The sequence below is a fragment of the Roseibium sp. MB-4 genome (assembly GCF_053005265.1).
This window is the reverse complement of the sequence record NZ_JBRKQB010000002.1, coordinates 1,023,285-1,079,781: the sequence shown is the minus strand read 5'-3', so window position 1 is coordinate 1,079,781 and position 56,497 is coordinate 1,023,285. Positions and strand designations below refer to the sequence as shown.

The window sequence follows — 56,497 nt, the reverse complement described above, 5'->3', positions numbered from 1 at the left end:
TTATTGTCTACATCGCAGTCCGCTGTAAGCTTCAGCCCAATCTTGGCCCAGCCCTTACGATTGAAGAGCGGGAAGCGTCCAAGGAAGAAAAGTATCGGCTTTTGCTGGCCGGACTGCTTCCGCTGATCATTTTCGCGGTGATGATGGTGCCGTTCGTCAATGGCTGGACCAGCCTTGTCGAAAGCTCTGCGATCGGTGCTCTGGCGGCCTTGCTTGCATCGATCATCAAACGCCGCATGACCATGGACATCCTTATCCTCTGCCTGCGGAACACGCTCGGCATCTCCTGCATGTTCATGTGGATCATTCTGGCCGCTCTCGGCTTTGGCGCGGTCTTTGACGGGCTCGGCGCAGTCAAAGCGATCGAAAACCTCTTCACCGAACAGCTTGGCCTGTCTCCCTGGATGATCCTGATCCTGATGCAGCTGTCGTTCCTGGTCATGGGAACGTTTCTGGATGACACGGCAATGCTGGTGATCGTGGCGCCGCTTTATGTGCCTCTGGTGGCAACACTGGATCTGGGCATGCCGGTCGGGCAGGTGCTGATCTGGTACGGAGTGCTTTACACGATCACGACACAGATCGCCTACATGACGCCACCGTTTGGCTACAACCTCTTCCTGATGCGGGCAATGGCGCCCAAGGACATCACCATGCGGGACATTTACGGGTCGATCACCCCGTTTGTCCTGGTGATGGCTCTTGCGCTGGCTCTTGTCATGGCTTTCCCGCAAATCGCTCTTTGGCTGCCTGAACTGGTTTACAGCCGATGATGCGCGGAGCGGGACAAAAACAATATATCCGGAGGAAACGGATTTGAATGTGCGGTTAAATGAGATCCGGCAAACGGACGGACCGCTTGACCTTGGAACCGAAAATTAGGGGAACAGTAATGACGAACAGACGTGATTTTCTCAAAAAAGCCGGGACAGGTACTGTTGCAGCCGCAGGTGCCGTAACGCTGGCCGCACCGGCCGTTCACGGCCAGACACCAATCAAGTGGCGCCTTCAGACCTATGCAGGCCCGGCGCTGGCCGAGCACGTGATCAAGCCGCACATCGATGCCTTCAACAAGGCAGCAAACGGTGAAATGGAGATCGAACTCTACACCGCTGATCAGCTGGTCCCGACGGGTGAACTCTTCCGTGCCATGCAACAGGGAACAATCGATGCGGTGCAGTCTGACGATGACTCCATGGCATCTCCGACCGAAGTCACTGTCTTCGGCGGTTACTTCCCGTTTGCGTCCCGGTATTCCCTGGATGTGCCGGTGCTCTTCAACCAGTATGGCCTGAAGGAGATCTGGGAAGAAGAATACGCCAAAGTTGGCGTCAAGCACATCTCTGCTGGCGCTTGGGACCCGTGCCACTTTGCCACCAAAGATCCAATCCGCTCGCTGGAAGATCTGAAAGGCAAGCGCGTCTTTACCTTCCCGACGGCCGGCCGCTTCATGGCACAGTTCGGCGTTGTTCCGGTAACCCTGCCTTGGGAAGATATTGAAGTTGCGGTTCAGACCGGTGAGCTCGACGGTATTGCCTGGTCCGGCATCACCGAAGACTACACGGTCGGTTGGGCTGACGTTACCAATTACTTCCTGACCAACAACATCTCTGGCGCTTGGGCAGGCTCGTTCTTTGCCAACCAAGAGCGTTGGAACGAGCTTCCGGATCACCTGAAAACGATGCTGCAGCTCGCCATGGATGCATCACACTATTACCGCCAATGGTGGTATTGGGGCGGCGAAGCGAACCTGCGCGTCAACGGCACCAAGATGGAACTGACATCCATTCCGGATGAAGAGTGGGCAACAGTTGAAGCCGCTGCCATGGTCTTCTGGGATGAGATCGCTGCAGAGTCTCCGACAAAGGCGAAAGTTGTCGAGATCTTCAAGAAGTACAATCAGGACATGCAGAAAGCTGGACGTCCTTACCGCTACACCTAATGCAAGCCCTGGAACCGGCCATCTCACCCTTCGGGGTGGCCGGTTCTTGCAACTACCGGTCCGGAAAAATAGAACCCTCCGGACCGGGAATTTTTTCAAATAAGAGCGCTCGTAAACCGCCAAATAGGGACCAGACAACATGCCGGGAAATCTGACCTTTGATGCCCTGAAATCACTCGTGACATCGGGCGAGATCGACACAGTTCTTGCTTGCATCGTCGATATGCAGGGGCGGTTGATGGGCAAACGCTTTCTGGCCCAGCATTTCGTGGACAGCGCTTACGAAGAAACCCATTGCTGCAATTACCTGCTGGCAACGGACCTAGAGATGTACACCGTGGAGGGCTACGCCGCGACCAGTTGGTCGGGCGGCTATGGCGACTACGTCATGAAGCCGGATCTCTCAACGATCCGCCGCATTCCGTGGCTTGAAGGCACGGCCATGGTGATCTGTGATGTTCTTGATCACCACACCCACAAGGAAGTGCCGCACTCGCCGCGCGCGATGCTCAAGACCCAGGTTGCGCGCATGAACGCCCTGGGCCTGACACCGATCATGGCAACCGAACTTGAGTTCTTCCTTTTCGAGAAGAGCTTCGATGAGCTGCGCAAGAGCGGTTACCGGGATATGGAGCCGATCTCCGGCTACAACGAAGACTACCACATCCTTCAAACAACGAAGGAAGAGGACGTGATGCGGCCGATCCGCAACGGTCTCTATGCCGCTGGAATTCCGGTGGAGAATACTAAGGGTGAGGCCGAAGCCGGTCAGGAAGAGCTCAATGTCAAGTACGCACCGGCTCTTGATACCGCCGAGTATCATACGATTTCAAAGCACGCGGTAAAGGAAATCGCATGGGCAAAGGGTCGGTCAGCGACGTTCCTGCCGAAATGGGCGAGCGACAAGGTTGGCTCTTCATCTCACGTGCACCAGTCGCTGTTCGACAAAGACGGAAACAATGTCTTTTGCGATCCTGATGGTGAATACGGAATGTCTGCGTTGATGCAGCATTATCTGGCTGGCCTTATCAAATATGCGCCCGACTACACCTACTTCCTGGCGCCTTACATCAACAGCTACAAACGCTTCCAAAAAGGGACTTTCGCGCCGACCAAGATGGTCTGGTCTGTCGACAACCGCACCGCCGGGTTCCGGCTGTGCGGCGAGGGGACCAAAGCGCTGCGCATCGAGTGCCGCATTGGCGGTTCGGATCTGAACCCATATTTGGCGCTCGCAGTTCAGATCGCAGCCGGTCTCAAGGGAATTGAGGATGAACTGCCGCTCGACAAGCCGACATCCGGCGACGTCTATGAAGCAAAAAAAGCCAAGGAAATCCCGCACACCTTGCGGGATGCGCGCGAAACATTGCGCAAATCAAAATTCCTGCGGGAAGCTTTCTCCGACGCGGTCATTGACCACTATGCCCGCGCAGCGGAATGGGAAATCGAAGAGTTCGACCGGGCTGTTACCGATTATGAAATCGCCCGGGGTTTTGAAAGAGCCTAAACATGACAAGCAAAGTAACCTGTATTTCTCCGATCGACGGTACGGTCTATGCGGAGCGCCCTGTCTTGTCCGCCGACGACGCCCGCGAGGCTGTCGCGCGGGCAAAAACCGCTCAGATCGCCTGGCAAGCACGTCCGCTGGAAGACCGGATCTCTCTTGTTCTCGCCGGAGTTGCCAAGGTCGGTGAGATGAACGACGAGATCGTTCCGGAACTCGCCCATCAGATGGGCCGTCCCGTCCGCTACGGTGGTGAGTTTGGCGGCTTTACAGAGCGTGCCTCTTACATGGCGGAGATTGCTGGCGAGGCACTGGCGCCGATCGAAGTTGCCGATGATGCGGCATTCAAGCGGATGATCAAGCGCGTGCCCCATGGCGTGGTGCTTGTCGTAGCTCCTTGGAATTACCCTTACATGACCGCGATCAATACGGTCGCACCCGCGTTGATCGCAGGGAACTCTGTTGTTCTGAAACATGCCTCTCAAACGCTGTTGGTTGGCGAGCGCATGGCGAAGGCTTTCCACGAAGCAGGCGTTCCGGAAGACGTATTCCAGAATGTATTTCTGGATCACGCGACAACCTCTGCGCTGATTGCTGAAAAGTCCTTTGGTTTTGTGAATTTCACGGGCTCAGTAGGGGGCGGTCAGGCGATGGAAATGGCCGCAGCCGGAACGTTCACCGGCGTTGGCCTTGAGCTCGGCGGTAAAGACCCTGGCTACGTCATGGAAGACGCGGATCTCGATGCAGCGGTCGATACACTGATCGATGGGGCGATGTTCAATGCTGGTCAATGCTGCTGCGGTATTGAGCGGATCTATGTGGTGGAGAGCCTCTATGACGCCTTTGTCGAAAAGGCGGTAAAGATTGTCGAAGGCTACAAGCTCGGCAATCCGCTTGACCCCGAAACGACCCTTGGTCCGATGGCCCATGCCCGCTTCGCGGCAGAAGTCCGTGCCCAGACGCAAGAAGCTATTGCAGATGGGGCCAAGGCCCTGATCGATCCTGCAAAGTTCCCGGAAGATGATGGCGGCGCCTACTTGATGCCGCAAATCCTCGTCGATGTGGATCATTCCATGCGGGTCATGCGCGATGAGAGTTTTGGCCCGGTGGTCGGCATCATGAAAGTGAAAGACGATGCCGAAGCCATCAAGCTGATGAACGACAGCGATTTCGGTCTGACAGCATCGCTCTGGACCCGGGATGTCGCCCGCGCGGAAGCCATCGGCGATCAGATCGAGACCGGAACCGTCTTCCTCAATCGTGCAGATTATCTGGATCCGGCGCTGTGCTGGACAGGTTGCAAGGACACCGGCCGCGGCGGCGGTCTGTCCATTATCGGCTATCACAATCTGACACGTCCGAAATCCTATCACCTCAAGAAAGCTCAATAAGATGGTGCTGACTGCCAATTGGTCATATCCAACCGCCATGCGCTTCGGCGCGGGACGTATTTCGGAAATCGCCGATGCCTGTAAGGCGTCCGGTATCTCCAAGCCGCTGCTTGTCACGGACAAAGGTCTGGCAAGCATGGACATCACCACCAAGACCCTGGACCTGCTGGATGCAGCAGGTCTGGGCCGGGGCCTGTTTTCAGAAGTTGACCCGAATCCGACCGATCTGAACGCCGCAGAAGGCGTGAAGGTCTACCAGGATGGTGGTTATGACGGGGTTGTTGCTTTTGGCGGCGGCTCCGGGCTGGATCTTGCCAAGGTCATTGCCTTCATGGCGGGGCAGACCCGTCCGCTTTGGGACTTTGAGGACATAGGGGACTGGTGGACCCGGGCAAATGCCGATGCGATCGCGCCGATCGTTGCTGTTCCGACAACCGCCGGGACCGGATCGGAAGTCGGCCGCGCCAGCATCATCACCAAGGTCGATACGGCGGAAAAGAAAATCATCTTCCACCCGAAGATGCTGCCGTCCGTGGTGATCTGTGATCCGGCACTGACGGTCGGAATGCCGAAGTTTCTGACCGCAGGAACCGGCCTTGATGCCTTTGCCCACTGTGTGGAAGCCTATTCCAGCCCGCACTACCATCCGATGAGCCAGGGTATTGCGCTGGAAGGCATGCGTCTGGTTGTCGACTACCTGCCTCGGGCCTACGCCGATGGCACGGATCTGGAAGCGCGCGGACACATGATGTCTGCCGCGGCCATGGGCGCGACCGCGTTCCAGAAGGGCCTCGGCGCCATTCACGCACTCAGCCATCCGATCGGCGCGGTTCACCACACCCACCATGGCACGACCAACGCCGTGTGCATGCCGGCCGTTCTTCAGTTCAACAAGTCCGCAATTGCGGATCGGTTTGACAAGGCGGCAGGCTATCTCGGTATTTCAGGCGGTTTTGACGGCTTCTGCGCGTTCGTGGACGAGTTCAACGCTTCGATGAACATTCCGAAGACCTTGACCGAGCTCGGCGTCAAGGATCCGAATATCGAGGAACTGACCGCGGCGGCTCTTCGCGATCCAAGCACTGGCGGCAACCCGATCGAGATGACGGAAAAGAACACGCGGGCGCTTTTCGAAGAGATCATGTGATCTTAACATAAGCGAACGATCAGCACGTAAAGGGCGCCAACCGGCGCCCTTTTCTATTTTTGAACTGTAGAGAACTTAGTGCCCGCCCATGTCTCCATGCACGGCGACCATGTCGAGCTCTGCCGCCTGGGGCTTGATTGCCGAGAATCCCTCCCGGAGGCCTTCGTCGGAGAGTTCACGCTGGACGGCGAGGAGCGTGTTGTCGTCGTGCTCTGTGCACATGGAGGCCATGTAGGACAGCTCTTCGGACGCAACGCCCCTTGCTGCCTCGACAGACGGGGCGCCATAGATGTCGACAAAGTGTTGTGCCAGCCGGTCCACCAGTTGGTTGAACTCCGGCTCCTCAATCGGAGTAACTGCCACAAAGGTCACCCGGCCGAAGGTTTCCAATCCGAGCCAGCCATTGACAAAGGCCTGCCTGGCCTTGCCGGTCAGCTCCGCCTCCGTCCAATCCGAGAATTCAAAACCGCCGGATAGGCACCATTCGCCAGTCCTTGCTGGCGAAAAATAAACGTTCTGGTCGCTCTCATCGAGATGGATCGCGCGAGCAAGCTTCATTTTGATCCCTCAAGTTGGGTAGACAGCGGAACAAGCTTTGTTTCACCATCCGTCCGCATCAACATACCGAAAAACTCATCAACGCCAACAAATGTCCCGGTTTCACCGTTGAAATCGATGTCCTCGCCGAGGTTTTTTGCAAGGCCGCGCCATTCTGCATGCACCGGACGAGGACCGTCTTCCTGCCATCGGTTGATCCAGTAAAGCGTGTGGCGAACCCAGCTTTCCAGAAGGCGTTCGGGTTCAACTTCGCCGCAGCCCTCTTCAATCAGAGATGTCCTGTCTGGATCGTTGCCTGGATTTCCCTCAAGGATTTGAACATTGAGCTCCAGGCCAATGATCAGCCAGTCCGGTGTTTCGGCCGGGTCTGTTCCAGACGCGCGTACGCGAAAACGCCCGCAGGTGGCCCCGTTTACCCGAATGCCGCCAGCCCAATCCAGATGAACCGCGACCTCGGGCGGGGCGAGGGCGCCGAGAGCTGCCTGAAATCCTAGTCCGCAGACCGGCAGCATGCTCATCGCTTCTTCCAGCGGAACTTCCGGAGCAAAGATCAGGCTTGCCCGTAATGTGCCACCTCCAAGGTTATAGACAACAGTTCCGGGGTCTGTACCCGCAACAGCAAGGGCTATTGCCCGGTCGAATGGGTCAGCCGTACCGGTGACCGCTTCTCCCTGGAAGAGCGGTGGGAATTGGAGATCGTTCACGCCGAGCTCTCCTGAGCGGCAAGCTGTTCTGTCACTGCTCTCGCCAGCTTCTTGAAGGCTGCCGATTCCGGCGCATCTGGGGCCTTGATCACGGCTGGTGTATCGCCATCTGCCGCAGTGCGGATGTTGAGGTGCAAGGGTATCTCCGCAAGTACTGGAACCCGCAGGTTTGCGGCCTCCTTGGCGACGCCGCCATGACCGAAGATATGCTCCTCGTTTCCGCATTTCGAACAGATATGCGTCGACATGTTCTCCACCATGCCAAGGATCGGCACTTTCATTTCCTGGAACATGTCGATGCCCTTGCGCGCATCCAGCAAGGCAATGTCCTGCGGAGTGGAGACAATCACTGCGCCGTCGACAATGAACTTCTGCGACAATGTCATTTGGACGTCGCCGGTTCCAGGTGGCAGATCGACAATCAGGACATCCAGGGCACCCCATTGAACCTGGGTCATCATCTGTTGCAAAGCGCCCATCAGCATGGGCCCCCGCCAGACAACAGCCTTGTCGCCAGATGTCATCAGGCCGATCGACATCAGTGTCACGCCGTGGTTACGAAGTGGCAAAATGGTCTGGCCATCCGGTGAAGACGGTCGTCCTATTATGCCGAGCATTTCCGGTTGTGACGGACCGTAAACGTCCGCATCCAGAAGACCGACCTTTAGACCCTGCGCTGCCAGAGCACAGGCAAGGTTTGAGGCAACAGTCGATTTTCCAACGCCACCCTTACCGGACGCAATCGCGATGATCTTTTTGATGCCCGGCACATGCTGCGGTCCGGAAGTGCCAGGTGCGACCGGGATCGGTTTGATCGGCTTCAGCTCTCCAGGACCTGCCTTAGGGATTGGGGCAGCAGGTGCCGCGGCTGGTGTGATTGGTTGGTCGGAATGCGATGTCAGGATCACTTGCGCAGACGAGCAGTCCGGCAAGGCTTCGAGCCGCTGGACGGCGTCCTCACGGAGCCGTTCCATCTCATCAACACGGGTTTGATCGATCTGAAGGACGAACCGCACAGTCCCATCAGCAACCTTGAGGCCGCGGATCATGCCTGTTGCCGGGAGGTCTTCCCCGGTTGCCGGATCCACGATCGCCTTGAGTGTTTCAATAACAGTTTCGCGTGAAAGGGACACGTCCGCCTTACCCCTTGATTTCGCCTTCAACGACATGCTCAAGACCGAGTTCCTCGATCACGATCACGGCCTTTACGTTAAAGCTTTTGCCTTCAGGTGCGCCAGCTTCGCGAACTGCATTTTCAATGGCTTGTTGGGATGTGACCCCGACCTGTTTCAGGAATTTGCGCATGGACATGTTAAAGTCGTCGTTCATTTGGACCTCCCCGTTGTTTTGACATGCATTGACGTATCGGCATCTTCGCTTCTACGCTTATAGACTGATGTCAGCTGCGTGAAGGAGGAGCGCGTGGCCTGCCGGAAACTATTGATATTCGTGTTTGCGTGCATCTGGATGAGCGCGTCTGTTATTGCTGTGCGTTCTGCGGAGCCGTTTCGGCTCAGCGTGCCGCAAGATCTCAACGACAGCGGTTTCCTTAAATACCTGCTGCCCCGATTTTCCTTGAAAACAAATACGCGGATCGAACTGGTTTCGCCTGAGGATCCAGCCGAAGTGCGGCTATTGGATGAGGAAGGCGGAACACCAGTATTCGAAGGGTTGGACCGCACATGGTACGCAACTGTCGAGCAGGAAACGGGCGGTACCAAAAGATTTATGGAGTGGCTTACCGGCGATGTCGGCCGGCGAACCATTGATGGTTTTCCGGCTAAGGATGGCTTTGCGTTTACCGCTGCAGCTCCTATCGCAAAGGAAGTTGACGACGGACTGATCGCCGGAGATGCGGGAAAAGGCGAAAAGCTCGCCGTGGTGCATTGCGGGCGGTGCCACCGGGTTAATGCCGCAACGCGCATGGCGGGCATCGGCTCTACTCCGTCTTTTGCGATTCTTCGAACGCTCGCCGACTGGAAGCCGCGCTTCGAGGCGTTTTTCGCGCTCAATCCGCACCCGTCATTCACGCTGATCGAAGACGTAACGGAGCCGTTCGATGAAACACGGCCGCCGCCGATCGTCCCGGTCGAAATGACGCTGGACGATCTGGATGCCATCCTCGCCTTTGTCTCACGCATCCCGCCGGCCGATTTGGGCGCGCCGCTCCAGTACCAGTGATCCTGATCAGGCACGGTCAATGGTCGCGCCTGATATAGTCGTCGGTGGTTCGAACCCGCGGGCGTTCGTTGGATTCAAACGGATTGTTCTCGCTGTGGTAAGCCGCATTGACCCGGCAATCGTCACACATCTGGATCATCCGGGCGGCCCCGCCATCTTTGAACATGGAATGCTTGCCGGCGAGCTGCCCCATGATCCGTTCGACTGTTGAGCGAACTCCAAACGGTTTGCCGCATTCGATGCACTCAAACGGTTCTTCCTCTTTCAGCACAATCGGTGTCAAAGCCGCGTCGCTCAAGTTCAGCTGGGGAACCAGGGAAAGTGCGCTTTCCGGGCAGATGTTTGTGCAGATGCCACATTGCAAACAGGCGTCTTCCTGGAAGCGAAGTTGCGGTTGATCAGGGTTTTCCTTAAGGGCACCAGAGGGGCACAAGGACACGCACGAAAGGCACAATGTGCAAGCGTCTTTGTTCATGGCAACGGCGCCGTAGGGGGCTCCGGCAGGAAGTTCCAGCACGGCGTCCGGTGCATTCAAGGTCTTCGCGGCAAGGCGCGTCACCTGCCGGCGGGATCCAAGCGGAAGGATTGGGGCCTCGTTTGCTGTCCGCTCCGCCTCTTCATAGAGGGCGGCTTCCAAATCATCCGGATCCGTTGGTTCGAGCAATCGAATCTGGTTGTTTCCTGAAATGGCATTTGCGAGATCGACCTGGAAGGGGAGACCGTCCTGTTCTGTCTGGGGTGACACAAGGATGTCGACTGCAGCGAATCCGCATCCAAGGGCTGCAAGAGCCTCTGCGTGGCCGAAAGCGGCCAATGCCGATACTTCCAGCGGAATAACGTCAATCGGCAGGCCTTTGCCGTATCGGGCCGACAGTTGGATTATTTCGAGACCGTAGGCCGCATCATGAACCAGCAGGCGTGGAGGCTCGTTTGACGCCTTTCGCCAGGTCGTTGAAAGCGTCTCAATCCGCTTGAAGACGTGTTGCGGTGTCGGAGCGTCATAGGAAACAGCGCCAGACGGACACACCGCTGAGCACATCCCGCAGCCCGCGCACACCATTGGGTCAATGGTGATGTGATCACCAGCGGGAGTGATTGCGCCGGTTGGGCAAAGGTTCAGGCAGCGGTTGCATCCGGTTTTCTGTGCTCTGGAGTGCGCACAAAGGTCTTCGTTGACCTTTACGTAGATTGGTTTTTCGAACGTCCCGATGAGTTGAGATGCTTCCAGGATAACCTTCGAATAAGCATCCTTGTTGCCGGGATCCGCGCGAAGATACCCCTCGCGCTTATCAGCGGCGGGAAACAGCGGTGCATCCCTGCGCAGGTCTACGATGATGTCACACGCGCTCTGGCCGCCGCCTGTCGGTTCTGTCCAGTTGAATGCGCCCCGGCCACCTGGAATGCGTTCCTGCAGAGCATCGAAAGCGACTTGAAATCCGCCGAGGGCACCGGTTGCCGATTTGATGTGACCGCGCACGACATCAAAGCGGCGATCGTCAGTAACCGGTAGCTCGACATCGGGGGTGACCAGAACAGTCACACTCAGTGTGTCACAAAGAAGCTTGGCCGCATCAAACGCGATGTCCGGCTCACCGAGCAGTAAGCAAGTCCCTTCGGACGAAACGTCAACGACGCGTTCACCCGGATCCGGCAACATGGCCTCAGCGATGAGCGCTGCCATTTTTGCCGTTGGTTCAACATCGCTCGAGGTCCACCCCGCACGGTCGCGGATGTCGATAAAATGCGGGTCATTTACTTCAAGATCTTGCGCGAGCTCTTCGAAGAACGTTCGTTCTTGAGCGCAGGCAATGACGACGTCGCCGCTTTGCAACTCTGATTCGGCCGCTGGAGCTTCCGTGTGACACAGGGCTGTATGGACTTTCGAGCAAGCCAGCCCAGTATATTTTTCAATCTCTTCTGCGTTAATCGACTGGCTTTTCAAGCAGTCGCACAGCAGCAGCTTCGCTTCTGTCATCGAGCGCGCGTCCTCTCCCCCGTGATGCCATTTCAGCGTCTCCCGCGCAGGAAATTGGCTCATCAGTTTCTAATCAAGGGCGAAGGTGTCTTTCCGTCAAGTGGCCTTTGTAAGGACTTGAAATTTCCAGATGTTGCGTCAGCATGGGCAAAAATAAAATTTCCGGCCGGACCGGATATCTGGAGGATGCGCGCCTGTGAATACGGAAAGAAGCCGTTCGATGCCGGTTGGCATTGTCGTGCGCCGCTTGCCCGGCGTGACGCGCTGGCAGAAATGGTCCTGGCGTGCCGTATCGCTTTTGCCAGGCGCAGGTGATGCAGACTGGCAAGTGCTGCGCAAGGAAGGAGACGCAGTCGAGTACCATGCGGCCACCCTTCCCCTTGAGCTGCACCGCGCCGAAACCGAGGCCTATCTCACCGCGCTCTCTGACAAAACGCCCTCGCTTTATGTCGTGATGCGGCCCGCCGAAGAGCTGGACCGGGACGTCCCCATGGAGGTGATGCTGATCACTGCGTCAGCTTACGAAGGGCAAGACTATGCGGATACGAGCGACGTTCTCGTTGAAAAGGTTCCGATGCCGCCGGGCCTGATCGCATGGGTGCGAGAGTTTGCCGAGACCCATCATGAGGACGAAATCTTTATCAAGCGCCGTCGAGATAAAAAGCGGGTCGATCTGCAAGAAGAAGGAATTGGCGACCCCCGCATTCGCCAGATGACGGATGTCTACCGCTCTCCGCGGCGCAAGCCAAAGGACACCTTGCAATGACCGGCGATGAAAAAGCGGGGATGGATTTCTGGTCGCGGCGAAAAGCGGCGGTGCAGCGGTCCGAAGAACTGGAACGTGTTCAGGTAGAAGAAGCGGAGGTCGCAAAGGAACGGGCCGAGCTTGAAACCAAAAGCGATGCTGAGATCCTCGAAGAACTCAACCTTCCGGACCCCGATACGCTCACCGAAAAAGATGACTTTAGCCAATTTTTGTCAGCTGCGGTTCCTGAGCGGCTGAAGCGGCGTGCGCTGCGCAGGCTCTGGGGCCTCAATCCGGTTCTCGCCAACCTGGATGGCTTGGTTGATTACGCAGATGACTTCACTGATGCCGCAACAGTCGTTTCTAACCTCCAGACCGTCTATCAGGTCGGTAAAGGGATGGTGGAACGGTTTGTAGAAGGCGAGGAAGACGAGATCGCCGAAGAGGTGGCAGAAACGATCGTCGAGCCAGACGAAGCAAATCAAAGAATTGCTGCAGTGCAAGATGATGAAAATACTGCAGAGCAGCATAATTGTGGCGAAAATGAAGAAGCACTTGTGCAATTGACGCAAGGAGAAGCGTTGTTGCAAGATATGCCAATACGTGACGAGTTTGAGTCTTCGGTGGGTGATACAACCAATGTCGAGGCAGAGCCGCCTCAACGCCCTCGCCGAATGAGGTTCGACTATTCGTGAATATCGAACCCGACTTGTGGGAGCTAAACTCTTTGCGTTTGAGGGAGGTGACGGCGCATGGCCGCTGTTGTTACGGAATATGTGATCGACCCGGAAGACCAGGCGAGAGCAGACTTATATAATTTTTTGGGGGTATTGCTGGCAAAACCGGCGGACAACGACCTCCTTAGGCAAATTGCTGCGCTTTCGGGCGACGACACCCCGCTGGGCACGACCCTCAAAACCCTTGCAAAACTTGCTTCGGTGACATCGGAACAGGATGCCGAGCGCGAATTCAACGCGTTGTTCATCGGCCTTGGACGCGGCGAGCTCTTGCCCTACGCGAGCCATTACCTGACAGGATTTTTGAACGAAAAGCCTCTTGCAAACCTACGGCAGGAGATGGCTGAGCGCGGTATCCAGCGCGCAGAGGGCAAAAAAGAGCCGGAGGACAACATCGCATCGCTCATGGAAATCATGGGTGGGCTGATCGTTGGACGCTTCGGTAAGGTCACTTCGGTCGCAGACCAGAAGTCCTTTTTCAACGCACATGTAGGCCCTTGGGCTGTGCATTTCTTCAGTGACTTGGAGGCCTCAAGGACGTCGGTCCTTTATTCGGCCGTCGGGTCGCTCGGGCGGCAGTTTATGGAGATCGAAGCAGAAGCATTCGAGATGCTGCCCAATTAGATCTTTCGGCATGACGCGATGCTGGGAAATCTAACATTCACGTTGGCAATTAAGGCGGCGCCGCCGCCTGGAATGAGAGGAGGATTGCAACGATGAAACGACCCGAACAGTCGGGCGCAGGCCTTGAGGCCGGACGCCGTGACTTCCTGAAACTGGCGGCCATTTCGGCCCCGGCCGCAGCTGCTGTGGTCGCGACGGGAACAGCTGCGCAAGCCGCTGAGCCGGATCTTGCTTCTGAGAAGATGCAAGACACCGTGCATACCCGCGCCTATTACGACAGCGCCCGGTTCTAACTGGACCCTGTGAACACACCGGCCGATGGTTGCGTGACGCCCGATGGCCGGTTCACTGACACACCCAGCCGTACCCAAATGGGGTATCAGCAAGGTAGGGCAAAATGCTTAGGAAAAAGACCAATGGGGTTGCGCGACGCCCCCAAGGTGCAAGTATCCTTAGAGACACTGCACATAAATCTGTAGACCGCCGGACATTCCTTAAAGGATCCGGTGTCGCAGCTGGCGGATTGGCCGCCATCTCCGCCATGGGCGGTTCTGTAACACAAGCCAAAGCACAAGCTGGCGCCGGTGCCGTGAAGAACGTGAAAACGGTCTGCACACACTGCTCCGTCGGTTGTACAGTTGTGGCTGAAGTTTCCAACGGGGTCTGGGTCGGCCAGGAACCGGGTTGGGACAGCCCATTCAACCTCGGTGCGCACTGCGCCAAGGGTGCTGCCGTTCGTGAGCATGCGCACGGCGAACGCCGCCTGAAATATCCGATGAAAAAGGAAGGCGGCGAGTGGAAGAAGATCAGCTGGGAGCAGGCGATCAACGAAATCGGCGACCAGATGATGCAAATCCGCGAGGAAAGCGGTCCGGACAGTGTTTATTGGCTTGGTTCGGCCAAGCACAACAATGAGCAGGCTTATCTGTTCCGGAAATTCGCGGCCTACTGGGGAACCAACAACGTTGATCACCAGGCGCGTATTTGTCACTCGACCACGGTTGCCGGCGTAGCAAACACATGGGGCTACGGCGCCATGACAAACAGCTACAACGACATCCACAATTCCCGTGCGATCTTTATCATTGGCGGTAACCCGGCTGAGGCGCATCCTGTGTCTTTGCTCCACGTCTTGCGCGCCAAGGAGCAGAACAACGCACCGCTGATCGTTTGTGATCCGCGCTTTACCCGCACCGCTGCTCATGCAGACGAGTATGTCCGTTTCCGTCCAGGTTCGGACGTGGCGCTCATCTGGGGCATCCTCTGGCATATCTTCGACAATGGCTGGGAGGACAAAGAGTTCATCCGGACCCGTGTCTGGGGCATGGACCAGATCAAGGAAGAAGTCGCCCGGTGGACGCCGGACGAAGTTGAGCGTGTCACCGGCACTCCGGGCAGCCAGCTGAAACGCGTGGCGCGGACGCTTGCAAACAACCGACCAGGCACCGTGATCTGGTGCATGGGTGGAACACAGCACACCAACGGTAACAACAACACGCGCGCTTACTGCGTGCTGCAGTTGGCTCTTGGCAACATGGGCACAACCGGTGGCGGCACCAACATCTTCCGCGGTCACGACAACGTTCAGGGTGCAACCGACCTTGGCGTTCTGTCACACACCCTGCCTGGCTACTATGGCCTGAGCGCGGGTGCTTGGGGGCACTGGTCCCGTGTCTGGGGCGAGGATCTTGATTGGCTGAAAGGGCAGTTCGCTAAGACGACCGGCGCTGACGGTAAAGAAAAGAACCTCATGAACCTCACCGGTATTCCAGTCAGCCGCTGGATCGACGGGGTTCTGGAAGATCCGGCGAACACCGATCAGCCGGCCGAAGTTCGGGCCATGGTACTTTGGGGCCACGCTCCAAACTCCCAGACCCGCATGACGGAAATGAAAACCGCGATGGAGAAACTGGATACGCTGGTCGTCATTGACCCGTTCCCGACCGTCTCTGCCGTGCTTCATGATCGGACGGATGGTGTCTACCTGCTCCCGGCAACGACACAGTTCGAAACCTATGGATCTGTCACCGCCTCAAACCGCTCCATCCAGTGGCGCGACCAGGTGATTGAGCCGTTGTTCGAATCCAAGACCGACCACGAAATCATTGGCCTGTTTGCCAAGAAGTTCGGTTTCCATGACCGGATCTTCCGCAACATTGCCCTTGAGGAGGACGGCATCACGCCGAACATCGAGGACACAACCCGCGAGTTTAACCGCGGTATGTGGACGGTCGGCTACACTGGTCAGTCTCCAGAGCGGATCAAGCTGCACATGGCCAACCAGCACACGTTCGACAGGACGACGCTGCAGGCAAATGGCGGTCCCGCGGATGGTGACTACTACGGTATGCCGTGGCCGTGCTGGGGTACTGCAGAAATGAAACACCCGGGCACGCCGAACCTTTACGACATGTCCAAGCCGGTCGCCGAAGGCGGTCTCAGCTTCCGGGCACGTTTCGGTGTCGAGCGTGATGGTCAGAACCTTCTGGCCGAAGGTGTCTCCAATCCGGGTGCGGAAATTCAGGACGGCTATCCGGAATTCACCATGCAGATGCTGATGGATCTTGGATGGGACGGTGACCTGACCGATGAAGAGCATGCAGCGATTGATGCCGTCGCCGGACCGAAAACCAACTGGAAGACCGACCTTTCCGGCGGCATCCAGCGGGTGGCCATCAAGCATGGCTGCTCACCGTTCGGCAACGCGAAGGCTCGTGCTGTTGTATGGACCTTCCCGGACCCGGTTCCGCTTCACCGCGAGCCGCTCTACACCAATCGCAGGGATCTCGTGGCGGATTACCCGACCTACGAAGACCGCAAGTTCTACCGTCTGCCGACGCTTTACGCGTCGATCCAGAAGCAGGACTTCTCCCGCGACTACCCGATCATCCTGACCTCCGGTCGTCTGGTCGAGTATGAAGGCGGTGGTGATGAGACACGGTCGAACCCGTGGCTTGCCGAACTTCAGCAGGACATGTTCGTCGAAATCAATCCACGTGATGCCAACAACATTGGTATTCGGGACGGCGCGCAGGTCTGGGTCGAAGGTCCGGAAGGCGGCAAGGTTAAGGTCATGGCAATGGTGACCGAGCGGGTCGGCGAAGGCGTTGCCTTCATGCCGTTCCACTTCGGTGGTCATTATCAAGGCGAAGACCAGCGGTCGAAATATCCAAAAGGGGCCGACCCGTATGTTCTCGGCGAGAGCACGAATACGGCTCAAACCTACGGCTACGACTCCGTTACCCAGATGCAGGAGACCAAAGCCACTCTCTGCAAGATCTCGGCAGCGTAAGGAGGAAACGCAATGGCACTTGGTGGACAAGCGAGGGCTAAGTTCCTCTGTGACGCTGAGCGTTGCATTGAATGCAATGCCTGTGTGACCGCCTGTAAAAACGAGCATGAGGTGCCGTGGGGCATCAACCGCCGCCGGGTTGTGACCATCAATGATGGTAAGCCGGGGGAACGGTCGATCTCCGTTGCCTGCATGCACTGTTCGGACGCACCATGTATGGCGGTGTGCCCGGTCGACTGCTTCTACCAGAACGAAGAAGGTGTGGTCCTTCACTCGAAAGACCTTTGCATTGGCTGCGGCTATTGCTTCTATGCCTGTCCGTTCGGCGCACCGCAGTTCCCGCAAGCGGGCAACTTCGGATCGCGCGGCAAGATGGACAAGTGTACCTTCTGTGCTGGTGGCCCTGAAGAGAACCATTCCACAGCGGAATTCGCGAAATACGGCCGCAACCGTATTGCGGAAGGCAAGCTGCCGATCTGCGCGGAAATGTGTTCGACCAAAGCTCTGCTCGCAGGTGATGGCGACGTTGTCGCCAACATCTACCGTGAGCGTGTGGTCGCCCGCGGCTTCGGCTCCGGCGCCTGGGGCTGGGGCTCTGCATACGGCCAAAACGGCGGCTAAGGATACGTTGGTCAATGCCGGCTCAGATGCACTCTGGGTCGGCCGATCAAACGCCCTTCTGACAAAAGAAAAAAGAGTGGGGCGGCTGTTTGCCGCCCCACCTGTCTCTACGGGAACAATTGGGTGAGGAACCAGAGATGAACCGCTTCGTGCTGGCATTTGCCGTACTGTTTGCTTTCATGATGCAAGCCTTTGCGCAGGACACAGCGGCACCAAGCGCTGACGTCGATCGCTCCGCGACAGGCGGCGCACAAACTCTGGAAGACATCCTGAAACGCCAGCGCGGCGAGAAGGTCGATTATGACTTCCGCAGGAACGCGACCGGCGATCCGGATTCAGCTGCAAGCATGAGTTCTCAACTCGGGACGCTCGGCGGGGCATCCGACCCGGAGCTTTGGCGGGCACTGCGTTATGGGTCTGCCGATGTAACTGTTTCATCTGGCGGGCAAGTGGCATCCGTTCTCATGCAAGACGGCGGCATGCGGTGGCTGTTGTTCCGCCAGGGGCCGCTCGCCACCTACGGCGGCTATCTTCTGCTCGGAACTCTCGGGTTTCTGGCACTGTTCTATTTGCTTCGCGGCCGGATCCGTATCGATGGTGAGAAAACCGGCCGGACAATCACCCGGTTCAAGGCGGTCGAGCGGTTTGGCCACTGGCTACTCGCCGGCTCGTTCATCCTGCTTGGCATCACCGGTCTGATCACCTTGTTCGGCCGGATGGCCATTATCCCGCTGATCGGCCACGACGCATTTGCCCCGATCGCGCAGGCCTCGAAATGGATCCACAACAACGTGTCCTGGGCGTTCATGATCGCCTTGGTGATGGTGTTTGTGATGTGGGTGGTCCACAACATCCCCAACAAGACTGATCTGAAATGGATTGCAGTTGGGGGCGGGCTCCTCAAAAAAGGTGTGCACCCACCGGCCAAGAAGTTCAATTTCGGTCAGAAGATGATTTTCTGGAGCGTCATTGTTCTGGGTGCGTCTATTTCAGCGTCCGGTATTTCACTGCTCTTCCCGTTTGAATATCCAATGTTTGCGGCAACATTCAACGTGCTGAACTCGACGGGATTGCCACAACTCATTGGATTTGGAGAGTTGCCGACCCAGCTCGCGCCACATGAGGAAATGCAGTACGCCCAGCTTTGGCACTCCATTGTCGCATTCCTGATGATGGCGATCATTCTGGCTCACATCTATATCGGGTCGGTGGGTATGGAAGGTGCCTACGACGCCATGGGCTCGGGAGAGGTCGAGCTGCAGTGGGCGAAGGAGCACCACGGACTTTGGGTTGCGGAAGTCGAAGCCGCCGAAAAAGACCGGGAAGCCAAAAACGCTGTCCCTGCTGAATAGTCGTTCAGGCAATCAGTTCGATGTGCGCGTCCCTCATCCAAAGGTCATTCGCGGCGGTTGGGAAAAAGACCGTCGTGGCAGTTGCGATTTACGTGTTCTGTTCCGTATGGCCTGTTTCCCCATCTTTGGCGACCGAGTTTCAGACCCTTAAAGGGCACGGTGGCCCGGTTATGGATATTGCGGTGGAACCCGAGACCGGTGCTGTCGCAACCGCCAGTTTCGATAATTCTGTCGGGCTTTGGTCAGGGCGAGACCCGACTTGGCTCGACGGGCATGAAGCAGCTGTGAAGGTTGTCCAATTCATAGATACCGATCGGCTTGTGTCAGCGGGCGACGACAATGATCTGATCCTCTGGGACCGTGTTGCAGGAACACAACAAAGACTGGAAGGCCATACCGCCAAAGTTCAGGGGCTTGCCGTTTCGCCGGACAAGAGCCTCATTGCCAGCGCCAGCTGGGACGCTCGGGTCGGGCTCTGGCCGGTTGACGGAGGTGAGCCGATTTTCCTGAGTGGGCACAATGCGGGCGTTAATGCGGTTGCTTTTACTAAAGACGGCAAATCTCTCTATTCGGCCTCTATGGATGGTTCGATAATTCTCTGGGATGTTGAAGAACGCACTGAAAAGCGGGTTGTCGATCGCAACGGGTTCGGTATCAACGTCTTGAGGCTGGGGGGGGCGGCAGACGGACCCGAGACGTGGCTTGCTTACGGCGCACAAGACGGCGTGACCCGGATCCTCGATCTTGAAACAGGCGACCGGCTGTACGAGTTTTCACTCGAACGTCGGCCAATCTTAGGGCTCGATGTCAGCCCCGATGGTACACGGCTCGCAACAGGGGATGGTCAGGGTTACATCACAGTGTTCGAGACGGGGGCTTGGGGGATAGAGACCGATTTTCGCGCCGCGCTCAAAGGTCCCATCTGGGCCTTGGCTTTCTCAAATGACGGGTCGGTTCTGCATGCTGCCGGCATTGAGAGTATTGTGTATTCTTGGCCGGTTGCCGACCTTTCCAGTTTTGATCCAATGGCAACGGAAACACCCGAGTTCTTGCGCAAACCAGAAGAAATGTCCAACGGTGAGCGGCAGTTCGCGCGCAAGTGCTCCATTTGCCATTCGGTGACCGATGATGGTGTGCGGCGGGCAGGGCCGACGCTCTACAAGGTTTTTGGGCGAAAGGCCGGCGCCCTGCCGGATTACAGCTATTCTGCAACCCTGGACGGATCTGATATCATCTGGTCAGAAGAGACGATAGACCAATTGTTTCTGGACGGTCCGGACCATTATATTCCTGGCTCCAAAATGCCGATGCAGGTCATTGCCTTGCCGGAAGACCGGAAAGATCTAGTTGACTATCTAAAGGTGGCAACCGCGCCAGAAGAAGCGGAGGGAGGACAACAATGAAAGCCATGCTGACGGCCTTTGCGGCCCTTATTGTGCTGACCATCGGAGCAAGCCAGGTATTGGATCGGGCGGGGTTCTCCAGTGCCGAGCAGGGCAGCAGCTCGTCGGTCCGTCTTGGTGACTGAGGCGAGGGGGACCTAAAGGTCGGTTTCAGACACGTGACTTCCGGTCGAAAACCGCGTGGTCGCCCAGGGACGGGGTTTCGTCTCCGTTCGCAAGCTTTTTATAAAACCCGAAAAGCGTGTCTTTTCCTAACGAAGGCGTGGCGTCGGCGTCATACAGTCCGGTCTTCGGATTGATTACCAGCATGGATTCAGTTGCATAATAACGGCCGATGCGGGCCAGCTCCGCCTTGTCCCGGTATTTCGGCCCAAACCGGCCGGCAAACTCAAGTGCTCTGATAATCCAGTCCATCAGTGCAACAGGCACCTTCCGGAACCGCGGCTCCAGCCCAAAGCTTTGAAACAAGTACGTTCCCTGTGCCTTGGGCGTTATCGCCTCACCTGGGCCGCCAATCGGCAGGACCTTGTTTTTCATCGCCGGGTTCTCCAAGCATTCGGCAATAAAGGCCGCGACATCATGATCGCTGATCGGCTTGCAGGATGTTAGCGTTCCATCCCCAAAGATGAGGAACGGTTTGCCTGCTTTCACACGTTCCACTTGCCCGGATAGCGATTTGAAGAAAGCGGTAGGCCGAATGATCGAATAATGCAGGCCTGACGCTTGGAGCTCCGCTTCGAATGCGAGTTTGGCGTGCTGAAATGCAAGTCGCGGTTTTTGCACGCATATTGCCGACAGTAATATGAAATGCGGCTTCCCGGTTTCTCTCGCAATTTGAAGGATATCGCTGTTCGCCTGATGATCGATTTTCCAGGCGTCGTCGGGAATACCTGTTCGGGAGGACAGGCAGGAAATCACAGCGTCGAACTGATCGCCCCGGAAAGCATCCTGGCGGATCGACTTTGGATTGGTGACATAACCAGTTCGAACAACTGTCTCTGGCGCGACACGCTGCATCTTTGCAGCTGTCTGTGGCCGGACGAAACAAACGACGTGATGACCTTGGCTCAGCAACTCGGTCAGCGCGGCGCGTCCGATGGTTCCGGTTGCGCCAAACAACAATATTCGTTTTGCTCTTACGTCCCCGTTCGGCTCAATTGGGTTCGTAGAGCCTTTCGTCTCTGGACCCCGGGCTTCCACGGTCTGTCTCCTATCCCAAGTTTCTGCAGTCAAGCTGCCCGGAAGCGGGCGATCGTGTCAATTCTGCGTAGGGACTATGGTTTCGGATCTCTTCAGAGCTGTGGTGCAATTTTGCTCATCTTACGGCTTAGCTTGGACCGGATCCGGCATTCGGGAAGAACAGTTGCTGCCCGTCCACCTGATAATCTGCGATTGCCGCCTGGCCTTCTGGCGAAAGAAGCCAGTCGATAAACCTTTGTGCCATGTCTGCCTTGACGTGCGGATGTGCTTCGGGGTTCACTAAGATGACACCATACTGGTTGAACATCTTGGCATCTCCCTCAACTACGATTTGATGCGTGCCTTTGTTGCCGAAGGCGATCCAGGTTGCTCGGTCGGTCATCAGGTAAGCGCCCATACCGGTGCCTGTATTAAGGGTTGCTCCCATCCCGGAGCCGGTTTCGCGATACCAGGTTCCGGAAGCTTCTGACGGATCGATCCCTGCGCCCTTCCAAAGGCGGAGCTCTGCTTTGTGGGTGCCGCTGTCATCCCCGCGGGACGCGAATATCGATTTGCTCGAGGCGATTTTGGTGAGGGCTTCTGCAACGTTCTTTGTGCCCGCGACGCCAGCTGGGTCGTTGGCAGGACCAACAATCACAAAATCGTTGTACATGACATCAGCGCGGGAGACGCCCAATCCGTCTGAAACGAATTTTTCTTCCGATGGTTTGGAGTGCACAAACAGAACATCGCCGTCTCCATTTGCTGCGTTGCGGATGGCTTGTCCGGTTCCGACTGCAACCACCCGGACGTCAATGCCTGTCTTGGCGGTGAACTTCGGTAGCAAGTCGTCGAACAGGCCGGAGTTCTGGGTCGAGGTGGTTGATTGAACGATGATAAACGGGTTTTCCGCCTGAGCGGATTGAAGGAGGCCGGTTGTGAGAAACGCGGCAGCAATGATTTTCAAAAAAGCTCGTCTGATCATGTTTTCCTCCAAAAGTGCTTTTGTTTTAACTCTTTACGAAAAGCCGTCCGTCCCGAAGAGCACGTGCAGGCGCGCTTTGTGGGATCTTCAACACCCGTTGCGCAGGGCCGGTTTCAGCGATTTCTCCATCTTGCAGGAAAATCAATTCCTGCCCCAGGCGGCTCGCCTGTCCTGCATCGTGGGTCACAAGTACGATGGTGATACCGTTTGCATTCGCTTCCAGGATGAGCTGCTCAATCGCGGCGGTGGAGGCCGGATCGAGGCTTGCGGTCGGCTCATCCAGGAACAGAATTTCCGGTTGGCAAGCGAGCGCGCGGACGGTGGCAAGGCGCTGCTGTTCGCCGCCTGACAGGACGCGGGCAGGACGGTTCGCAAGATGGCTTAGCCCGGCCGCCGCCAAGGCTTTTTGGATCAAGCCATTGCGCTTTTCGCCCTTCTCGCCGCGAACCCCAAGCGCGAATTTCAGGTTCGCCTTTGCAGATCGCCGGAGCAGGACGGGCCGCTGGTAGACCATGGCCTGGTTCTTCCGGGCGGCTTTGTCCAGCGCGTGGCCGCGCCATAGAACGTCACCGTGTGTCGGCGAAATCAGGCCGTGCATCAGCCGCAGAAGCAGGCTTTTGCCGGCGCCGTTCGGCCCCATGATTACTGTGCGCGATCCGCGCCGTATCTGAAGGTCAATATCAGTGAGCAAGCGGTGCCCATTGGTTTCAAATCCGAGCCCGCGGGTTTCAAGAAGAATCTCTCGCGCATCGGGCATTGCTGTTATGGATGGAGAAGACGGGGTGTCTTGCACAAGATTACGCATAAGCAGCCCTCACAGCGGATGCGCGCAGGGTCATGACAAGAGCATTGACCGCAAACGCAATCGCCAGAAGGATCACCCCGAGCGCCAAAGCAAGCTCAAGATTGCCCTTGGAAGTTTCGAGAGCAATCGTTGTGGTCATGACCCGAGTGACATGGTTAATATTGCCGCCGACAATGATCACTGCGCCAACTTCAGCGACTGCACGGCCAAACCCGGCTAACGCGACAGTGAGCAGGCTGTAACGGGCGTCCCAAAGCAGTGCCATGACGCGGTCGAGCGGTCCGACGCCGAGCGAAGTAAACTGCTCGCCATATTCCTGGTAAAGGTCCTCCACCACCTGCTTCGTCAATGCCGCAACGATTGGGGTCACCAGAACCGTCTGGGCGATGATCATGGCAGTTGGGGTGTAGAGGAGTCCCAGTGGTCCGAGCGGCCCAGAGGCCGACAGCATGAGGTATACCAAAAGCCCGACGACGACAGGTGGTAGTCCCATCAGGGCATTGAGGACAATTGATAACAGTGTTCGGCCCGGAAACCGGAAGGCGCCTGCGATTGCACCGAGTGGAAAGCCGATCAGGCATGCGATTGCGACAGCACTCAAGGTGACCTGCATTGACAGGCCAACAATCTCCATGAGGTCTGGATCAAACGCGAAAACAAGGCCAATGGCACTTGCCAGCACGTTCCAGAAACTGTCCATATGCGCTTTTCCTCCCACCTTTTCGGAGAAAATAACACAAAAAACACAAAAGCGCATAGCTCGAAATTGTTGCCGGTCGGAGCGCGACGGCCATTCAATGCCGCTTTTGTCAAAAAAGAGCCCTGCTTCGGACAAAGCAGGGCTCTAAGGGTGGCCGGAGTAGGTAAAGCGGTCCGGCCAAATGGATGCCTCTGTCAGTCGGAACCGGCGCCTTCGTCGTAGGTCCAGCGGTAATGCGGTGGGGTCGGACCTTTGTTGCGTCCGCCTTGTTCGGACTGTTCCCACGCGTGCGCTAGAATGCCGACAGATCGGGACAATCCGAAGAAGCCACGGGCAAGGGGAGCTGGACAGCCAAGTTCGGCATAAATCACTGCGGTCGCGCCATCGATGTTCATCGGCACCGGCTTGCCACGTTCTGTGGCCAGATGCGCCTCGATGGCTCGACCGATCTGAGCGTATGCCCCGGAGACCTCACCAGCGGCTGCGGCTTCATCGACCAGCCCGAGCAGGCGCGGTGCCCTTGGGTCGACAGGTTTGTGGAAGCGATGTCCAAAGCCTGGAATGAAACGCCCGTTGGCTTGCCGCCAGGTATCAAGCGTTGTGCCAAGTTCATCAAGTCCGGCGGTCTCTATCGCCCGGTAAAGCTGCACCGCCTGTTCGCCCGCGCCACCGTGAACGTCGCCGAGCATATTGAGACCGGTCGCCATGGCCGATTGCAAACCGATGCCACAAGTCGTCGCCATCCGTGCTGCCGCGATAGACGGGGCTTGAGGTCCATGATCAACGGCGGCAACGAGTGCCGCTTCAAAAAGGCTCGCTCGTTGCCCGGAAATTTCCTTGCCGGTGACCATCAGCCAGATCATCTGGGCAAAACCCTGGTTGCCTATCAGGTCTTCGACCGGGTGTCCGCGAAGAGCGATGCGGCCGGGTTCCATGTCAATGATCGAGGTGCGCCACCAATCGGCGACATCTGTGTTCTCGCTCACACCACGTTCTCCTTGCGCAAGGTCTCAATATCTTCTGCAGCGTATCCAAGTGCCGTCAAAATACGGTCGGTGTCCGCACCGAGGGCCGGAGGCGGGGTGTCCACAGATGGGCGTGTGCCGTCAATCATGGCGCCAATCCGCAAGAGATCGATGGGTTTTCCAACCCCCGGCGTTTCGTCGAAGCGCGCCAGAAAATCGCGGTCCCTGATCTGGGGATGGTCAAGAACTTCAGGCACGCTCAGGACCGCGCCAGCAGGCACGCCCAGCTTGTTGAGCTCGCGCGCCCATTCCCGCGCAGGCCTTGTGGTGAGAACGGTTTCCAATTCTGCCTTAAGCCGTAGCCGGTTGCATTTCCGGTCTTCCCGGGAGGCAAAATCAGCGTGTCCAACAAGGTCTTCCCGGCCAAGGTGTTTGGCCAGAAGGTCCCACTGCTCGTCCTTGTTGGCCGCAATGTTGATCAAGCCGTCCAAGCATTGAAACGCACCGGATGGCGCAGACGTTGGATTTTCATTGCCATTGGGCGTTGGGACAACGCCGCCGATCAGATGATTTGAGACGACCCAGCCCATGGTGGCCAGAACCGACTCCAGCATGGATACATCAATGAAAGCGCCGCGCTTTTCGGCATTGAGCGCACCGCAAATCGCCATCGCTGCCGTCAGACCGCCCACTGTATCTGCCAGTGGATATCCGACGCGCAGAGGAGCACTGTCAGCATCGCCGGTGATCGACATGACGCCCGAAGCCCCTTGGACAATCTGATCATAGGCGGGGCGGTGAGCCCAGGGCCCATCTTGCCCGAACCCGGAGATTGCACAGTAGATAAGATGCGGAGCCTCCGCTTTCAGAACTTCATAACCGAGCCCCAGACGATCCATGACCCCCGGGCGAAAGTTCTCCACGAGCACATCCGCTCCGGCAACAAGGCGCTTCAAAACGTCTTTACCGCGCGGGTCCTTGAGATTGAGGGTGAGGGATTTCTTGCCGGCATTCTGGGCAAGGAAGCTGATGCCCATGCCCTTTGCCGAGAGGTCCGGATCTGCGCCGAGATTGCGCGCAAGATCGCCCCGCCCAACGGCTTCTACCTTGATGACTTCTGCGCCGAGATGGGCCAGCTGGTGGCAGGCAAAAGGCCCAGCAAGCACATTCGTCAGGTCGAGAACCCGGATTCCATCAAGGGGTTTTGTCATATCCGGGTCCTCGTTTCGTTTCGTCTCAATCGCCGTCGGCCACGCCTTCTGCCCGCGCACGCGCCCGACGGGCACGATAGCTCGGCAGGACGACGAGGATGACGGCCAGGACCAAGAGACCCATCGTCATTGGCCGCTCAAGGATGAAGCCGATCCCGTCATAAAGTTGCATGGAACGGGAGAAGTTGTCCTCCAGCATCCGGCCCAAGATGAAACCGATCAGCAGCGGCGCCAGCGGGTAGTCGGCGAAGCGGAGGACGGTCGCGCATATCCCGAAGCCCACCAGGATTAGAAGTTCTGTCGAATTGTTCTGCCCGATGTAGGCGCCCATCAAGGTGAAGAACAAAATGAAGGGGATCAGGAAGTTGCGCGGGACCGCGAGGATCTTCGCTATATACGGGATCAACGGCAAGTTCAGGATCAACAGGATCACGTTGCCGAGATACATGGAGATAATCACCGCCCAGAAGATCTCCGGCTGATCGACCATCAAACGTGGGCCTGGAGATACGTTGAGGGCGATCAGTGCACCAAGCAAAATGGCCGTTGTACCGGATCCGGGAATGCCAAGTGTGAGGAGCGGTACGAAGGAGCCTGTGCAGGCGGCGTTGTTGGCACTTTCCGGCGCTGCCAAACCTTTGACGGAGCCTTTGCCGAACTGCTCTTGTTCTTCCTTCGTTGCGATGTTGCGCTCCACCGCGTAGCCGAGGAAGGATGCGATCGTTGCCCCAGCACCTGGCAGGACGCCGATCAGGAACCCCTGGATGGACTGGCGTCCAATAACCGGAGTGATGGCCTTGGCTTCTTCTTTGGTGATCCTGAGGTCCTTGATCTCGTTGTTGCCGCTCTCGGTTTTAGAGCGGTTCGGATCGAGAACGAGGTAGAGGGCTTCGGGCAGCGCAAACATTGCCATCGCGAGCGTGATGAAGCCGAAGCCAGACTGCAGATCCATCAAACCCATGGTGAAGCGGGGCATGTTGAAGAGCGCACCTTCACCGACCGTCGCCATGATGACCCCAAGGATGGTCATCAAAAGTGCCTTGATAACCTGGCCAGTTCCGGCAAAGGCTGCGATCGCAGAAAGACCGACGACCATCAGCGCGAAATATTCGGCCGAATGGAATAGAAGTGCGACGGTTGCGAGAGCCGGAGCGAAAATCATCAGAAGAACCGCACCGATGGAGCCGCCTGCAAACGACGAGATGGCTGCAACGGTCAATGCCTTGCCGGCCTTGCCCTGCCTTGCAAGGGGATAGCCATCGAAACTCGTCGCAACGGTCGAGGCCACGCCGGGCGCATTGATGAGGATAGAAGACGTCGAGCCGCCGAAAATCGCCCCGTAGTAAACACCGGCAAGCAGAATGAGGGCGGCAGATGGATCGCCAATTGAAATGGCAACCGGGATCATGATGGCTATGATCGACATCGGCCCCAGGCCCGGGAGCATGCCAATGAATGTGCCGATCAAACAGCCGCCGACAACCATCAGCAAATTGGTGACAGAAAAGGCTGTGCTCAGCCCGATCAGGATTCCTTCGAGCATGTCAGCCTCCGTTAGCCATGAAGACGGGCATCGGGCTCAGGAAGATCCCGAGGACCCGATCGACCAGATACCAGACGACACCTGCCGCGATTGCGGATGCGAGCGCCATGACAATGTACTTGCGCTCGCCGAGGATAAACGACCCTATGAACAAGAAGCCGAACGTGGAAAGCAGGAAACCTGCCGGCCGTAGGAGCAGAGCATAAGCAACCATCAATCCCAGCAAGGCGATTGCCTGTCCGAGTTTGTAATCGGTCAATCGCCGATAGTTGATTTCGCTCGGCTTCGGTTCGCCACTGCTCTTCTCAAATCCAAGCAGGATCAGCAAAGAGCATATGATCGCCATGACCGAGAGGATTTTGGGAAAGGTCGACGGCCAGATCGGATTGCGCCGCATGAAAGGCGCGAGCGCCTCATCCATCGTAAAGAATGCCGCATAGCCATATGCGAGACAGATCAACAAAATGATCATGGCGATCCATCGATCGAGCGCCATGGCCTCCTCCCCAAGTCTTTGTTTGTTTCGTTAAATGCCCGCTCGTGCGGCGGTTGAGATCATCTTCATATGCAAAGACGGCGCAGACTGGGTCTGCGCCGTCATGCCGTTCAGATCATAGGAAGCCCAGCTTCTTCATCAGATCGCCGATAACCTGCTCCTGGTTTTCCAGGAAGGCGCGGAAGTCATCACCATTGTTGTGGATGTTGACCCAACCGTTGCGGGCACGAACTTCTTCCCACTCCGGGGTGTCGTACATTTTGGTCAGTGCAGTCTGGTAAGCAACCAGCTGCTCTTCCGGCAGGCCCGGTGCTGCGAAGAAACCGCGCCAGTTGACGAAGGTGGTGTCGATGCCCTGTTCCTTCATGGTTGGGGCGTCTTTATAGGCATCCACGCGCTCATCAGACGTCACACCGATGATCTTGACTTCACCAGCGTTGGCAAGGTCCACAGCTTCGGAGAAACCGGTCGACAGAGCAGCAATCTCGCCGGACAGCAGTGCGGCCATTGCCTTACCGCCGGCATCATACGGGATGTATTTGAAAGCGGTCGGATCTTCGCCAGCGGCTTCCATTGCCATGGCTGCAACCAGGTGGTCCATGCCGCCCGGAACGGAGCCGCCACCAATGGCGGTGCCGGACGGATCAGCCTTGTAGGCCGCGATGAGGTCGGTCATGGAATTGATCGGGCTGTCCTTGCCAACCACCAGGGCTGCATAGTCGCCGATTGTTCCTGCGACGAGTGTCAGGTCACGGAAGTTTTGCGGAAATACGCCAGTCAAAGACCGGATCACGATCGGGGTCGAGTTGACCATAATCGTGCCGTGGTTTGACGCAGCATTCTCGATCAGGTAGCCGATCGCCTTTCCGCCGCCACCGCCGGACATGTTTTCGTAAGATGCAGTGCCAACCAACCCTGCTTTGGTGAGCGCTTCGCCAGTGCCGCGTGCCGTGCCGTCCCAGCCACCGCCAGCACCACCCGGGATCAGGAAGTGAATTGAATCGACAACCTTGTGGCCGTCCGCGAGCACTGGGCTGGCGAACGTCATAGAAGCTGCAGCCGCAGCCAGAACGACCCTGCGGGTCATTTTCATGAGTGTCATGTTTTCCTCCACATAAACTGGCCCATTGCATGGGCCTATTCAGCCTCAGGTCCGCATTGCGGAGCCTCCCTTTGGGCTTGAATTCAACCTAGCGGCAAACCCTGTCACCAACCTGTCACCGGCTGTCTATGCGCTTGCAAGAAGTGATTAGGGCAGGCAAGAGTGAGGGCAGGAGGACCAAGTTTTGCGGCTATTGCTCGTTGAAGACACCTTTGACATGGCTGAAGCCATCATGATCCGGCTGGATCGGAGCGGTATAGCCTGTGACCTTGCCAAAACACTGGAGGAAGCACGCTCTCTTCTGGATGTTCAGCGGTATGATGTCATTGTTCTGGACCTGAATTTACCGGACGGGCTTGGAACCGACCTCTTGAGAGAGTTACGGCAAAAATCCGATCGCACGCCGGTTTTGGTGCTGACCGCAGAGTTCTCCGTGGATGATCGCGTATCGACGCTCAACTCCGGTGCTGACGATTATCTGGTGAAGCCCTTTGATCATCGCGAGCTGGAAGCGCGCATACAGGCGCTCTACAGACGTGAGCAAGGAGACAAAGCGGAAGAACTGGCGATCGGGGATCTGACCTTTAATGCGACGGCCCGCGTTGTTCGGTTGAAGGAGGCACCGGTCAACCTGACACGGCGGGAATTCTCACTGCTGGAATTGTTCATTCGCAATCGGGGAAAAGTTCTGAGCAAGGAACGGCTTTTTGAAGGCATTTTCAGCTTTCAGGACACGGATGTCAGCATGAATGCGCTGGAGCTTTATGTTGCACGCCTGCGTAAAAAACTCTCCGGAAGTTCCGTTGTGATCGAGACGCAAAGAGGGCTTGGTTACAAGCTAGAGGTCCATGACTAGCCTGCTCAGCCGGTTTGGTGCGACCTCCCTTACAGCGCGGGTTGCGTTGGGGGTGACGTTCCTCTTGACCTTTGGCGGGATCATCGTTTCGATCGCAGCCTTTGCATATGGACGCGAAGCCGCCCGCTCGGCTTATGACCGCTTGCTGGTAGGGGCGGCCAATGACATTGCCTCAGCAATCACCGTGGTGGATGGCAATCCTGTCCTTGAGTTGCCGCATTCTGCATTTGAGCTTCTGGCGCTCGCGCCTGATGACCGTATCGGGTACCGGATCGTTGGGCCAAATGGCCAGACCCTGACCGGTTACGATGAAATCGCTCTTCCTGCCGGGCTGACAGGATACAACGACGTTTTCTTCGATGGCGCATTTTTTGGCGAAGCGGCCAGATATGTTGTTGTGTCCCGGCGATTTGCCGAACGCACTTGGAGCGGGACCATCCGGGTTGTTGTGGGGCAGACCCTGAAGGCGCGAAACGCCATGGCCGTGGATATCACGCGCAAAGCGCTCTACGTGCTGGCGGCGTCCGGCCTGGCGATGATGCTGTTGGCAGTTTTAGTGGTGCGTGCTGTTTTCAATCCGCTAAAGCGGATCGCGGGTGGATTGGCAGAACGTGATCCTCACGATTTGACACCCCTCGATACAGATGTGCCTCGGGAAACCGCCATGATGATCCAGGCCTTGAACGCCTTCATGGGGCGGCTGGATCGGCAGATGGATTCCATGCGGCATCTGATCTCGGACACGGCTCACCAATTGAGAACACCAGTCGCCGCGCTCAGAGCACAAGCAGATCTCTTTTCCGATGAGGAGGATCCTGAGCGCAAAGATCGCATTGTTGAGCGTATTCAGACCCGGTCCGCAAGTCTTGGCCGGCTACTTGATCAAATGTTGAGCCAGGCGTTGGTGATCCATCGCGGCGACAGTGTCCGACGGGAAAAAATCGATCTGCGGGATGTTGTGCTGGACGTTTTCGAGGAGGGCGACCATGCAGTTCTGCGGCCGGATGTTTCAGTCGTTCCGCAATTGGCAGACCAACCGGTTCACGTGCTTGCGGATACGACGTCCCTTCAAGAAGCGGTCAAGAACCTTCTGAGCAATGCTTTGAAATATGGACGGGCACCTGTACGCATTGGTGCTACGACCGAAAACGGTGTTGCCTCTATCTGGGTGGAAGATGATGGCGGTGGACCCGATCCGGAAATCCTTTCCGCCCTGGGAACACGCTTCAATCAATCTGGTTTGTCCCGTCAGAACAGTTCCGGTCTTGGGCTCGCCATTGCGCATGCTGTTGCCCGGTCTTTTGAAGGACAGTTGGTTTTGGAAACACAAGGCAACAGGACCTTTCGCGCAGCTCTGTGTTTTCCGGAAATCAAGGCGGAGGCTGCATGAAGGATACTCAGTGCAGGTTACTTGGTATTAGCCTTTGGTTGTTGGCTGCCGTCATTGTCCCTGCAACTGCGGCAGAACCTGAGTTGGTCGAACAATATGGGGGTGCTGATGCCGAACAGACCCTCATTGTGCGCTCGACCGCCGACATTTCGGTTTTTGCGCCGGTTGTCGAGGCTTTTTTGGAAACACGGTCCGATCTGACACTCATCTATGAGCAGTGGGGATCGAACGACCTCTACACCCAATCCCGCACGGAATGTAGGGAAGGGGCACCGGTTGCCGATGTCGTTATCAGTTCCGGCGTCCACCAAATGGTCAAGCTGGTCAACGAAGCCTGTGCCCAAAGCCATGTGTCGCGGGAGACTGAGCAGTTGCCAGCTGCGCTGCGGTGGCGCGATGAATTGTGGGGCATTTCCAGAGAACCCGCTGTCGTAATCTATAATCAGGACTTGGTACCGCCCGCTGAGGTGCCAAAGTCGCGGTTTGATCTCCTGGATTTGCTCCGGCCAGCCAACACCCCTTACGCCGGACGCGTTGCCACCTATGACATCGAGCGCTCCGGCCTCGGGTATCTTTTTGCTTTTGTCGACGCACAAGAGGCATCGACCTTTGGCGCATTGCAGGAAGCCTTTGTGCGCACCCAAGCCGTCCGGTCGTGCTGCTCCTCCGATATCATCCGGAGCGTGGCCGATGGCCGCTACCTGATCGCCTACAATGTGCTGGGGTCTTATGCCCAAGGATATCAGCAGCAAGATGATCGGATCGGGATCGTTTTGCCAACCGATTACACATTGGTGCTGTCCCGTGCCCTGATGATCCCGAAAGGGGCAGACAACGGCGCTGCGGCTACTGATTTTCTGGACTTTTTGTTGTCGCCTGAGGGGCGTAGGGTATTGCGTCAAGCGTTGCTAATCAGCCCGCTTCTTGAGACGGAAGAGGGGGCTGAGGGAGAGACCTTAAGTTCTACAGCGCTTCGCCCGATCGGTTTGTCTCCGGCGCTCATGGTTGCACGGGATCAGCTGACCCGGGAGACTTTCTTGAAACGCTGGCGCGTGACATTTCCTGGGCCGTGAATGCAGAAAATCAATTCGTAAATTCTTTTGGAAACGCACGGCGGGCGTGAATACTCGCCCCTTGCAAGCCGCCGGTCTTGGAGAACACGCCACGCACCAGAATAGGTTCGCTGTAATTCGCAAGTGTTATCGCGCGGGTCTTACTATCGATTTCTGTCAGTAGCCGGCCGTCGGCGCTCAAGCCTCCACTCACCGGGATTACATCCGGGCCGAGCAGATTTATCACCATGCTGAGCGCTCGAGCCAGAATAGTTGTAAAGGCGTCGATGGTCCTTGCCGCTTGCGGCTCTCCGGCGTGCCAAGCGGTCGTTACTTCAATGCTTGAGTACGATGTGTTGTGAAGAGCGGCGTGTATTTTTTCCAGACCTCGCGCGGAACCGTAAGCATCCAGGCAACCGATTTGACCGCACCCGCATTGAAAATGCGGAATGCCTGAAATCGTCCCACCCGCGGTTGGATCGACAACCGGACCGTGCCCCCACTCTCCGGCGATCCCACCAAGTCCTGAGACAAGACTGCCGTTGTGAACCAAGCCACCGCCGACTCCTGAGCCAAGAATGATGGCGAAGACAGTTTCTTTGCCAGCGCCCGATCCCTCAACAGCTTCTGCCAGAGCAAAGGCATCGGCATCATTGATGATCGCGACCGGGGTGCCGAGTTCCTTCGTCAGATTCGAAGCAATCGGGCGGCCGTTCAAACAGGGAATGTTCGCGACGTCTGCGATGCCGGTTTGTGCATCGAAGGCCCCTGCGAGGGATATAACAACCGGACCGTATGTCTCCGGAAGACACTTGCGGAGTGCTTCGACAAACTCAGACCACGAGTGCAACGGTGTTGGAACCCGACCAGCTTCTTCCACCGGACCACGCGCACCGGGATGCGCGTAGCGTATGAAGCTGCCACCGATGTCGAACGAAGTCACCATCCTGAATTTGCGTCTCTCAAAAGTGGTTCTGGAGCGTTCAGCCATTAAACCGCGACTTGCTTCTTGCAAAGACGTTTTCCGTCAGAATGAAGGGCCCTTTCCCCGGATAATAAATCTAGCTCTTAGATGCGGCTGCGCATTCGGTAGCCTGGGGCAAAGATGAGTTTTACATGTGTGATAGGCGCATCTCCGGTCCAAGTTATGCGCTCCATAGCAAACAATGCTGTCCCCAGTGTGCAATCAAGGATCCGAGCGGTATCTTCGTTGGCGTTGAGCGCAGAAAAGGAAAGGTCGCCCCGGCTATAGGGGGCATTGTGGACCAGCCATTCGTTCGCGCTTGAGACCTCGAATTTACGCTGGCGCGCTTCGGGCACGGTATCAAGATTGATGTAACGCTCTTCAAATGCATAAGGACGGTCATCCGCAAAGTGGAGCGTTTTCAGATAGAGCACGTCATCACAGAGCGATGCGTGAAATACCCCGTGCAGCATTGGTGGAACTGGTTGGTAAGCCCGTTCCAGAAGACTGTGCCGGTAGGTCTTGCCTAGCGCTTCCACCTCTTCCCGGATGATCGGAATCGTGAGTGTGGCCCGCTGCGGCGGATTGAGTGCAACACGCGTGCCCGCACGGCGTTTGCGGATGACCAGCCCGCTTTCGGCCAGGTCCCTGAGCGCTCTATTGACGGTCGTGCGCGCGCAACCGAATTCTTCTGCCAGATCCGCTTCGTGCGGGATCTGTGCGCCCGGTTCCCAGACGCGGTCATGGATCCGGCGAAGAAGCTCTTCGCGAATGCCAGTCCAGGAGTTCGTATCGGTCAGGGCCACAGGTGATCAGTTCCTTGTTCAGATTCGGCCGCGCAACGCCTTCATCGTCGCCCGGTAGCGCGCGCGGATTTCCTCGCCTTTTACATGGATTCCACCGGTAACAACATGGCGGCCTGCCGACCAGACGTCCCTCACCATCCTGTCATCGCCCGCGAAGATGTAGGCATCCAGGATCTCGTCGCCCTCGCGGTCTTCAAGGTCTATGGCAATTGCGTCCAGCGCGACCATGTCGGCAAGGTGACCGGCAGCGATCTGTCCAGCGCGGCGTCCACATGCTTGCGCACTTCCTGAAACAGCACCATCAAACAACACGCGGCCTGTCGAATTTTTCGGATTTGCCACAGACGCCCGGCATTTGTCGCGAAGGCGCTGTGAGTACTCGAGCGTGCGCAACTCTTCTGACAAGGAAATCCGGATGTTGGAGTCGGAGCCAATTCCGAACCGCCCGCCGGCATCCAGATACCGGACGCCGTCGAAAATCCCATCTCCGAGGCTCGATTCGGTGATTGGACAAAGCCCGGCAACCGCGCCGGTCTGAGCCAGTCCAACGGTCTCTTCAGGTGTCATCTGCGTGCAGTGAATGAGGCACCAGTTTTTCGACACATCATGGTTTTCCAAAAGCCAATCGACCGGCCGCTTGCCCGTCGCTTCGAGAACTTCTTCGACTTCGGCGACTTGTTCTGCCAGGTGCATGTGCAAAGGCATCTGCCCCGCGAGTACGACAGCGTTTTTCAACGCGTCCGAATCGACTGCGCGCAACGAGTGGGGCGCGATGCCCAAAACGCTATCATTACCGAGGGACTGCAGGGCGTTGCCAGCCTTTTCATGGAGTTTTTGGAACCGGTCGAAATCATTGCCGAAGCGGATTTGTCCCGGCGCCAGAGGGCGTTGATCGCAGCCACCATGTGTGTAAAGCACTGGCAACAAGGTCAAACCGATACCGCTCTCGCTCGCAGCTGCCACAATCCGCTCGGACATTTCGCCGAGATTGTCAAAATGTGCGCCGCCAGGCTGATGATGCAGGTAATGAAATTCTCCGACGGCCGCATACCCGGCCTCAAGCATTTCCATCTGGACGAAGGCCGCAATTGCTTCGACATCATCTGGTGTGAGCGTGTCGAGAAAACGGAACATGATCTGCCGCCAGGTCCAGAAGCTGTCGCGGCTCTCCTGACCCCGGCGTTCGCTCATTCCGGCCATCGCGCGCTGAAAGGCATGGCTGTGCAGGTTGGATGGCGCAGGTAACAGGATACCGACCCGGTGCGTCTCTCCACCTGCTGAAGCGACGTTTGTTTCGACTGCGGAAATCTCGCCATTAGCGGAAACATCAACGCGGACGTTTTCCGCCCAGCCACTGGGAAGCAGCGCCTTGTCTGCGAAAATGGTGCTGTCTTGCGCCGTAGGCATGCCGGTCTCTTTCCCTCGTTGACACGTTAATATGTGCATGCATATTATCTTTTATCGCAATCTAATCAAGCGGGAGATGTCCGGTGCCACAGCGCCTGCTGACAAATGCCAAATTGGTAACACTCACCGAGACGGGAGATCCGTACGGCTTGATTGAAGACGGTGTGCTCGCCATTGATGGCGAGACGATTGGCTATGCTGGTCCGGCAGCAGATCTGCCGGAGGCATTCTCGGGCTATCCGAGTGAAGACTTGAACGGGCGTCTGGTGACTCCCGGTCTTATCGATTGTCACACCCATGTTGTCTTTGGCGGTGATCGGGCCCGCGAATTCGAAATGCGGCTCGAAGGTGCGTCCTACGAGGAAGTCGCCCGAGCGGGTGGGGGCATTGTCTCAACCGTCAAGGCAACGCGTTCAGCCAGTGAAGACGAATTGCTTGAAGGCGCGCTGTCCCGGGTGGATGCGCTGATTGCCGAAGGTGTCACGGCCATCGAGATCAAGTCGGGTTATGGCCTCGATCAAGAGACTGAACTCAAGATGCTCAGAGTTGCCCGCAAGGTCGGCAGCTTGCGCTTAATTACTGTACGGACAACGTTCCTCGGTGCCCATGCTGTTCCAGCAGATTATAAGGACAGAGCGGACGCTTACCTCTCGGAGGTTTGCCTGCCGGCGCTGGATGCTGCCCATGCCGAAGGCTTGGTCGATGCGGTCGATGGTTTTTGTGAAGGCATCGCCTTCTCACCGGCCCAGATCGCGAAAGTATTCGACAAGGCAAAGGCGCTTGGCCTGCCCGTCAAACTCCACGCCGAGCAGCTGTCAAATCTGGGCGGTGCCGCGCTTGCGGCTTCCTATGGGGCTTTGTCGGCAGATCATTTGGAATACCTGGATGAAGCTGGCGTCGAAGCCATGGCCAGCAGCGGCACAGTTGCTGTCATCCTACCCGGAGCATTCTACACATTGCGCGAAACGCAGTCCCCGCCGGTTGACCTTTTGCGCCGACATAATGTGCCCATGGCGCTGGCGACAGATTGCAATCCAGGGTCTTCGCCGCTCGCTTCGCTGCTTCTCACCATGAACATGGGCTGTACGTTGTTCCGCATGACACCGGAAGAAGCCCTTGCCGGTGTGACCCGCGAGGCGGCCAAGGCACTCGGTTTAGTGGATCGCGGTACGCTGGAGGCTGGAAAACGCGCCGATCTTGCCATCTGGAACGTTCAACACCCGGCAGAACTCAGCTACCGCATCGGCTTTAACGCCCTAGAAAAACGTATTTTTGGAGGAGCCGAATGAGCGCTCTTGTTGTGTCTCCGGGCGCTGTTCGCCTTGCCGATCTGGAGCGCGTCTACCGTGAAAACCTAACGGTTCGGGTGGACCGGGCTGCGGAAGCTGCAATCCGGTTGGCTGCGGAGCGGGTCGGGAAAGCCGCACGCGGTGAAGAAGCCGTTTATGGTGTCAACACAGGGTTCGGCAAGCTGGCGAGTGTGAAGATTGCCGCTGAAGACACAGAGACACTTCAACGTAATCTGATCCTGTCGCATTGCTGTGGTGTTGGAGAGCCGCTCGACACGGCGACAACCCGTTTGATGATGGTTCTAAAGCTTCTCTCCCTCGGGCGCGGGGCGTCCGGGGTTCATCTCGAAGTGCTGGAGCTGATCGAGGCTTGCCTGGAAAAAGGTGTTACACCGATCACGCCCTCTCAAGGTTCTGTTGGAGCGTCCGGTGATTTGGCACCCTTGGCCCACATGGCTGCCGTTCTCATTGGCGAAGGCGAAGCAGAATTCGGCGGCGAGCGGATGCCGGGTGGTGTCGCGCTTGATAGGGCGGGGCTTAAACCGGTCGTTTTGGGGCCCAAGGAAGGTTTGGGCCTCATCAACGGTACGCAGTTTTCGACCGCCTGTGCGCTTGTTGGTCTCTTTGAAGCCTGGCGTCTCGCCGAGGCTACGGTCTTGACCGCGAGCATGTCGACCGACGCCATCATGGGGTCGACGGCACCACTCCTACCGGAGATCCATGAGCTGCGTGGCCATCGTGGTCAGATCGAAGTGGCTGCCGCAATGCGCGCAGTCATGGAGGGGTCTGAAATTCGTGAAAGCCACCGGGAAGGCGACACTCGTGTTCAGGATCCCTACTGCATCCGCTGCCAGCCGCAGGTGACAGGCGCCTGTATTGACCTTCTAAGGATGGCGGCCAGCACACTTGAGATTGAAGCAAATGCGGCAACCGACAATCCTCTGGTGCTGATCGAAGAAGACCGGATTGTTTCCGGTGGCAACTTCCACGCAGAACCTGTTGCTTTTGCGGCAGACCAGATTGCGCTCGCGATAGCTGAACTCGGGGCAATTGCTCAGCGCCGCATCGCCTTGATGGTGGATCCGGGTTTGTCTTTCGATTTGCCTCCGTTTCTTGCGCGCGATCCGGGGTTGAATTCCGGGCTTATGATTGCCGAAGTGACCACTGCTGCATTGATGAGCGAAAACAAACATCTCGCAAATCCATGCTCAACAGATTCCACGCCCACCAGCGCCAATCAGGAAGATCATGTGTCGATGGCCGCGCACGGCGCGCGCCGATTGGCACGCATGAATGCGAACTTGGCTCATATCCTGGGTGTTGAACTGCTTTGTGCTGCTGAAGGGATTGAACATCGCGCGCCGCTCAAGACGAGTGCACCGCTGCAAAACGCGCTGGAACAGCTTCGGCAAAACGTGCCCGCACTGGAGAAGGACCGGTACCTGGCACCGGACCTGGAGACCGCGGCGGATTTGATCAAGTCCCGAAGCTTGGTTGCGTTTCTTGATGACAATGCCGCCTTGGTCCTTGGAGGTGCGCATGCAGCCAGTTGAGGTCTTTCACAGTGACGGGCCGGTGGTGCTTGGGGTGCCGCATGCCGGAACGTATGTGCCGCCTGAGATTTGGTCGTGCCTGAATGAAGTGGGCCAGAAGCTTGCCGATACCGATTGGCACGTTGACCAACTCTATTCCGGTCTTCTGCCAGGGGCGACGATGGTGAAGGCAAATTTTCACCGCTATGTCATTGATGCTAACCGCGACCCGGAAGGCGTCAGTCTTTATCCTGGCCAGAACACGACAACGCTCTGTCCAACAACGGACTTTGACGGACGCCCGATCTATCTGAACGGCAGCGAGCCGGATCCAGAAGAGATCGAAAAGCGGCGGCTGGCTTGGCATGCGCCTTATCACGCTGCGCTCAAGGCCGAACTGGAGCGTGTCCACGCAAAACACGGCATCGCAATTCTCTACGATTGCCACTCGATCCGTTCCGTCGTGCCGTACCTGTTTGAGGGCACGCTGCCGGATTTCAACACCGGAACCAATGGTGGCGCCACATGCGCACCCGAAATCGAGAAGGCCGTTGTCGATCTCACAGCAAAAGCTGAGGGCTACACATCGATCCTGAACGGCCGCTTTAAGGGCGGCTGGACGACCCGGCACTACGGCCAGCCGGCGCGCGGCTTCCATGCCATCCAGATGGAGCTGGCTCAGTCCACACATCTTGTGAGCGAAGACACGCCCTTTGCTTATGACGAAGCGAAAGCTGCGCGTTTGCGGGTCCATCTGAAAGAAATTCTTAGCGCACTGGCCGATCTCGCGCCCGCGCTCGTCCAACACACCAAAAATTCCGAGGGAGCCAACCATGGTTGACCGCCGCCACAATGCACGTGACGTTTTCCCGCCGACGGGGACGGAGCTCAACGCCAAGTCCTGGTTGACGGAAGCTCCGTTGCGGATGCTGATGAACAACCTGCATCCAGATGTTGCTGAAAACCCCCACGAGTTGGTTGTTTATGGCGGGATCGGCCGCGCGGCGCGCACATGGGATGATTTCGACCAAATCGTTGCGAGTTTGAAGTCACTGGAAGACGATGAAACCTTGATGGTTCAATCGGGCAAACCGGTAGGTGTGTTCAAGACCCATAAGGATGCACCGCGGGTTCTGATCGCGAATTCCAATTTGGTGCCGAACTGGGCGAACTGGGACCACTTCCACGAACTCGATAAAAAAGGTCTGGCAATGTACGGCCAGATGACCGCGGGCTCCTGGATCTACATCGGCACGCAGGGCATCGTTCAGGGAACCTACGAGACCTTCATGGAAGCCGGCCGCCAGCACTATGAGGGTAACCTGAAAGGCCGCTGGATCCTGACCGGTGGACTTGGTGGTATGGGCGGTGCGCAACCGCTTGCTGCCGTTATGGCCGGAGCCTGCTGCCTCGCGGTCGAGTGCGATGAAAAGAGCGCCGACTTCCGCCTGCGTACAAAGTACGTTGATGAAAAGACGCATTCCCTCGACGAAGCGCTTGAGATGATCGAGCGCTGGACGAAGGCAGGCGAGGCAAAATCCGTCGCCCTGATCGGCAACGCTGCAGATGTTTTCTCAGAACTCGTCAAACGCGGTGTCAAACCGGACATCGTTACCGATCAGACGTCCGCGCATGACCCGGTCAATGGGTACCTGCCGCAAGGCTGGACCGTTGCCGAATGGCGCTCAAAAGCAGAGACAGATCCGAAAGCGGTTGAGAAAGCCGCGCGGGCTTCAATGAAAGTCCACGTGCAGGCAATGGTCGATTTTTGGAATGCCGGTGTTCCAACGCTGGACTACGGCAACAACATCCGCCAGGTCGCGCTGGAAGAGGGCTTTGAAAACGCATTCGCGTTCCCGGGCTTTGTGCCTGCCTATATCCGGCCGCTCTTCTGCCGCGGGATCGGGCCCTTCCGCTGGTGCGCGCTTTCCGGTGATCCGGAGGATATCTACAAGACCGACGCCAAGGTGAAGGAACTCATTCCGGATGATGAGCATCTGCACAATTGGCTCGACATGGCCAAGGAGCGGATCTCGTTTCAAGGACTGCCAGCCCGGATCTGTTGGGTTGGTCTGGGTCAACGCCACCGGTTGGGTCTTGCCTTTAACGAGATGGTCCGCAACGGTGAACTGAAGGCCCCGGTCGTCATTGGCCGTGATCATCTGGACAGTGGATCCGTGGCGTCTCCGAACCGGGAAACGGAATCCATGAAAGATGGCTCGGACGCAGTGTCAGATTGGCCGCTTCTGAACGCACTGTTGAACACCGCATCTGGCGCAACCTGGGTGTCTTTGCACCATGGTGGCGGTGTCGGTATGGGGTTCTCGCAGCATTCGGGCATGGTCATTTGCTGTGACGGAACAGATGATGCCGCGCGCCGGATTGAGCGTGTGCTTTGGAACGACCCTGCAACCGGTGTGATGCGGCACGCCGATGCGGGTTACGAAATTGCGCTGGATTGCGCAAAAGAACAGGGATTGAACCTGCCGGGTATCCTTGGGAGATAAAAACAACGGCGGACAGCCCTCCAATCACCTTTGACAAAGAGGACAAGATGAAAAGACGTGATTTTCTGAAAGCCGGTGCAATCGGCGCAACAGGCGCAGCAGCGACAACGCTTGCAGCACCTGCCATTGCTCAAGATGTCCGCCAGTGGCGCATGGTTACGGCCTGGCCGAAGAACCTGCCAGGACCTGGTGTTGCCGCGCAGATGCTTGCGGACCGCATCACGACCCTGTCGGGCGGGCGCATCGATGTGAAGCTGTTTGCGGCCGGCGAAATCGTTCCGGGCAATGGTGTTTTCGATGCCGTCGGGCAGGGCACTGCTGAGCTTTATCATGCGGTGCCGGCCTACTGGGGCTCAAAGTCCAAGGGCATCCTGTTGTTTGGGTCCCAGCCGTTTGGACTAACGGCTCCTGAACAAGCGGGCTGGTTGATCCACGGTGGCGGTCAGGCGCTGTATGACGAGATGTACGGACGCTTCAATCTGAAGCCGTTCTTGTGTGGCAACTCCGGTCCGCAATGGGCTGGCTGGTTCCGCAACGAGATCAACAGTGTTGACGATCTCAAGGGCTTGAAGTTCCGTTCCACTGGCTTGGCATCCGAAATGTGCTCCAAGCTCGGCATGGCAGTCCAGGCTATGAGCGGCCCGGCAATGTTCCAGGCGCTGCAGTCTGGTGCCCTTGATGCGGGCGAGTTCATCGGGCCGTGGACCGACAGTGCGCTCGGCTACTACCAGATCGCCAAGAACTACTATTGGCCGGGTGTCGGTGAACCGTCTTCCGCTGAAGAATGCGCGGTTAATCTGGATGCTTACAACGAACTGCCGGATGATCTCAAAGAGGTCGTCACGCAAGCATGTGCCAGTCTCTACAACGATGTCCTGACAGAGTACAACACCAAGCATGCCCAGGCTTTGACAGGTCTCGTCAACGATCATGGCGTGATGGTGCGTAAGCTCCCGGACGATGTGATCGTGGCGATGGGCAACGCAGCAGGTGAAGTGATCGCTGACCTACGTGCAGACAGCGACGATTTGGTCAAGCAGATCACGGAGAGCTTCCTCGGCTACCGCAAACTGATGCGCGAGTATATGCCCTACGCTGACAATGGCCAGATGAACGCGCGTCTGCTGGACTACAAGTACGACTGATCGTCGGCACTGTAAGGCACAGCCTGCCTTTGGCGATCGGAGAAGTCGAAACGCTTCTCCGGTCGCCACTGCTTGACTTGACCATCTGGTCCAACTCCTCACGATGAGGGCGTGACCTTGTGAGACAAAAACAGGAACCGACCGCGATGGAAAAGCTTGCGGGTGTGCTGGAGCGCGTGAATTCGGTAATAGGCAACACCTTGTGCTGGGCAGCGCTGGGCATGCTGATGTTGCAATTCGTGATTGTGCTTCTGCGCTATGTTTTCGGCTACAGCTTCATCTTTCTCGATGAAGGTGTTTTGTATTTCCATGCAGCCATCTTCATGCTGGGCGCAGGGTACACGTTCCTGGTCAATGCCCATGTGCGTGTGGACATTTTTTATGCCAAGGCGAGCGAGCGCACACAGGCCTGGATCGACATCTTTGGCCATCTGTGTCTGCTGACGCCAGCGTTGCTTATTCTGTTGTGGTTCTCCTGGCCGACTGTGCGCAGCAGCTGGGCAATTCTCGAGGGACCGATTTCGGTTGGCGGGATCCCGGCCTCGTTCCTGTTGAAGACGCTCATTCCGGCCTACTGCATTCTTTTACTCTTTCAAGGCGCAGCTGCCTTGATCCGTGATATTTCCCGCTTGAAAGCCACCGCTGCATGAGCCTTCCTCTTGATTTGATGATGTTCGGGGCGCTGATCGCCTTCATTCTCCTCGGCTATCCGGTGGCCTTCACGATAGCGGGCGTTGCAACCGGCTTCGCGCTCCTGGGGTGGATGCTTGGAGACTTCAACATTCAGCTAATGGGGGCGATGGGCCAGCGGTTTTTTGGGGTTCTGACCAACCCGGTGCTCACCGCAATCCCACTATTTGTTCTGATGGGTGTAATCCTGGAAAAAAGCCGGATTGCCGAGGACCTTCTTGAAACGATGGGCCGGCTGTTCGGCAAGATGAATGGCGGCCTTGGTGTTTCCGTCGTTCTGGTCGGTGCCCTTCTGGCTGCGTCGACCGGTATTGTCGGCGCAACGGTCGTTGCGATGGGCCTGATTGCCCTGCCGACCATGTTGCGCAACGGGTATGACCCGAAATTGGCCTCCGGCATGGTTTGTACAGCCGGTACACTTGGTCAGATCATCCCGCCCTCGACCCTTCTGATCATCCTTGCCGATGTCATGTCGAATGCGTTTCAGCAGGCGCAATATGCGCAAGGCAAATTCACGATCGAAACGATCTCGGTTGGACAGACCTTTGCGGCCGCAATGGTGCCTGGACTTCTGCTGGTGGCCGTCTATTGCGTCTACATCATCGGTCGCGCGAAACTATTTCCTGGTGACGCACCGGCTATGAAGGAGAGTGTTGAGCCACCAAGCGGCGTGGAAATCGCGTCTGCAATCGTTCCGCCGATCCTGTTGATTATCGCCGTTTTGGGCTCGATCCTTGGCGGTGTGGCATCTCCGAATGAAGCAGCTTCTGTCGGCGCCGTTGGAGCTATCTTGCTGGCTGGCCGACGGTTGGGCGTGCCTGTCAAACTCATCATTCTGGCGACCATAGCCTTGCTGGTACTTGCAGTGTCGGCTGCGGCCTTTCCCGTTCGCCTTCAAAGGTCAGATGTGACGATTGGTGGCTATGTGCTTGCTGCAATCTACGCTGGGCTTGCTCTTTTTGCGCTTGGCATCGTACTCAAAATTTTACGTGCAGCTTTTGCCGATGGGCTTTTGAAGTCATCATTGCTGTCGACCCTGACCGTAACCTCAATGATCTTCGCAACCATCCTGATGGCGAGTTTTTTCAGTCTGGTATTTGTCGGCCTCGGCGGGGAAGACCGTGTTCATGAGCTTTTGAAGGAAATGCCTGGCGGCGCCACGGGAGCGCTGATCTTCGCGATGCTGTTCGTCTTCGTGTTGGGCTTCTTCCTCGACTTTGTCGAGATCTCGGTGATTCTGCTGCCTGTTTTGATCCCGCCGCTCATCCTGATGGGTATTGATCCGATCTGGCTCACAGTCCTGATCGCAATCAATCTTCAGACATCGTTTCTGACGCCGCCGTTCGGATTTTCGCTGTTCTATTTGCGCGGAGCTGCGCCAAAGGAAATCACCACCGGACAAATCTATCGCGGTGTGGTTCCGTTCATCGGATTGCAAATCGCTGCCGTCGCGATCCTGTGGATGTTCCCGATTATCGCAACTTGGCTTCCGCGCTGGCTTTATTAAAGTTCTTAAGAATAGCCGGGCGGCCAAAACCGCCCGGTGTCCGGATCTATTTCTTGCGGGCAGGGCCTTCGCGCTCAGACGAGGCCGCCCAAAGGTTGATGTTGGCGTCCTTCGCCGTCGCATCGATTTCCTGAAGCTCGGCTTCAGTGAACTCGAGATTTTTGAGCGCGCCGACACAGTCAATCACTTGGGCTGCTCGGCTTGCCCCAATGAGGGCCGTCGTGACGCGGCCGCCTCTCAAGACCCAGGCAAGTGCCATCTGCGCCAGTGTTTGCCTGCGCCGCTCGGCAATGGCGTTGAGTGCCCGGATGGTTGCAAGGTTCTCGTCGCTGAGAAATTGGTCCTGCAGGGATTTGCCCTGTGTTGCCCGACTACCTTCCGGAATGTCCTTCAGATACTTGTTTGTCAGCATGCCTTGGGCGAGTGGGGAAAAGGCGATGGAACCAATGCCGAGATCGTCCAAGGTGTCGAGAAGACCGTCTTCTTCCACCCAACGGTTGATCATGGAATAGCTCGGCTGATGGATCAGACAGGGAGTGCCGAGCTCCTTCAGGATTGCTGCTGCTTCTCGGGTCCTCTTTGTATTGTAAGAGGAAATACCGACGTATAGGGCCCGTCCGGAGCGGACGATGTGGTCCAGCGCCATCATGGTCTCTTCCAACGGCGTGTCCGGGTCGAACCTGTGTGAATAGAAGATGTCGACATAGTCGAGACCCATGCGTTTCAGCGATTGATCGCAGGACGCGATCAGGTATTTGCGGCTGCCCCACTCGCCATAAGGCCCGGGCCACATGTCATAGCCTGCCTTGGACGAAATGATCATCTCGTCCCGATACGGTGCAAAGTCGGTGCGCAGGAGTTCGCCGAATGCGCTCTCCGCGGAGCCCTTCGCCGGTCCATAATTGTTGGCAAGGTCGAAGTGGGTGATGCCGAGATCAAAAGCGGTCCGCGCAATTTCCTGCTTACGCTGGTGCGGGGTGTCATCGCCGAAATTGTGCCAAAGTCCCAGAGAAATGAGCGGCAGTTTCAATCCGGACCTGCCACAGCGGCGGTAGTCCATGCTGGTGTAACGGTCGGGCGATGCGGTCCAGGTCATTGCGTCTCCATTTGACTGCGTTTTTCCAAGCAACACTGTTTCAGAATGTCGATGGAGGGGGACGCTGTCTTCGCACTAAAGGAGAGTGATGTGAAGTATGGACAGAAGTTCTGGTGAAAAAGAGGCTTGCGGTAGGCGGCGCTACCGCAAGCAAGGTGGGGGAGGAGTTAGGCGCCGAACATGTCGGTGGTGATGCCTTTGTACCAGCCGATCGACTCTTCATAGGTGGCCTGACGGAGACCTGCGTCTTCACCGGTCTGGCTGATGAATTTCGACGTGGACGCGATTTTTTCATCTGTCGGGGCGTATTGTGCGCCGACTTTTACGCCATCGTTGGTCTCGATCAGGCTCCAGCAGGTGTTAGAGTATTTTGCCGGGAAAACACGTGATCCGGTGAGGTCTCCGCGAATGGTCATCGCTGCCACCTTGGCCTGGCTGTTCGCCGAGAAGCCGGACTTCGGCATGTCGCCGGCGATGCAGGCATCTCCGATGACAAAGATGGAGTTGTCTTCCTTGGAGCGCATGGAAGCCGGATCAATGGCGCAGAACCCGCTGTCATTGGTAAGTGCGGCTTTGGAGGCGATCATGCCCGCCTTTTGCGCTGGGATGACGTTCACCAAGTCGCCCTGGAAGGTGTCCAGGTCCGTTTCGACCTCCCCGGTCGACGCATCGACCTTGACGATACCGCCATGCACATCCGGTCCATACCACTCGATCATGCCCGGATAGTGCTTGTCCCAGCCTTCCTGGAATAGGGCTTGTTTGGAGAACTTCGGCTTGGGATCAATGATGACGATCTTGCTGTCGTTCAGTCCCTTGGATTTGAGAATATGCGCCATCATTGACACACGCTCGTACGGTCCCGGAGGGCAACGATATGGGTTCGGCGGGGCCACCATGACGATTTGCTGGCCGTTTTCGATAGCATCCAGTTTGGCTTTCAGAAGTTGGGTCTGAGGACCCGCCTTCCAGGAATGCGGCATGATTTCAGCCGCTTCTTCTGAGTAGCCGGGCACACTATCGTAGATGAGATCAATGCCCGGGGACACGACCAGACGGTCGTAAGGCACTTTGGACCCGTCCGCCATGACAACCATTTTGGCATCCCGATCAACGGCATCTGCCATGCCGTTTACAACGGTGATGCCGTAGTTCGAAGACAATGTATCGTAGCCGTGTGTGATGGAATCGAAATCGCGGAACCCGCCGAGGTATAGGTTGGAAAAGAAGCAGGTAGTGTAGGCCGGGTTGGCTTCGATCAGAGTGACGTCAAGATCCTCACCAGCATCCTTGGCCATATACCGGGCGGCTGTCGCGCCTCCAGCACCGCCGCCGATGACGACGACTTTTGGTTTCCCCTGCGCCGGGGCGTAATACGGCAGTGCCAAGGATGTCGCCCCGGCGCCAACCAGAAGCCCAAAACTACGGCGTGTGAGATTCGGCATGTCATTTCCTCCCAAGTAAGCAGTTTGGCCCCTGCATTTGACAAAACCTCATTGCGGATCGATGGACCCGAAATAGGCGGCCAAGGCTGCGATTTCCTCGTTGCCGAGGTTGACTGTCATGTTCTGCATGACCTGATGACTGCGGACATTTGTCTTGTACTCAAAGAGTGCCCGGATGAACGGTTTCTTAGGCCAGCCGATAATGGATGGGATGCCATCGGCCCGGCCAGAGACTTGATGACAGGTGACACATTCACTCGAAAGATATTCGCCATACGCCATGTCGCCGTCGATCTGCATGGCAACGGCCCCCATTTCTGGCGTCACAGTTTCCGGCTCCGGTTCTGACGCCGGTTCGGCTTTGGAAAGTTCTCTCAAGTAGGCAATGATGTGGGTGCGATCCTGACGGTCAGGCATGCCGCGATAGGACATTCGGGTTCCGGGTACATATTCCCGCGGCTTTTCGAGATAAAGGTCCAACGAAAACTCGTTCCAGACCATCCCGTCACTGCCGAGTTTCTTCATCGCACTGGAATACCTAAAGCCTTCCAGGGTCCCGGCCGGGCGTTCAAAAAGTCCGTCGAGATGGGGGCCAACGCCATTTCTCGCGTTGGCTCCAACCTGGTGGCAGGCTTTGCAGGCTTTAAACAGCTTTTCGCCTTTTATTGGATCGCCGTCCGATGCCATGGCCGGCGCCGCCAGTAAAAACGCTGCGCCTGCGATCCATTTTCTTGCGCGGGCCCATGCCGCATTTCTCCATGTCGGAAAATCGGCATAAGGCCGTTCAGCCTTTTCCTGCTTCTGGTCCATACCGGTTCCTCCCGTGACCCGGTATGGATCAGTCTACCGCGCCGACACCGGCGTTGTCATCGCCGCCGTCGTCGGGCGTCACATCCAGAATGCGCGCGCGCATTGTAATCTCTACAGGACCGGGCTTGCAGTCGGTCATGCATGGTTCGCTCTTTTGTGCGTAATGCGCTTCTTCGGGACGGTCATCCGCAATGAAGTTCTCCTCATTGGGCAGGCGGATATCGAGGAAGTTGTCCTTGGAGAGTTCAAACTCCTCATCGTCCACCAGATCGTTCAGGTAAAGGAGATACGCGGTGATTGCGTAGACCTCATCGTCGGACAAAGATCTGGCATTGCCAAAAGGCATTGCCCGGCGGACATAGTCATAGACTGTCGACAAGTAGGGCCAGTAGGAACCGATTGTCTTTTCTGGGCGATCGTCGGTCAGGGTGCCATGGCCACCTGCGAGAACCGGCCAGCGGTCTACTGCCTCGCCAAAATCACCGTGACACATGGCGCAGTTGTCTGTGTAAAGAACTTCTCCGTCGGCAACAGTTCCCGATCCTTCGGGAAGTCCCTGCCCATCTGGACGGATGTCGATATCCCATGCAGCCACTTCTTCAGCCAAGGCAACACGGCCAAGGCCGAAGACACCACCGTCTCGTGTGTTTGAGGTAGCAGCGGTAACGGGTTCTGTTGACGCAGGAGTGGCGGCGACTTGAGACCCGCTATCTTGTGAAGGTGCTTCGGATTGTTCTGAACCGTTGTCTGCATCTTCCGAGTAAGTCGCAAGATATGCCAAAATGTTGTCGAGATCCGCATCCTTGCGGAGCCCCGCAAAGGCCATCTTGGTGCCTTTGATCATGGCTTTCGGTTTGGCGAGATAGGTGCGGGTCGTTTCCATGTCCCACACCAATCCATCCTCTCCAGCCTTGATCATGGCGTTCGAGTACTTGTAGCCATCGATCTCACCAGCAGTGCGCCCAAACAGGTCGTTTAGATGCGGACCAACCTTGTTCTTGGCCCCATCACCGACAGCATGGCAGGCTTGGCATTTCTTGAAGACCTTCTCGCCCTTGGCCGCATCGCCCGCGGTGGCGGTGGAGGCAAGCGCGACGAGAACGGTGCCGAGCGAAAGCGCTTTAAGAGACTTCAACATTTTCAACCGCCCCGTTCTTTTGGACAAACCAGGTCTGAATGCCGTTGTTGTGGTAGATGGAGTTTTCGCCTCGGGCGGCCCGCAGCTCGTTTTTGGTTGGCTGGTAGAACCCGTGTTCATCCATTGCGCGGGACTGGATCAGCATTTCCGACCCGTCCCAATCAATGTCTAGGTAGAAGCGGTGCAGAGATTTCGACAGGCTTGGCCCGTCAATCCGCGCCGTCTTCCAATTCCGGCCGCCGTCCAGAGATACGTCTACCCGGGTGATGCGGCCGTTGCCCGACCAGGCTAGCCCTGAAATCACCATTGGTCCCTTGCCGTGAGAAACCGGCATTTGCGGGCTTGGGCTGGTGATGACGGATTTCGGATCCATCACCCAGGTAAAGCGCCTGGCTTTTCCTGTTTCCAGAAGGTCGGTGTATTTCGACGTTTCCTCCCGGTGGTGCCACGGCTGATCGCCGACTTCCAAGCGGCGCAGCCATTTGACCCACATGTTGCCTTCCCAACCTGGAACGACGAGACGCAGCGGGTAGCCCTGTTCGGCGCGCAGCGCTTCGCCGTTCATTTTCCAGGCAACCAGGCAGTCATCCAGCGCCTTTTCCATTGGGATGGAACGTGTCATGTGGGCGGCATCTGCGCCTTCGGGAAGCACCCATTTGCCGTTGGTCTTGACACCGGCTTCTTCCAGAAGTGTTTTCAGTTTCACGCCGGTGTACATCACGTTGTGCACCATACCGTGGGTGAACTGGCAGCCATTGAGCTGAGACCCGCGCCACTCCATGCCGCCATTTGCCGCGCATTCCAGGAAGTAGACGTGGTTTTCGCGGGGGAAGCGCTTCAGGTCTTCCATGGTGAAGACCAGAGGTGTGTCGACCAGGCCGTTGATCATCAGGCGGTGGTCCTGCGGTCGGATCTGCGCGACACCGCCATGGTGGCGCTCAAAACACAGCCCGTTTGGTGTGATGATCCCGTCGAGTTCATGGAGTGGTGTAAAATTGATTGAGGCGACGGCATCAGCGGTCAGCCAGGGCACGTTGCGCCGGACCACTTCCGATTCAAATTCTGATGGTAGACCGTACGGTGCTGCATCGACGCCATCGCCGAGATACCGGTTCCAGTCCTGAATTTCCGTGATCAATGGGTCACCTGCTGCGCGTGCTGCACCTGCAGCTCCGGCGGCACCTGCGGCAACACCGCTCGCGAGGCCGGCCTTGAGAAGGGACCGCCGAGAGAGGGAGGGAGTGCCCTTGTCCTTTGTCTCAGTCATGTTTCTGTCCTCAGGTCTTAAACAAATTTAGACACCGATCACCTTCACGGACTCATTGTCCGGAAGCTTCACGGTCGGATTTTTTGTGATGTGGTTTTCAACGACGTCCCAGATCGCCGGGCCCTCGGTGTCTTCATTGACCGAAGCCCAGCCGGCAACGACGTAGTCTTTTGCAGGGTCGATCGGCTCACCGGTTGAAAGAAGCGTCATGTCGGAGATGCGTTCGCCGATCTCCATTTTGGGGTCGATCGTATACCCCATGCCGCCAACGCGGACCATGTCGCCGCCTTGCTGGTAATACGGGTCCTTGTTGAAGAGGTTGTCGCCAACGTCTTCGAGAATGTCCTTCAGCATTTGACCGTTCATGGTCGAGCGATAAGCGGCGGGGTAGGTCATGGCACAGGCGTTGTGGAGGTCTTCGAAGGTGATATCTTGACCGGGCAGGAGGCTGGTGCCCCAGCGGAAGCCGGGCGACAGTGCAATCTGGGCGTCGCGTTCCTTCAGAAGCGCCTGACAAATCAGGTCATCGAAGGTGCCGTTGAAGTTGCCGCGCCGGTAAAGGAGGCTTTCTGTCTTGCCGAGAATCCGCGAAAGGTCTGCCTCAAAGGGCGCGCGGACCTCATCGATCAGCGCACTCATCTCTGCATCTGGCGTGATTACGTCAGAAAAGATCGGGATCAGACGGTACTTGTAGCCTATAACCGCGCCGTCTTTCACATCCAGATCAACGCGAGAGACGAACTTGCCGTTCGAGCCAGATGCAATCACCAGCGTGTCGTTGACAATGACCGGTTCAGGCAAAGCGTCGTGCGTGTGGCCGGTTAGGATGACGTCGATGCCAGCAACGTTGGAGGCAAGCTTCCGGTCAACGTCGAACCCATTGTGAGAGAGCAAGACAATGACCTCGGCGCCTTCGCCGCGGGCCTCTTCGACGTGCTTGGCAATGTCTTCCTCGCGGATGCCGAAGGACCAGCCCGGGATCATCCAGCGTGGATTGGCGATCGGCGTGTAGGGGAAGGCCTGCCCAATGACCGCAACCTTTGACCCACCGCGCTCAAACATTTTCCAGGCTTCGAACGCCGGCTCATCCCACTCGTTGTCGTAAATGTTGGAGCCCAGGAACGCAAAGGGAAGGTCGTCGATGATCTCCTGAACCCGGTCCGTGCCGTACGTGAATTCCCAGTGGCCGGTCATGGCATCCGGTTTCAACGCGTTCATGACCGTTACCATGTCCTGGCCAAGCGTTTGATTGGATGTGTAACTGCCCTGCCAGGTGTCGCCCCCGTCCAGCAGCAGGACGTTGTCATCGCCGCGCTCGGCGCGAATACGCTTGATCACGGTTGCCACCCGGTCCATGCCGCCCATCTTGCCGTAGGATTTCGCCAGGGACGCGAAGTCTTCTGATGTGAGTGCGTAGGCATCCGGCGAACCGGCTTCGATGTTGTAGAGTTTGAGAAAGTCCGCGCCGGTCACATGCGGCGGTTTGCCGGTGACATCGCCAATGCCGAGATTGATGGAGGGTTCCCGGAAGTAGATCGGCTTCAGCTGGGCATGAATGTCGGTAATGTGGACCAGCGTCAGGGACCCTGCCGGCTCCGTGGCCAGGAGTTGGTCTTCGCTCAACGCCTGTTGTGCCATCAGCTTTGACCACGACCCGGCCATGCCGGAGCCGAGCAGGGCGCTGGTTGCGGTTGCCGCCATCAAGAACTCGCGTCTTGAAAACATTCACTTAACTCCTGATTCCTGATGAGGCCGAAGCCTCCAAATAGCCAATGGCAAAAGGCAAAGTTTTTCTGTTGGCGCGTAAAAACTTACGAACCTTGATCGTTTTATCGACCGGTGTTGATTTGATCCGTCGCCGGCGCTGTGGCCGGAGTTTGGGAAGCGGCAGTTCACCGCCGCTTCCAAGTTCTCGTATTGTCTTACTGGCGCACGGCCGGTGTTTCGACCGACAGGCCGGAGCCGCGCCAGGCGAGGTACAATTCTAGCGATGTGAATTCATCCGAGCCGCGTTTGAACGGCGTTGCGCGGATGTTGTCCATGCAGCCTTTGAACCGCCGGTGTGTTGATCCAAGCCCCTGCCATTTCAAGCGATAGGTCGGGAAGCCGTTGATCTGACCCTGACTCAAATGGTCGGCACGGATCATGTTGCCATAGTTGTCCTCATGACAATTGGAACACGACATGTCGAGCTGACCGACACGTGTGTAGTAGAGATCCTTGCCCTTGTTGAACCACTCTTCGGCAGGGCCGTCGATCTTCACATTGACCGGCATGCCGCGGGATTGAAGACCAAGAAACGCCGTCATCGCGAGCATCTCAGCACTTTCCCATTTCCATGGATCGGCGCCCTGGTGTTCCTTCCGTGACCAGTTGATGTGGTCTTCAAGGGTCATCAGGGTGTTCTCGCCCTCGTGCCATTTGGGCATAGAGGCTCGCAAGCCCTTCATGCTTTCCGAGGCATCTCCGTGGCAAGACGCGCACGATTTGCCTGAAGTGCCGGCTTCAGTTTCCCAAAGTTCCGAACCGTAGTCGACTGCTGCAAATGCGGGGTTTTCAAAGTCGTCTGTTTGCAGGGCCTGAGTTTCATCAGAGCGGAACCGCCATCCAGAAAGAAGTTCATCTAACGGGTGACCTTCCGGTGCCGCCACTTTTGTAACGAGCTTTTCGCCTTCGACGATCAATTCCGCATTTTCATCCGCAACGGCTTGGTTGGACATTCCGAGTACCAAACCTGTCGCAAGGATTGCAGCGGCAGAGCGTCCTGTATTATTCGTCATGGTCAAATCGTCTCCTCCCGATTTGTGCGACCGTGATGGCTTTAGACCCTATTCGACCGTTATTTTCTTTTCGGTCTCATAGACGCTGCCGTTGTCGTCCACCCAGGTGAACTTGAAGGTTCCGCTGTTGTCGACCTTTGCGCTGAACTGAAGGTAGGGGTTAGCCGATACCGCAGGGTCCAGATCACAGGAGAACACGACTTGGCCGTCGAACTCGCAGGTGAACTTGTTGATGATCTGCCGGGGGATCAACTCGCCGGTTTTCTTGTCTTTGCGCTGACCTGATTCCATCGGATGGCTGATCAGTGTCTTGATGGTGATGACTTCACCCTTGTCGGCCTTCTTTGGCACTTTTACGCGGGGTTTTGGGGATGCCATTTTTCGTTTCCTCTCGTCCGGTCGTTGCCGATTAGCCGCCGCAGCCGCCGATGGTGACCTTGACTTCCTTGGTGTCCATGAAGGTTGAACCGTCGCTCATTTTGGCGACAGCGATGACGTTTTGTGTCTTCGCCAGCCGGATCCGGGTCTTGGCCTCGGCTGCACCGCTCATGGCTGAAAAGTGGAACGTCGCAACAGCCGGGTTCGGGTTCCCATCTGCCAAGATCAGAACCGATTCAACATAATTGTCCGAAGTCATCGGGCTATCGACAGTCACACCCACAGGAACGGTGTTGCCGTTTTCCGCGATTTCCGGCGTATCCAATGAGACTGTGCCCTCGGTCGGGGTCGCTCCTCCGGTAAACTCCTTGATAGCAGCGTCCGTGTCAGGTGTTGCCGCGAAAGAAATTCGCGGGGCGAATGTCAGGAAGGCGGCTGCACCCGCAGTCATAGCCAAAGCCTGGCGTCTAGTGATGGTCATCTCTTGCTCCTTGAAACCGGAGATCAGTTTTCTTTGAGGGTCAGCAGATAAGCGACCACATCCTCGACTTCCTGGGCGGAGAGGATCGTCTTATCGGTGAATTTGTCGGCGATGCGTGCTCCAAGTGCCGTCGTGTAGAAACCGGGCATTATGGTTTGGTCGCCGAATACCTGCTTGCTGTTGATCACGATCGCGCGCAATTGCTCCGTGCTCCAGCGATCGCCAACGCCATCCAGTTCCGGGCCAACTTCGCCGTGAAACAGAAGCTCGGCCAGGTCTGCGTTCGCGTGACAGGCGAGGCAGTTGCCTTTTTTCCGGTCGGCGAAAGTGTCCCGGCCGGCAACCGGGTCACCGGCCTTGCCGGTGAGTGATGATTTGGCCTCCATGTCGACAATCTCGACGGCCGTTGGAGCGATGGTTTCCGCATGCAATGCGCTGACCGAAAGTGTCCCGGCCAGGCATGTCGCTAAAGCAGCGCCCCATAGTCTTGCGCCCTTTGTCATATTATTGGCTTTCCTCCTCAGTGCGGGTACGCTCCACCGTACCCAAGATGGACTCATTTCCACGGTCCATCTGTTCTCCTCACATTAAAAGATATGATTTTTTGCATATGTTATGCAATACGCCTTTTTGCGGACTTTCAAATTTGTGCAAGTTTTAGTCCCCTCCGAGACGGCCTTGGTCACGTAACTCATTGATTATACGAGCGTGATATTTCTGAAAGTGTTCGTCACTTTCGTAGCCTTTTTCGTTCACCCAGCGAAACATATTCAGGAATGTCCACTTGCCGAACGACCCTGGCATCGTCGCAACCGCCGAATCCGCGACCGTTCCGTCTTCCGGTATTTCGTCTGGAAGAAAGACGATTGTCGGCGTGAACACATAGCCCCATTTTCGGGCGGCGGTCTTCTCGGTCAGCTCTTCTCCGTCAATGTCGATGACTTCTTCGTCGCCGAACATGTTGTATTGCACGACCATGAAGTGCTCTTTGATGTAGTCCGTCACTTCCGGGTCGCTCAGGAGCTTCTCATGCATGGCCTTGCAGTAGATGCAGCCGCGTTGCTCGAACACCAAGGCGAGGCGTTTTCCCTCGTCGGATGCTGTTTCGATATCTTCTGCGATATCCTTGAAAGTGATGGTGAACCAGGGCTGTTTGTGGAGCCCGTCTTCGCCGAGGGTTGCGGCATGCCCTGCGGTGTGGCTCAGCGTTAAGCAGACCGCTGCCGCTGCGAATGATTTGATGATCTGATGCATGTCGAGCTCCTCCCAGGTGCGCTCAGCCGATTTGTGAAAAAACCGGGAATGTTTCCAACAGCCAGAAGGCAATGGCCGACATCTGGCCGGTGATGAACAGAACTCCGGTCAAGACCAAGAACCCGCCCATGATTTTTTCGATGGTGCCCATATGTTTGCGGAAGCGGCTGGCCCAGCCCAAAAACCGGCTGGCAAAGGCGGCTGCTAGAATGAACGGAATACCAATGCCTAAGGCGTAGACGGCCAGAAGGCCTGCGCCATGCCAGGTCGTTTGCGAGGATCCGGCAACAAACAAGATTGCAGCCAGCACTGGCCCGACGCAGGGCGTCCAGCCAAATGCGAAGGCGAGCCCCATGATGAATGCACCCACCAGGCCTGCCGGTTTGGTCTCCACGTGAACTCTTGCCTCCCGGAACAATAGACCGATCCGGAAAATGCCGAGGAAGTGCAGACCCATGATAATGATGATCGTGCCGGCGATGTAGGACAGAACATCGTAATAGCGCGCGATAGATTGCCCGATCACACTCGCGGTTGCTCCAAGCGCCACGAACACGGCTGAGAAGCCGAGCACGAACGCAATTGCGGCCAGAACCACCCGGCGTCCGGTAGCGGTCGTTGCCGCATCACCCTTCAACTCGTCCACGCTCACGCCGGCGAGGTAACACAAGTACGGCGGCACAATTGGCAGGACGCAAGGCGACACAAAGGACAGCAATCCCGCCAGAAACGCCGCGCCCCACGAAACCTCGAGCATAAAGTGTCCTCCCAGACATGACGACTTTGTGTTTTGTTTAAAATATTCAAAAAGTCATATATATTGCAATCTCAGAAAACACGGAGAATGGCAAGTGCGTCGTTTGAATGTTGTAGGAGCGCTGGTTGCGAGCGCCTTTTTTGCCGGACTTGCTGCGTTTCCGAGGTCCGGGATTGCAGCGGAATTGATCATGGTTGAACAACCGGGTTGTTCCTGGTGCATGATCTGGAATGAAGAGATCGGCGTTGCCTATCCGAAAACCGATGAGGGCAAACGTGCTCCCTTACGCCGTGTGGATATCACGGACGGCTGGCCGGAAGATCTGGGAAACGTTCAACGGGAACGGCTGACACCGACTTTCATTCTTGTTGAAGATGGCAAGGAGATCGCACGGCTCCGCGGGTATCCCGGTGAGCATTTTTTCTGGCCACTGCTCGGCGATATGCTCGACAAACTGGAGGAGCACAGAAAAAGCGGCAGTTGATTATTGCTGCCACTTGCATCATCTACCCGAATGAGCGCAGAATTGCTGCGCTGCAATAGTTTCGCTGAACCTGTACGGATACTGAAACGTTCGATGAACCTGCCCGTCTTCAACAAGGATATGAGCGCCGAAGACTTTGACCAGTTGATGGGTCAGGCGCGCAAGGCGAGTGATCTTTTGAAAGCACTGTCGCATGAAGTGCGTCTTGTGATCCTGTGCCTACTGTCTGAAGGCGAGAAATCTGTTTCAGAACTAGAAGATATCCTGACGGTGCCACAGGCTGCCGTTTCACAACAACTT

General features: G+C 57.0%; 56 protein-coding genes (2 of these 56 only partly in view). 27 read left to right on the top strand and 29 right to left on the bottom strand.

Features of this window, described 5'->3' with window-relative positions:
- The 5 genes from ACVDG4_RS16175 to ACVDG4_RS16155 form a co-directional block, all read left to right on the top strand.
- Positions 1 to 773 carry the 3' portion of a TRAP transporter large permease gene (locus ACVDG4_RS16175; protein ID WP_209174697.1) on the top strand. It extends 568 nt beyond the left edge of the window, so only the last 773 of its 1,341 coding nucleotides appear in the window; its start codon lies beyond the left edge, outside the window; it ends in the stop codon at positions 771 to 773.
- 119 nt (positions 774 to 892) lie between these two features.
- Positions 893 to 1,942, top strand: a complete 1,050-nt coding sequence (locus tag ACVDG4_RS16170; protein WP_055670853.1) for a TRAP transporter substrate-binding protein — start codon at positions 893 to 895, stop codon at positions 1,940 to 1,942.
- Positions 1,943 to 2,081: 139 nt separating this feature from the next.
- Positions 2,082 to 3,449 carry a glutamine synthetase family protein gene (locus tag ACVDG4_RS16165; protein WP_447235831.1) on the top strand — a complete coding sequence of 456 codons (1,368 nt, stop codon included), beginning with the start codon at positions 2,082 to 2,084 and terminating at the stop codon, positions 3,447 to 3,449.
- Between the two features lie 2 nt (positions 3,450 to 3,451).
- Positions 3,452 to 4,837, top strand: coding sequence for an aldehyde dehydrogenase family protein (locus ACVDG4_RS16160; protein ID WP_447235830.1), 1,386 nt, complete (start codon positions 3,452 to 3,454; stop codon positions 4,835 to 4,837).
- Between the two features lies 1 nt (position 4,838).
- Positions 4,839 to 5,984, top strand: a complete 1,146-nt coding sequence (locus tag ACVDG4_RS16155) for an iron-containing alcohol dehydrogenase (protein ID WP_447235829.1) — start codon at positions 4,839 to 4,841, stop codon at positions 5,982 to 5,984.
- A gap of 75 nt (positions 5,985 to 6,059) precedes the next feature.
- Here the strand turns inward: ACVDG4_RS16155 and ACVDG4_RS16150 are convergent, their stop codons facing one another.
- Genes ACVDG4_RS16150 through ACVDG4_RS16135 form a run of 4 tightly spaced genes read right to left on the bottom strand, consistent with a single transcriptional unit; the run spans position 6,060 to position 8,575 of the window.
- Positions 6,060 to 6,542, bottom strand: coding sequence for a DUF6505 family protein (locus ACVDG4_RS16150; protein ID WP_447235828.1), 483 nt, complete (start codon positions 6,540 to 6,542; stop codon positions 6,060 to 6,062).
- Positions 6,539 to 7,246: a biotin/lipoate--protein ligase family protein gene (locus ACVDG4_RS16145; RefSeq protein WP_306147683.1), complete on the bottom strand. Its 708-nt coding sequence runs from the start codon at positions 7,244 to 7,246 to the stop codon at positions 6,539 to 6,541. The genes ACVDG4_RS16150 and ACVDG4_RS16145 overlap by 4 nt, the downstream gene beginning before the upstream one ends.
- Positions 7,243 to 8,379, bottom strand: coding sequence for an Mrp/NBP35 family ATP-binding protein (locus tag ACVDG4_RS16140; RefSeq protein ID WP_447235827.1), 1,137 nt, complete (start codon positions 8,377 to 8,379; stop codon positions 7,243 to 7,245). The genes ACVDG4_RS16145 and ACVDG4_RS16140 overlap by 4 nt, the downstream gene beginning before the upstream one ends.
- Positions 8,380 to 8,386: 7 nt before the next feature.
- Complete coding sequence (locus ACVDG4_RS16135; protein WP_008193496.1) at positions 8,387 to 8,575, bottom strand: DUF6494 family protein; 189 nt, start codon at positions 8,573 to 8,575, stop codon at positions 8,387 to 8,389.
- A 138-nt stretch (positions 8,576 to 8,713) separates the two neighbouring features.
- Between ACVDG4_RS16135 and ACVDG4_RS16130 the strand changes: the two genes are divergently transcribed.
- On the top strand, positions 8,714 to 9,427 hold the full coding sequence (locus ACVDG4_RS16130; RefSeq protein WP_447235826.1) for a c-type cytochrome: 714 nt from the start codon (positions 8,714 to 8,716) through the stop codon (positions 9,425 to 9,427).
- A gap of 16 nt (positions 9,428 to 9,443) precedes the next feature.
- On the opposite strand, the gene ACVDG4_RS16125 is transcribed toward ACVDG4_RS16130, so the two are convergent.
- The gene (locus tag ACVDG4_RS16125; protein ID WP_447235825.1) at positions 9,444 to 11,402 is read right to left on the bottom strand and encodes a 4Fe-4S binding protein; all 1,959 of its coding nucleotides are present in this window, start codon (positions 11,400 to 11,402) and stop codon (positions 9,444 to 9,446) included.
- A gap of 220 nt (positions 11,403 to 11,622) precedes the next feature.
- Here ACVDG4_RS16125 and ACVDG4_RS16120 point away from each other — a divergent pair, with 220 nt between their 5' ends.
- The 9 genes from ACVDG4_RS16120 (at position 11,623) to ACVDG4_RS16080 (ending at position 20,301) form a co-directional block, all read left to right on the top strand.
- Positions 11,623 to 12,168, top strand: coding sequence for a DUF3305 domain-containing protein (locus ACVDG4_RS16120; protein WP_209174690.1), 546 nt, complete (start codon positions 11,623 to 11,625; stop codon positions 12,166 to 12,168).
- On the top strand, positions 12,165 to 12,842 hold the full coding sequence (locus ACVDG4_RS16115; protein ID WP_409694157.1) for a DUF3306 domain-containing protein: 678 nt from the start codon (positions 12,165 to 12,167) through the stop codon (positions 12,840 to 12,842). Before ACVDG4_RS16120 ends, ACVDG4_RS16115 begins: the two co-directional genes overlap by 4 nt.
- A gap of 57 nt (positions 12,843 to 12,899) precedes the next feature.
- A complete protein-coding gene (locus ACVDG4_RS16110; RefSeq protein WP_133951684.1) occupies positions 12,900 to 13,508 on the top strand; it encodes a TorD/DmsD family molecular chaperone in 609 nt (202 codons plus the stop codon).
- Between the two features lie 92 nt (positions 13,509 to 13,600).
- On the top strand, positions 13,601 to 13,801 hold the full coding sequence (locus ACVDG4_RS16105; RefSeq protein ID WP_008190930.1) for a hypothetical protein: 201 nt from the start codon (positions 13,601 to 13,603) through the stop codon (positions 13,799 to 13,801).
- Positions 13,802 to 13,905: 104 nt separating this feature from the next.
- Complete coding sequence (locus ACVDG4_RS16100) at positions 13,906 to 16,800, top strand: molybdopterin-dependent oxidoreductase (RefSeq protein WP_447235824.1); 2,895 nt, start codon at positions 13,906 to 13,908, stop codon at positions 16,798 to 16,800.
- 12 nt (positions 16,801 to 16,812) lie between these two features.
- Positions 16,813 to 17,421, top strand: a complete 609-nt coding sequence (gene fdh3B, locus ACVDG4_RS16095) for a formate dehydrogenase FDH3 subunit beta (protein ID WP_040450988.1) — start codon at positions 16,813 to 16,815, stop codon at positions 17,419 to 17,421.
- A 137-nt stretch (positions 17,422 to 17,558) separates the two neighbouring features.
- Positions 17,559 to 18,773, top strand: coding sequence for a formate dehydrogenase subunit gamma (locus tag ACVDG4_RS16090; RefSeq protein WP_209174688.1), 1,215 nt, complete (start codon positions 17,559 to 17,561; stop codon positions 18,771 to 18,773).
- Positions 18,774 to 18,847: 74 nt separating this feature from the next.
- Positions 18,848 to 20,176, top strand: coding sequence for a c-type cytochrome (locus tag ACVDG4_RS16085; protein ID WP_447235823.1), 1,329 nt, complete (start codon positions 18,848 to 18,850; stop codon positions 20,174 to 20,176).
- Positions 20,173 to 20,301, top strand: coding sequence for a hypothetical protein (locus ACVDG4_RS16080; RefSeq protein WP_008194840.1), 129 nt, complete (start codon positions 20,173 to 20,175; stop codon positions 20,299 to 20,301). Before ACVDG4_RS16085 ends, ACVDG4_RS16080 begins: the two co-directional genes overlap by 4 nt.
- A 25-nt stretch (positions 20,302 to 20,326) precedes the next feature.
- Here ACVDG4_RS16080 and ACVDG4_RS16075 read toward each other — a convergent pair whose 3' ends face one another.
- From ACVDG4_RS16075 to ACVDG4_RS16035, 9 genes are all read right to left on the bottom strand, one after another.
- Positions 20,327 to 21,295 carry an NAD(P)H-binding protein gene (locus ACVDG4_RS16075; RefSeq protein ID WP_447235918.1) on the bottom strand — a complete coding sequence of 323 codons (969 nt, stop codon included), beginning with the start codon at positions 21,293 to 21,295 and terminating at the stop codon, positions 20,327 to 20,329.
- 208 nt (positions 21,296 to 21,503) lie between these two features.
- Positions 21,504 to 22,340, bottom strand: coding sequence for an ABC transporter substrate-binding protein (locus ACVDG4_RS16070; RefSeq protein WP_447235822.1), 837 nt, complete (start codon positions 22,338 to 22,340; stop codon positions 21,504 to 21,506).
- 25 nt (positions 22,341 to 22,365) lie between these two features.
- The gene (locus ACVDG4_RS16065) at positions 22,366 to 23,145 is read right to left on the bottom strand and encodes an ATP-binding cassette domain-containing protein (protein WP_447235821.1); all 780 of its coding nucleotides are present in this window, start codon (positions 23,143 to 23,145) and stop codon (positions 22,366 to 22,368) included.
- Positions 23,138 to 23,845, bottom strand: coding sequence for an ABC transporter permease (locus ACVDG4_RS16060; RefSeq protein WP_428522848.1), 708 nt, complete (start codon positions 23,843 to 23,845; stop codon positions 23,138 to 23,140). Before ACVDG4_RS16060 ends, ACVDG4_RS16065 begins: the two co-directional genes overlap by 8 nt.
- Before the next feature lie 194 nt (positions 23,846 to 24,039).
- A complete protein-coding gene (locus tag ACVDG4_RS16055) occupies positions 24,040 to 24,831 on the bottom strand; it encodes a citryl-CoA lyase (protein ID WP_447235820.1) in 792 nt (263 codons plus the stop codon).
- Positions 24,828 to 26,021 (bottom strand): CaiB/BaiF CoA transferase family protein, encoded by a 1,194-nt coding sequence (locus tag ACVDG4_RS16050; protein WP_447235819.1) that lies wholly within the window; start codon positions 26,019 to 26,021, stop codon positions 24,828 to 24,830. The genes ACVDG4_RS16055 and ACVDG4_RS16050 overlap by 4 nt, the downstream gene beginning before the upstream one ends.
- 25 nt (positions 26,022 to 26,046) lie before the next feature.
- Positions 26,047 to 27,564, bottom strand: coding sequence for a tripartite tricarboxylate transporter permease (locus ACVDG4_RS16045; protein WP_209174684.1), 1,518 nt, complete (start codon positions 27,562 to 27,564; stop codon positions 26,047 to 26,049).
- A gap of 1 nt (position 27,565) precedes the next feature.
- Positions 27,566 to 28,060 (bottom strand): tripartite tricarboxylate transporter TctB family protein, encoded by a 495-nt coding sequence (locus ACVDG4_RS16040; RefSeq protein WP_133951700.1) that lies wholly within the window; start codon positions 28,058 to 28,060, stop codon positions 27,566 to 27,568.
- A gap of 115 nt (positions 28,061 to 28,175) precedes the next feature.
- Positions 28,176 to 29,162 (bottom strand): tripartite tricarboxylate transporter substrate binding protein, encoded by a 987-nt coding sequence (locus ACVDG4_RS16035; protein ID WP_133951702.1) that lies wholly within the window; start codon positions 29,160 to 29,162, stop codon positions 28,176 to 28,178.
- A 193-nt stretch (positions 29,163 to 29,355) separates the two neighbouring features.
- Between ACVDG4_RS16035 and ACVDG4_RS16030 the strand changes: the two genes are divergently transcribed.
- Genes ACVDG4_RS16030 through ACVDG4_RS16020 form a run of 3 tightly spaced genes read left to right on the top strand, consistent with a single transcriptional unit; the run spans position 29,356 to position 32,481 of the window.
- Complete coding sequence (locus ACVDG4_RS16030) at positions 29,356 to 30,018, top strand: response regulator (RefSeq protein WP_447235917.1); 663 nt, start codon at positions 29,356 to 29,358, stop codon at positions 30,016 to 30,018.
- Positions 30,011 to 31,408 (top strand): sensor histidine kinase, encoded by a 1,398-nt coding sequence (locus tag ACVDG4_RS16025; protein ID WP_447235818.1) that lies wholly within the window; start codon positions 30,011 to 30,013, stop codon positions 31,406 to 31,408. Before ACVDG4_RS16030 ends, ACVDG4_RS16025 begins: the two co-directional genes overlap by 8 nt.
- Positions 31,405 to 32,481 (top strand): ABC transporter substrate-binding protein, encoded by a 1,077-nt coding sequence (locus tag ACVDG4_RS16020; RefSeq protein ID WP_428522863.1) that lies wholly within the window; start codon positions 31,405 to 31,407, stop codon positions 32,479 to 32,481. Before ACVDG4_RS16025 ends, ACVDG4_RS16020 begins: the two co-directional genes overlap by 4 nt.
- 10 nt (positions 32,482 to 32,491) lie before the next feature.
- Here ACVDG4_RS16020 and ACVDG4_RS16015 read toward each other — a convergent pair whose 3' ends face one another.
- The 3 genes from ACVDG4_RS16015 to ACVDG4_RS16005 all read right to left on the bottom strand — a co-directional run bounded on the left by ACVDG4_RS16015 (position 32,492) and on the right by ACVDG4_RS16005 (position 35,637).
- Complete coding sequence (locus ACVDG4_RS16015) at positions 32,492 to 33,406, bottom strand: ROK family protein (RefSeq protein ID WP_447235817.1); 915 nt, start codon at positions 33,404 to 33,406, stop codon at positions 32,492 to 32,494.
- A gap of 122 nt (positions 33,407 to 33,528) precedes the next feature.
- Positions 33,529 to 34,230 (bottom strand): histidine utilization transcriptional repressor HutC, encoded by a 702-nt coding sequence (gene hutC, locus ACVDG4_RS16010; protein ID WP_447235816.1) that lies wholly within the window; start codon positions 34,228 to 34,230, stop codon positions 33,529 to 33,531.
- An 18-nt stretch (positions 34,231 to 34,248) separates the two neighbouring features.
- A complete protein-coding gene (locus ACVDG4_RS16005; RefSeq protein WP_447235815.1) occupies positions 34,249 to 35,637 on the bottom strand; it encodes a formimidoylglutamate deiminase in 1,389 nt (462 codons plus the stop codon).
- 83 nt (positions 35,638 to 35,720) lie between these two features.
- Here ACVDG4_RS16005 and hutI point away from each other — a divergent pair, with 83 nt between their 5' ends.
- The 7 genes from hutI to ACVDG4_RS15970 all read left to right on the top strand — a co-directional run bounded on the left by hutI (position 35,721) and on the right by ACVDG4_RS15970 (position 44,307).
- Entirely contained in the window at positions 35,721 to 36,926 is a 1,206-nt protein-coding gene (gene hutI / locus ACVDG4_RS16000; RefSeq protein ID WP_447235814.1) for an imidazolonepropionase, read from the top strand.
- On the top strand, positions 36,923 to 38,479 hold the full coding sequence (gene hutH, locus ACVDG4_RS15995) for a histidine ammonia-lyase (protein WP_447235813.1): 1,557 nt from the start codon (positions 36,923 to 36,925) through the stop codon (positions 38,477 to 38,479). The genes hutI and hutH overlap by 4 nt, the downstream gene beginning before the upstream one ends.
- Positions 38,466 to 39,299 carry an N-formylglutamate deformylase gene (gene hutG, locus ACVDG4_RS15990; protein ID WP_447235812.1) on the top strand — a complete coding sequence of 278 codons (834 nt, stop codon included), beginning with the start codon at positions 38,466 to 38,468 and terminating at the stop codon, positions 39,297 to 39,299. The genes hutH and hutG overlap by 14 nt, the downstream gene beginning before the upstream one ends.
- Complete coding sequence (hutU, locus tag ACVDG4_RS15985; protein WP_447235811.1) at positions 39,292 to 40,965, top strand: urocanate hydratase; 1,674 nt, start codon at positions 39,292 to 39,294, stop codon at positions 40,963 to 40,965. Before hutG ends, hutU begins: the two co-directional genes overlap by 8 nt.
- A gap of 47 nt (positions 40,966 to 41,012) precedes the next feature.
- Positions 41,013 to 42,110, top strand: coding sequence for a TRAP transporter substrate-binding protein (locus ACVDG4_RS15980; RefSeq protein WP_447235810.1), 1,098 nt, complete (start codon positions 41,013 to 41,015; stop codon positions 42,108 to 42,110).
- A 146-nt stretch (positions 42,111 to 42,256) separates the two neighbouring features.
- Positions 42,257 to 42,760, top strand: coding sequence for a TRAP transporter small permease subunit (locus ACVDG4_RS15975; RefSeq protein WP_447235809.1), 504 nt, complete (start codon positions 42,257 to 42,259; stop codon positions 42,758 to 42,760).
- Positions 42,757 to 44,307, top strand: coding sequence for a TRAP transporter large permease (locus ACVDG4_RS15970; RefSeq protein ID WP_447235808.1), 1,551 nt, complete (start codon positions 42,757 to 42,759; stop codon positions 44,305 to 44,307). Before ACVDG4_RS15975 ends, ACVDG4_RS15970 begins: the two co-directional genes overlap by 4 nt.
- Before the next feature lie 46 nt (positions 44,308 to 44,353).
- Here ACVDG4_RS15970 and mgrA read toward each other — a convergent pair whose 3' ends face one another.
- The 12 genes from mgrA to ACVDG4_RS15910 form a co-directional block, all read right to left on the bottom strand.
- Complete coding sequence (gene mgrA / locus ACVDG4_RS15965) at positions 44,354 to 45,403, bottom strand: L-glyceraldehyde 3-phosphate reductase (protein WP_447235807.1); 1,050 nt, start codon at positions 45,401 to 45,403, stop codon at positions 44,354 to 44,356.
- 167 nt (positions 45,404 to 45,570) lie between these two features.
- The gene (locus tag ACVDG4_RS15960; protein ID WP_447235806.1) at positions 45,571 to 46,848 is read right to left on the bottom strand and encodes an NAD(P)/FAD-dependent oxidoreductase; all 1,278 of its coding nucleotides are present in this window, start codon (positions 46,846 to 46,848) and stop codon (positions 45,571 to 45,573) included.
- 48 nt (positions 46,849 to 46,896) lie between these two features.
- A complete protein-coding gene (locus tag ACVDG4_RS15955; RefSeq protein ID WP_447235805.1) occupies positions 46,897 to 47,658 on the bottom strand; it encodes a c-type cytochrome in 762 nt (253 codons plus the stop codon).
- Between the two features lie 28 nt (positions 47,659 to 47,686).
- Complete coding sequence (locus ACVDG4_RS15950) at positions 47,687 to 48,796, bottom strand: c-type cytochrome (protein ID WP_447235804.1); 1,110 nt, start codon at positions 48,794 to 48,796, stop codon at positions 47,687 to 47,689.
- Positions 48,780 to 50,063, bottom strand: coding sequence for a sulfite dehydrogenase (gene soxC / locus ACVDG4_RS15945; RefSeq protein ID WP_447235803.1), 1,284 nt, complete (start codon positions 50,061 to 50,063; stop codon positions 48,780 to 48,782). The genes ACVDG4_RS15950 and soxC overlap by 17 nt, the downstream gene beginning before the upstream one ends.
- 27 nt (positions 50,064 to 50,090) lie before the next feature.
- On the bottom strand, positions 50,091 to 51,788 hold the full coding sequence (gene soxB, locus ACVDG4_RS15940; RefSeq protein ID WP_447235802.1) for a thiosulfohydrolase SoxB: 1,698 nt from the start codon (positions 51,786 to 51,788) through the stop codon (positions 50,091 to 50,093).
- Between the two features lie 197 nt (positions 51,789 to 51,985).
- Positions 51,986 to 52,843, bottom strand: a complete 858-nt coding sequence (gene soxA / locus ACVDG4_RS15935) for a sulfur oxidation c-type cytochrome SoxA (RefSeq protein WP_447235801.1) — start codon at positions 52,841 to 52,843, stop codon at positions 51,986 to 51,988.
- Between the two features lie 48 nt (positions 52,844 to 52,891).
- Entirely contained in the window at positions 52,892 to 53,221 is a 330-nt protein-coding gene (gene soxZ, locus ACVDG4_RS15930; protein WP_306147650.1) for a thiosulfate oxidation carrier complex protein SoxZ, read from the bottom strand.
- 31 nt (positions 53,222 to 53,252) lie between these two features.
- Positions 53,253 to 53,702 carry a thiosulfate oxidation carrier protein SoxY gene (gene soxY, locus ACVDG4_RS15925; RefSeq protein ID WP_306147649.1) on the bottom strand — a complete coding sequence of 150 codons (450 nt, stop codon included), beginning with the start codon at positions 53,700 to 53,702 and terminating at the stop codon, positions 53,253 to 53,255.
- 23 nt (positions 53,703 to 53,725) lie between these two features.
- Positions 53,726 to 54,205: a sulfur oxidation c-type cytochrome SoxX gene (gene soxX / locus ACVDG4_RS15920; protein WP_420339864.1), complete on the bottom strand. Its 480-nt coding sequence runs from the start codon at positions 54,203 to 54,205 to the stop codon at positions 53,726 to 53,728.
- 154 nt (positions 54,206 to 54,359) lie between these two features.
- Positions 54,360 to 54,956 (bottom strand): thioredoxin family protein, encoded by a 597-nt coding sequence (locus tag ACVDG4_RS15915; protein WP_447235800.1) that lies wholly within the window; start codon positions 54,954 to 54,956, stop codon positions 54,360 to 54,362.
- Between the two features lie 22 nt (positions 54,957 to 54,978).
- Complete coding sequence (locus ACVDG4_RS15910; RefSeq protein WP_133951743.1) at positions 54,979 to 55,713, bottom strand: cytochrome c biogenesis CcdA family protein; 735 nt, start codon at positions 55,711 to 55,713, stop codon at positions 54,979 to 54,981.
- Between the two features lie 94 nt (positions 55,714 to 55,807).
- On the opposite strand from ACVDG4_RS15910, the gene ACVDG4_RS15905 reads away from it, so the two are divergent.
- Together ACVDG4_RS15905 and ACVDG4_RS15900 are read left to right on the top strand one after the other, a co-directional pair.
- Positions 55,808 to 56,197, top strand: coding sequence for a transcriptional regulator (locus ACVDG4_RS15905; RefSeq protein WP_447235799.1), 390 nt, complete (start codon positions 55,808 to 55,810; stop codon positions 56,195 to 56,197).
- Between the two features lie 93 nt (positions 56,198 to 56,290).
- Positions 56,291 to 56,497: the 5' portion of an ArsR/SmtB family transcription factor gene (locus ACVDG4_RS15900; RefSeq protein ID WP_447235916.1), read on the top strand. The gene runs 153 nt beyond the window's last position; the window shows 207 of its 360 coding nt (coding positions 1-207); the start codon lies at positions 56,291 to 56,293; its stop codon lies beyond the right edge, outside the window.

Excerpts from the sequence above, each read along its gene's own strand:
- ACVDG4_RS16170 (WP_055670853.1), top strand. The coding sequence starts at position 893 with ATGACGAACAGACGTGATTTTCTCAAAAAAGCCGGGACAGGTACTGTT.
- ACVDG4_RS16165 (WP_447235831.1), top strand. The coding sequence starts at position 2,082 with ATGCCGGGAAATCTGACCTTTGATGCCCTGAAATCACTCGTGACATCG.
- ACVDG4_RS16160 (WP_447235830.1), top strand. The coding sequence starts at position 3,452 with ATGACAAGCAAAGTAACCTGTATTTCTCCGATCGACGGTACGGTCTAT.
- ACVDG4_RS16155 (WP_447235829.1), top strand. The coding sequence starts at position 4,839 with ATGGTGCTGACTGCCAATTGGTCATATCCAACCGCCATGCGCTTCGGC.
- ACVDG4_RS16150 (WP_447235828.1), bottom strand. The coding sequence starts at position 6,542 with ATGAAGCTTGCTCGCGCGATCCATCTCGATGAGAGCGACCAGAACGTT.
- ACVDG4_RS16135 (WP_008193496.1), bottom strand. The coding sequence starts at position 8,575 with ATGAACGACGACTTTAACATGTCCATGCGCAAATTCCTGAAACAGGTC.
- ACVDG4_RS16130 (WP_447235826.1), top strand. The coding sequence starts at position 8,714 with ATGAGCGCGTCTGTTATTGCTGTGCGTTCTGCGGAGCCGTTTCGGCTC.
- ACVDG4_RS16125 (WP_447235825.1), bottom strand. The coding sequence starts at position 11,402 with ATGACAGAAGCGAAGCTGCTGCTGTGCGACTGCTTGAAAAGCCAGTCG.
- ACVDG4_RS16120 (WP_209174690.1), top strand. The coding sequence starts at position 11,623 with ATGCCGGTTGGCATTGTCGTGCGCCGCTTGCCCGGCGTGACGCGCTGG.
- ACVDG4_RS16115 (WP_409694157.1), top strand. The coding sequence starts at position 12,165 with ATGACCGGCGATGAAAAAGCGGGGATGGATTTCTGGTCGCGGCGAAAA.
- ACVDG4_RS16110 (WP_133951684.1), top strand. The coding sequence starts at position 12,900 with ATGGCCGCTGTTGTTACGGAATATGTGATCGACCCGGAAGACCAGGCG.
- ACVDG4_RS16105 (WP_008190930.1), top strand. The coding sequence starts at position 13,601 with ATGAAACGACCCGAACAGTCGGGCGCAGGCCTTGAGGCCGGACGCCGT.
- ACVDG4_RS16100 (WP_447235824.1), top strand. The coding sequence starts at position 13,906 with ATGCTTAGGAAAAAGACCAATGGGGTTGCGCGACGCCCCCAAGGTGCA.
- fdh3B (WP_040450988.1), top strand. The coding sequence starts at position 16,813 with ATGGCACTTGGTGGACAAGCGAGGGCTAAGTTCCTCTGTGACGCTGAG.
- ACVDG4_RS16090 (WP_209174688.1), top strand. The coding sequence starts at position 17,559 with ATGAACCGCTTCGTGCTGGCATTTGCCGTACTGTTTGCTTTCATGATG.
- ACVDG4_RS16080 (WP_008194840.1), top strand. The coding sequence starts at position 20,173 with ATGAAAGCCATGCTGACGGCCTTTGCGGCCCTTATTGTGCTGACCATC.
- ACVDG4_RS16070 (WP_447235822.1), bottom strand. The coding sequence starts at position 22,340 with ATGATCAGACGAGCTTTTTTGAAAATCATTGCTGCCGCGTTTCTCACA.
- ACVDG4_RS16065 (WP_447235821.1), bottom strand. The coding sequence starts at position 23,145 with ATGCGTAATCTTGTGCAAGACACCCCGTCTTCTCCATCCATAACAGCA.
- ACVDG4_RS16060 (WP_428522848.1), bottom strand. The coding sequence starts at position 23,845 with ATGGACAGTTTCTGGAACGTGCTGGCAAGTGCCATTGGCCTTGTTTTC.
- ACVDG4_RS16050 (WP_447235819.1), bottom strand. The coding sequence starts at position 26,021 with ATGACAAAACCCCTTGATGGAATCCGGGTTCTCGACCTGACGAATGTG.
- ACVDG4_RS16045 (WP_209174684.1), bottom strand. The coding sequence starts at position 27,564 with ATGCTCGAAGGAATCCTGATCGGGCTGAGCACAGCCTTTTCTGTCACC.
- ACVDG4_RS16040 (WP_133951700.1), bottom strand. The coding sequence starts at position 28,060 with ATGGCGCTCGATCGATGGATCGCCATGATCATTTTGTTGATCTGTCTC.
- ACVDG4_RS16035 (WP_133951702.1), bottom strand. The coding sequence starts at position 29,162 with ATGACACTCATGAAAATGACCCGCAGGGTCGTTCTGGCTGCGGCTGCA.
- ACVDG4_RS16025 (WP_447235818.1), top strand. The coding sequence starts at position 30,011 with ATGACTAGCCTGCTCAGCCGGTTTGGTGCGACCTCCCTTACAGCGCGG.
- ACVDG4_RS16020 (WP_428522863.1), top strand. The coding sequence starts at position 31,405 with ATGAAGGATACTCAGTGCAGGTTACTTGGTATTAGCCTTTGGTTGTTG.
- ACVDG4_RS16015 (WP_447235817.1), bottom strand. The coding sequence starts at position 33,406 with ATGGTGACTTCGTTCGACATCGGTGGCAGCTTCATACGCTACGCGCAT.
- ACVDG4_RS16005 (WP_447235815.1), bottom strand. The coding sequence starts at position 35,637 with ATGCCTACGGCGCAAGACAGCACCATTTTCGCAGACAAGGCGCTGCTT.
- hutH (WP_447235813.1), top strand. The coding sequence starts at position 36,923 with ATGAGCGCTCTTGTTGTGTCTCCGGGCGCTGTTCGCCTTGCCGATCTG.
- hutG (WP_447235812.1), top strand. The coding sequence starts at position 38,466 with ATGCAGCCAGTTGAGGTCTTTCACAGTGACGGGCCGGTGGTGCTTGGG.
- hutU (WP_447235811.1), top strand. The coding sequence starts at position 39,292 with ATGGTTGACCGCCGCCACAATGCACGTGACGTTTTCCCGCCGACGGGG.
- ACVDG4_RS15980 (WP_447235810.1), top strand. The coding sequence starts at position 41,013 with ATGAAAAGACGTGATTTTCTGAAAGCCGGTGCAATCGGCGCAACAGGC.
- ACVDG4_RS15975 (WP_447235809.1), top strand. The coding sequence starts at position 42,257 with ATGGAAAAGCTTGCGGGTGTGCTGGAGCGCGTGAATTCGGTAATAGGC.
- ACVDG4_RS15970 (WP_447235808.1), top strand. The coding sequence starts at position 42,757 with ATGAGCCTTCCTCTTGATTTGATGATGTTCGGGGCGCTGATCGCCTTC.
- mgrA (WP_447235807.1), bottom strand. The coding sequence starts at position 45,403 with ATGACCTGGACCGCATCGCCCGACCGTTACACCAGCATGGACTACCGC.
- ACVDG4_RS15960 (WP_447235806.1), bottom strand. The coding sequence starts at position 46,848 with ATGCCGAATCTCACACGCCGTAGTTTTGGGCTTCTGGTTGGCGCCGGG.
- ACVDG4_RS15955 (WP_447235805.1), bottom strand. The coding sequence starts at position 47,658 with ATGGACCAGAAGCAGGAAAAGGCTGAACGGCCTTATGCCGATTTTCCG.
- ACVDG4_RS15950 (WP_447235804.1), bottom strand. The coding sequence starts at position 48,796 with ATGTTGAAGTCTCTTAAAGCGCTTTCGCTCGGCACCGTTCTCGTCGCG.
- soxC (WP_447235803.1), bottom strand. The coding sequence starts at position 50,063 with ATGACTGAGACAAAGGACAAGGGCACTCCCTCCCTCTCTCGGCGGTCC.
- soxB (WP_447235802.1), bottom strand. The coding sequence starts at position 51,788 with ATGTTTTCAAGACGCGAGTTCTTGATGGCGGCAACCGCAACCAGCGCC.
- soxA (WP_447235801.1), bottom strand. The coding sequence starts at position 52,843 with ATGACGAATAATACAGGACGCTCTGCCGCTGCAATCCTTGCGACAGGT.
- soxZ (WP_306147650.1), bottom strand. The coding sequence starts at position 53,221 with ATGGCATCCCCAAAACCCCGCGTAAAAGTGCCAAAGAAGGCCGACAAG.
- soxY (WP_306147649.1), bottom strand. The coding sequence starts at position 53,702 with ATGACCATCACTAGACGCCAGGCTTTGGCTATGACTGCGGGTGCAGCC.
- soxX (WP_420339864.1), bottom strand. The coding sequence starts at position 54,205 with ATGACAAAGGGCGCAAGACTATGGGGCGCTGCTTTAGCGACATGCCTG.
- ACVDG4_RS15915 (WP_447235800.1), bottom strand. The coding sequence starts at position 54,956 with ATGCATCAGATCATCAAATCATTCGCAGCGGCAGCGGTCTGCTTAACG.
- ACVDG4_RS15910 (WP_133951743.1), bottom strand. The coding sequence starts at position 55,713 with ATGCTCGAGGTTTCGTGGGGCGCGGCGTTTCTGGCGGGATTGCTGTCC.